The sequence below is a fragment of the Pseudomonas sp. 9Ag genome (assembly GCF_902506445.1).
GTDB classification, from domain to species: Bacteria; Pseudomonadota; Gammaproteobacteria; order Pseudomonadales; family Pseudomonadaceae; genus Stutzerimonas; species Stutzerimonas stutzeri_AB.
Window position 1 is genome coordinate 2,334,557 of record NZ_LR733836.1, and the last position, 57,671, is coordinate 2,392,227.

General features: G+C 58.5%; 48 protein-coding genes, 3 pseudogenes and 1 riboswitch (2 of these 52 running past the window's edge). Of the genes and pseudogenes, 27 read left to right on the top strand and 24 right to left on the bottom strand.

Annotated features, from left to right (window positions below):
• A protein-coding gene (locus tag ALTERO38_RS10415) for a universal stress protein (protein ID WP_159968344.1) crosses the window boundary here: on the top strand, nucleotides 1-186 show its final stretch. The gene continues 678 nt to the left of window position 1, outside the view; only the last 186 of its 864 coding nucleotides appear in the window; the start codon falls outside the window, past its left edge; it ends in the stop codon at nucleotides 184-186.
• 46 nt (nucleotides 187-232) lie between these two features.
• Here ALTERO38_RS10415 and ALTERO38_RS10420 read toward each other — a convergent pair whose 3' ends face one another.
• Entirely contained in the window at nucleotides 233-700 is a 468-nt protein-coding gene (locus ALTERO38_RS10420) for a DUF1289 domain-containing protein (protein WP_159968345.1), read from the bottom strand.
• Between the two features lie 404 nt (nucleotides 701-1,104).
• Between ALTERO38_RS10420 and acnB the strand changes: the two genes are divergently transcribed.
• Both acnB and ALTERO38_RS10430 read left to right on the top strand, forming a co-directional pair.
• A complete protein-coding gene (gene acnB, locus ALTERO38_RS10425; RefSeq protein ID WP_159968346.1) occupies nucleotides 1,105-3,714 on the top strand; it encodes a bifunctional aconitate hydratase 2/2-methylisocitrate dehydratase in 2,610 nt (869 codons plus the stop codon).
• A 324-nt stretch (nucleotides 3,715-4,038) separates the two neighbouring features.
• The gene (locus ALTERO38_RS10430) at nucleotides 4,039-5,625 is read left to right on the top strand and encodes an ABC-F family ATPase (protein ID WP_159968347.1); all 1,587 of its coding nucleotides are present in this window, start codon (nucleotides 4,039-4,041) and stop codon (nucleotides 5,623-5,625) included.
• Nucleotides 5,626-5,697: 72 nt separating this feature from the next.
• Here the strand turns inward: ALTERO38_RS10430 and ALTERO38_RS10435 are convergent.
• From ALTERO38_RS10435 to ALTERO38_RS10445, 3 genes and pseudogenes are all read right to left on the bottom strand, one after another.
• A pseudogene (locus ALTERO38_RS10435) lies at nucleotides 5,698-6,398 on the bottom strand (DUF1294 domain-containing protein).
• Nucleotides 6,399-6,473: 75 nt separating this feature from the next.
• Nucleotides 6,474-7,439: an alpha/beta fold hydrolase gene (locus ALTERO38_RS10440; protein ID WP_159968348.1), complete on the bottom strand. Its 966-nt coding sequence runs from the start codon at nucleotides 7,437-7,439 to the stop codon at nucleotides 6,474-6,476.
• A 33-nt stretch (nucleotides 7,440-7,472) separates the two neighbouring features.
• Nucleotides 7,473-8,303, bottom strand: a complete 831-nt coding sequence (locus ALTERO38_RS10445; RefSeq protein WP_102835317.1) for an undecaprenyl-diphosphate phosphatase — start codon at nucleotides 8,301-8,303, stop codon at nucleotides 7,473-7,475.
• 370 nt (nucleotides 8,304-8,673) lie between these two features.
• On the opposite strand from ALTERO38_RS10445, the pseudogene ALTERO38_RS21795 reads away from it, so the two are divergent.
• The 6 genes and pseudogenes from ALTERO38_RS21795 to ALTERO38_RS10470 all read left to right on the top strand — a co-directional run.
• Nucleotides 8,674-9,360 (top strand): annotated as a pseudogene (locus tag ALTERO38_RS21795) (cache domain-containing protein); the annotation flags it as partial.
• 123 nt (nucleotides 9,361-9,483) lie between these two features.
• Nucleotides 9,484-10,218: a methyl-accepting chemotaxis protein gene (locus ALTERO38_RS21800; protein ID WP_372239414.1), complete on the top strand. Its 735-nt coding sequence runs from the start codon at nucleotides 9,484-9,486 to the stop codon at nucleotides 10,216-10,218.
• 375 nt (nucleotides 10,219-10,593) lie between these two features.
• Nucleotides 10,594-10,863: a hypothetical protein gene (locus tag ALTERO38_RS10455; RefSeq protein WP_102835319.1), complete on the top strand. Its 270-nt coding sequence runs from the start codon at nucleotides 10,594-10,596 to the stop codon at nucleotides 10,861-10,863.
• 150 nt (nucleotides 10,864-11,013) lie between these two features.
• Nucleotides 11,014-11,295: a hypothetical protein gene (locus tag ALTERO38_RS10460; RefSeq protein ID WP_148924141.1), complete on the top strand. Its 282-nt coding sequence runs from the start codon at nucleotides 11,014-11,016 to the stop codon at nucleotides 11,293-11,295.
• Between the two features lie 565 nt (nucleotides 11,296-11,860).
• Nucleotides 11,861-12,025: a hypothetical protein gene (locus tag ALTERO38_RS10465; protein WP_164863208.1), complete on the top strand. Its 165-nt coding sequence runs from the start codon at nucleotides 11,861-11,863 to the stop codon at nucleotides 12,023-12,025.
• 118 nt (nucleotides 12,026-12,143) lie between these two features.
• Entirely contained in the window at nucleotides 12,144-13,247 is a 1,104-nt protein-coding gene (locus ALTERO38_RS10470; RefSeq protein WP_159968350.1) for a DNA topoisomerase IB, read from the top strand.
• On the opposite strand, the gene ALTERO38_RS10475 is transcribed toward ALTERO38_RS10470, so the two are convergent.
• The 3 genes from ALTERO38_RS10475 to nfuA all read right to left on the bottom strand — a co-directional run bounded on the left by ALTERO38_RS10475 (nucleotide 13,244) and on the right by nfuA (nucleotide 15,908).
• Nucleotides 13,244-14,197, bottom strand: coding sequence for a sensor domain-containing diguanylate cyclase (locus ALTERO38_RS10475; RefSeq protein WP_159968351.1), 954 nt, complete (start codon nucleotides 14,195-14,197; stop codon nucleotides 13,244-13,246). The two genes, ALTERO38_RS10470 and ALTERO38_RS10475, sit on opposite strands and share 4 nt — an antisense overlap.
• A gap of 2 nt (nucleotides 14,198-14,199) precedes the next feature.
• The gene (locus tag ALTERO38_RS10480) at nucleotides 14,200-15,183 is read right to left on the bottom strand and encodes a response regulator (RefSeq protein ID WP_148924137.1); all 984 of its coding nucleotides are present in this window, start codon (nucleotides 15,181-15,183) and stop codon (nucleotides 14,200-14,202) included.
• 140 nt (nucleotides 15,184-15,323) lie between these two features.
• Nucleotides 15,324-15,908, bottom strand: coding sequence for a Fe-S biogenesis protein NfuA (gene nfuA / locus ALTERO38_RS10485; RefSeq protein ID WP_102835324.1), 585 nt, complete (start codon nucleotides 15,906-15,908; stop codon nucleotides 15,324-15,326).
• 214 nt (nucleotides 15,909-16,122) lie between these two features.
• Between nfuA and metH the strand changes: the two genes are divergently transcribed.
• Nucleotides 16,123-19,815 (top strand): methionine synthase, encoded by a 3,693-nt coding sequence (gene metH, locus ALTERO38_RS10490; RefSeq protein WP_159968352.1) that lies wholly within the window; start codon nucleotides 16,123-16,125, stop codon nucleotides 19,813-19,815.
• 72 nt (nucleotides 19,816-19,887) lie between these two features.
• Nucleotides 19,888-20,220, top strand: a complete 333-nt coding sequence (locus ALTERO38_RS10495; RefSeq protein WP_102835326.1) for a DUF5629 family protein — start codon at nucleotides 19,888-19,890, stop codon at nucleotides 20,218-20,220.
• A 75-nt stretch (nucleotides 20,221-20,295) separates the two neighbouring features.
• On the opposite strand, the gene ALTERO38_RS10500 is transcribed toward ALTERO38_RS10495, so the two are convergent.
• The 3 genes from ALTERO38_RS10500 to ALTERO38_RS10510 form a co-directional block, all read right to left on the bottom strand.
• The gene (locus tag ALTERO38_RS10500; protein ID WP_256663879.1) at nucleotides 20,296-21,210 is read right to left on the bottom strand and encodes a DMT family transporter; all 915 of its coding nucleotides are present in this window, start codon (nucleotides 21,208-21,210) and stop codon (nucleotides 20,296-20,298) included.
• Nucleotides 21,203-21,718, bottom strand: a complete 516-nt coding sequence (locus tag ALTERO38_RS10505; RefSeq protein WP_159968353.1) for a MarR family winged helix-turn-helix transcriptional regulator — start codon at nucleotides 21,716-21,718, stop codon at nucleotides 21,203-21,205. The genes ALTERO38_RS10500 and ALTERO38_RS10505 overlap by 8 nt, the downstream gene beginning before the upstream one ends.
• A 153-nt stretch (nucleotides 21,719-21,871) precedes the next feature.
• A complete protein-coding gene (locus ALTERO38_RS10510) occupies nucleotides 21,872-22,174 on the bottom strand; it encodes a DUF1883 domain-containing protein (RefSeq protein WP_019339196.1) in 303 nt (100 codons plus the stop codon).
• Nucleotides 22,175-22,385: 211 nt separating this feature from the next.
• Here ALTERO38_RS10510 and ALTERO38_RS10515 point away from each other — a divergent pair, with 211 nt between their 5' ends.
• The 4 genes from ALTERO38_RS10515 (at nucleotide 22,386) to ALTERO38_RS10530 (ending at nucleotide 26,587) form a co-directional block, all read left to right on the top strand.
• A complete protein-coding gene (locus ALTERO38_RS10515; RefSeq protein WP_159968354.1) occupies nucleotides 22,386-23,534 on the top strand; it encodes an MFS transporter in 1,149 nt (382 codons plus the stop codon).
• An 87-nt stretch (nucleotides 23,535-23,621) separates the two neighbouring features.
• A complete protein-coding gene (locus ALTERO38_RS10520; protein WP_256663880.1) occupies nucleotides 23,622-24,710 on the top strand; it encodes an RNA methyltransferase in 1,089 nt (362 codons plus the stop codon).
• Between the two features lie 36 nt (nucleotides 24,711-24,746).
• Entirely contained in the window at nucleotides 24,747-26,090 is a 1,344-nt protein-coding gene (locus ALTERO38_RS10525; RefSeq protein ID WP_159968355.1) for a leucine-rich repeat-containing protein kinase family protein, read from the top strand.
• Between the two features lie 47 nt (nucleotides 26,091-26,137).
• Nucleotides 26,138-26,587: a 3-phosphoshikimate 1-carboxyvinyltransferase gene (locus ALTERO38_RS10530; protein WP_159968356.1), complete on the top strand. Its 450-nt coding sequence runs from the start codon at nucleotides 26,138-26,140 to the stop codon at nucleotides 26,585-26,587.
• A gap of 41 nt (nucleotides 26,588-26,628) precedes the next feature.
• Here ALTERO38_RS10530 and ALTERO38_RS10535 read toward each other — a convergent pair whose 3' ends face one another.
• The 3 genes from ALTERO38_RS10535 to ALTERO38_RS10545 are packed head-to-tail and all read right to left on the bottom strand — an operon-like array spanning nucleotide 26,629 to nucleotide 31,658.
• Nucleotides 26,629-26,928 carry a DUF2149 domain-containing protein gene (locus tag ALTERO38_RS10535; RefSeq protein ID WP_148924129.1) on the bottom strand — a complete coding sequence of 100 codons (300 nt, stop codon included), beginning with the start codon at nucleotides 26,926-26,928 and terminating at the stop codon, nucleotides 26,629-26,631.
• Nucleotides 26,906-27,382, bottom strand: coding sequence for a MotA/TolQ/ExbB proton channel family protein (locus ALTERO38_RS10540; protein ID WP_218581726.1), 477 nt, complete (start codon nucleotides 27,380-27,382; stop codon nucleotides 26,906-26,908). Before ALTERO38_RS10540 ends, ALTERO38_RS10535 begins: the two co-directional genes overlap by 23 nt.
• A gap of 1 nt (nucleotide 27,383) precedes the next feature.
• Complete coding sequence (locus tag ALTERO38_RS10545) at nucleotides 27,384-31,658, bottom strand: cobaltochelatase subunit CobN (protein WP_159968357.1); 4,275 nt, start codon at nucleotides 31,656-31,658, stop codon at nucleotides 27,384-27,386.
• An 86-nt stretch (nucleotides 31,659-31,744) separates the two neighbouring features.
• A riboswitch (cobalamin riboswitch) is annotated at nucleotides 31,745-31,877 on the bottom strand.
• A 159-nt stretch (nucleotides 31,878-32,036) separates the two neighbouring features.
• Here ALTERO38_RS10545 and ALTERO38_RS10550 point away from each other — a divergent pair.
• The 3 genes from ALTERO38_RS10550 to ALTERO38_RS10560 all read left to right on the top strand — a co-directional run bounded on the left by ALTERO38_RS10550 (nucleotide 32,037) and on the right by ALTERO38_RS10560 (nucleotide 34,764).
• Nucleotides 32,037-32,255, top strand: a complete 219-nt coding sequence (locus ALTERO38_RS10550) for a DUF2970 domain-containing protein (RefSeq protein WP_102835334.1) — start codon at nucleotides 32,037-32,039, stop codon at nucleotides 32,253-32,255.
• Between the two features lie 366 nt (nucleotides 32,256-32,621).
• Complete coding sequence (locus tag ALTERO38_RS10555) at nucleotides 32,622-34,280, top strand: nitrite/sulfite reductase (RefSeq protein ID WP_159968358.1); 1,659 nt, start codon at nucleotides 32,622-32,624, stop codon at nucleotides 34,278-34,280.
• The gene (locus ALTERO38_RS10560; RefSeq protein WP_159968359.1) at nucleotides 34,264-34,764 is read left to right on the top strand and encodes a DUF934 domain-containing protein; all 501 of its coding nucleotides are present in this window, start codon (nucleotides 34,264-34,266) and stop codon (nucleotides 34,762-34,764) included. The genes ALTERO38_RS10555 and ALTERO38_RS10560 overlap by 17 nt, the downstream gene beginning before the upstream one ends.
• Nucleotides 34,765-35,025: 261 nt before the next feature.
• Here the strand turns inward: ALTERO38_RS10560 and ALTERO38_RS10565 are convergent.
• Together ALTERO38_RS10565 and sohB are read right to left on the bottom strand one after the other, a co-directional pair.
• Nucleotides 35,026-36,014, bottom strand: a pseudogene (locus ALTERO38_RS10565) (YhdH/YhfP family quinone oxidoreductase).
• Between the two features lie 11 nt (nucleotides 36,015-36,025).
• Nucleotides 36,026-37,051: a protease SohB gene (gene sohB, locus ALTERO38_RS10570; protein WP_148924124.1), complete on the bottom strand. Its 1,026-nt coding sequence runs from the start codon at nucleotides 37,049-37,051 to the stop codon at nucleotides 36,026-36,028.
• 178 nt (nucleotides 37,052-37,229) lie between these two features.
• Here sohB and ALTERO38_RS10575 point away from each other — a divergent pair, with 178 nt between their 5' ends.
• The 4 genes from ALTERO38_RS10575 (at nucleotide 37,230) to ALTERO38_RS10590 (ending at nucleotide 40,423) form a co-directional block, all read left to right on the top strand.
• A complete protein-coding gene (locus ALTERO38_RS10575; RefSeq protein WP_159968360.1) occupies nucleotides 37,230-37,943 on the top strand; it encodes a histidine phosphatase family protein in 714 nt (237 codons plus the stop codon).
• Between the two features lie 61 nt (nucleotides 37,944-38,004).
• On the top strand, nucleotides 38,005-38,319 hold the full coding sequence (locus ALTERO38_RS10580) for an SCP2 sterol-binding domain-containing protein (protein WP_045427587.1): 315 nt from the start codon (nucleotides 38,005-38,007) through the stop codon (nucleotides 38,317-38,319).
• 240 nt (nucleotides 38,320-38,559) lie between these two features.
• Nucleotides 38,560-39,627 (top strand): phosphotransferase family protein, encoded by a 1,068-nt coding sequence (locus tag ALTERO38_RS10585; RefSeq protein ID WP_159968361.1) that lies wholly within the window; start codon nucleotides 38,560-38,562, stop codon nucleotides 39,625-39,627.
• Nucleotides 39,628-39,655: 28 nt separating this feature from the next.
• The gene (locus ALTERO38_RS10590; RefSeq protein WP_102835341.1) at nucleotides 39,656-40,423 is read left to right on the top strand and encodes an SDR family oxidoreductase; all 768 of its coding nucleotides are present in this window, start codon (nucleotides 39,656-39,658) and stop codon (nucleotides 40,421-40,423) included.
• 61 nt (nucleotides 40,424-40,484) lie between these two features.
• Here the strand turns inward: ALTERO38_RS10590 and ALTERO38_RS10595 are convergent, their stop codons facing one another.
• Entirely contained in the window at nucleotides 40,485-41,132 is a 648-nt protein-coding gene (locus tag ALTERO38_RS10595) for a hypothetical protein (protein WP_159968362.1), read from the bottom strand.
• 222 nt (nucleotides 41,133-41,354) lie between these two features.
• Between ALTERO38_RS10595 and ALTERO38_RS10600 the strand changes: the two genes are divergently transcribed.
• Entirely contained in the window at nucleotides 41,355-42,137 is a 783-nt protein-coding gene (locus ALTERO38_RS10600) for a TSUP family transporter (RefSeq protein WP_159968363.1), read from the top strand.
• Here the strand turns inward: ALTERO38_RS10600 and nudC are convergent.
• From nudC to ALTERO38_RS10635, 7 genes are all read right to left on the bottom strand, one after another.
• The gene (gene nudC, locus ALTERO38_RS10605; protein ID WP_159968364.1) at nucleotides 42,105-42,938 is read right to left on the bottom strand and encodes an NAD(+) diphosphatase; all 834 of its coding nucleotides are present in this window, start codon (nucleotides 42,936-42,938) and stop codon (nucleotides 42,105-42,107) included. The genes ALTERO38_RS10600 and nudC overlap by 33 nt on opposite strands.
• Nucleotides 42,938-44,620 (bottom strand): ferrous iron transporter B, encoded by a 1,683-nt coding sequence (locus ALTERO38_RS10610; RefSeq protein ID WP_159968365.1) that lies wholly within the window; start codon nucleotides 44,618-44,620, stop codon nucleotides 42,938-42,940. Before ALTERO38_RS10610 ends, nudC begins: the two co-directional genes overlap by 1 nt.
• Nucleotides 44,621-44,657: 37 nt before the next feature.
• On the bottom strand, nucleotides 44,658-45,470 hold the full coding sequence (locus ALTERO38_RS10615) for a crotonase/enoyl-CoA hydratase family protein (protein ID WP_159968366.1): 813 nt from the start codon (nucleotides 45,468-45,470) through the stop codon (nucleotides 44,658-44,660).
• Between the two features lie 198 nt (nucleotides 45,471-45,668).
• On the bottom strand, nucleotides 45,669-47,915 hold the full coding sequence (locus ALTERO38_RS10620) for an arginine/lysine/ornithine decarboxylase (protein ID WP_159968367.1): 2,247 nt from the start codon (nucleotides 47,913-47,915) through the stop codon (nucleotides 45,669-45,671).
• A gap of 109 nt (nucleotides 47,916-48,024) precedes the next feature.
• The gene (gene dnaQ, locus ALTERO38_RS10625; protein WP_148924115.1) at nucleotides 48,025-48,786 is read right to left on the bottom strand and encodes a DNA polymerase III subunit epsilon; all 762 of its coding nucleotides are present in this window, start codon (nucleotides 48,784-48,786) and stop codon (nucleotides 48,025-48,027) included.
• Nucleotides 48,787-48,798: 12 nt separating this feature from the next.
• Nucleotides 48,799-49,251, bottom strand: a complete 453-nt coding sequence (gene rnhA / locus ALTERO38_RS10630) for a ribonuclease HI (protein WP_102835349.1) — start codon at nucleotides 49,249-49,251, stop codon at nucleotides 48,799-48,801.
• Between the two features lie 17 nt (nucleotides 49,252-49,268).
• Nucleotides 49,269-50,024 (bottom strand): class I SAM-dependent methyltransferase, encoded by a 756-nt coding sequence (locus tag ALTERO38_RS10635; RefSeq protein ID WP_159968368.1) that lies wholly within the window; start codon nucleotides 50,022-50,024, stop codon nucleotides 49,269-49,271.
• Nucleotides 50,025-50,136: 112 nt separating this feature from the next.
• Here ALTERO38_RS10635 and gloB point away from each other — a divergent pair, with 112 nt between their 5' ends.
• Together gloB and ALTERO38_RS10645 are read left to right on the top strand one after the other, a co-directional pair.
• A complete protein-coding gene (gloB, locus tag ALTERO38_RS10640) occupies nucleotides 50,137-50,916 on the top strand; it encodes a hydroxyacylglutathione hydrolase (RefSeq protein WP_159968369.1) in 780 nt (259 codons plus the stop codon).
• A 100-nt stretch (nucleotides 50,917-51,016) separates the two neighbouring features.
• The gene (locus tag ALTERO38_RS10645) at nucleotides 51,017-52,567 is read left to right on the top strand and encodes a lytic transglycosylase domain-containing protein (protein WP_178114581.1); all 1,551 of its coding nucleotides are present in this window, start codon (nucleotides 51,017-51,019) and stop codon (nucleotides 52,565-52,567) included.
• Between the two features lie 30 nt (nucleotides 52,568-52,597).
• Here ALTERO38_RS10645 and ALTERO38_RS10650 read toward each other — a convergent pair whose 3' ends face one another.
• Nucleotides 52,598-54,040, bottom strand: a complete 1,443-nt coding sequence (locus ALTERO38_RS10650; RefSeq protein WP_159968370.1) for an HDOD domain-containing protein — start codon at nucleotides 54,038-54,040, stop codon at nucleotides 52,598-52,600.
• 142 nt (nucleotides 54,041-54,182) lie between these two features.
• Here ALTERO38_RS10650 and ALTERO38_RS10655 point away from each other — a divergent pair, with 142 nt between their 5' ends.
• Both ALTERO38_RS10655 and ALTERO38_RS10660 read left to right on the top strand, forming a co-directional pair.
• Nucleotides 54,183-56,012 carry an extracellular solute-binding protein gene (locus ALTERO38_RS10655; RefSeq protein WP_159969684.1) on the top strand — a complete coding sequence of 610 codons (1,830 nt, stop codon included), beginning with the start codon at nucleotides 54,183-54,185 and terminating at the stop codon, nucleotides 56,010-56,012.
• Nucleotides 56,009-57,671 carry the 5' portion of an extracellular solute-binding protein gene (locus ALTERO38_RS10660; RefSeq protein WP_159968371.1) on the top strand. 215 nt of this gene lie beyond the right edge of the window, so only the first 1,663 of its 1,878 coding nucleotides appear in the window; its start codon is at nucleotides 56,009-56,011; its stop codon lies off the right edge, out of view. Before ALTERO38_RS10655 ends, ALTERO38_RS10660 begins: the two co-directional genes overlap by 4 nt.

Below are 57,671 nucleotides of genomic sequence, written 5' to 3' on the forward strand. Positions count from 1 at the left end.
CCTCGCGTGTGCCACCAGCTTCAGGCTGCCGTAACGGTCATCGGTACTGTCGCCCGAACTGGATTCTCCGGAGCCCTGATGGGCAACACTGCAGAGGTAGTGCTCGACACACTGGAAAGTGATGTTCTGGTGCTCAAGCCAGAAGACATCATCGACCACCTTGAAGAGCTCGTGGCCCGCCGCTAGGGCCATAAGCCGAGGTTGGCCAACACCTTCCTCGGCTATCCGAGCCCTAGCGCGCCATGTCCTGCAGAAAGCGGGGGGCAATGTAACGCTGGTAGTGGGCTTCAGACAGGAGAAAGAACTCCCGATCGATCGCATCACGGAGTTCAGGCAAGGACCAATCGCGAAACTCCGGCAGTAGCACGACGCCGTAGGCTTCGAGCTGCTGAATGACCCTCGCGCCCCGTGCGATCAATTGATACGCCCAACAGTAGGCCGACTGGTCTGCAACGAAGCGAATCTGTCGGCTTTCCAGCTGAGAACGCAACAGCGTCGCATCGAAAACTTCCAGCTTGGCCGCCATCACCTGCGCAAGCAGTACCTCCAGGCGCTGCCAGACCGAGCGTTTGACTTCTTCGCTGTAGCCATTCCAGTTCACCACTTCATGATGAAACCGTTTGCATCCGCGGCAGACAAGATCGCCATAAACAGTGGAGCAAAGGCCGACGCAAGGTGTTTTGATTCGCTGATTGGACATGGCGGGCGATGGATCGATGAACAGCGCCGCATCTTAGACTTTTGTCCAAGCCGGGTCACTGACCAATCCAAGGCACGCCTTCAAAAGAGGCCCTGCAGCCCACGGATCACGGGCCTCATCCGAAACAGCCAGCGACCACCTGTTAGCGCCGCCACGGCCGCGCCTTGGCGTTTCACTTAACTTTGCGGGCCCGTTCCAGTAGAATCGGCCCGCCGTTTTAGGCGCCACAATCCGCAAGAAGCTGTTTTCAAAGCGTCACGAGCACAGTTATCCGGCTACTCCGCCGGGTGCGCAGATCCCTCTCACCTGCGCGCCCGGTTCTCAACCCGGCGTAAAACTTTGAAAACAGCTTCCGGATGCGCGTCCCGAGACACCCATGGGACCAATGATGAGGGTATAAAACTGTGCTTGAAGCCTATCGCAAACACGTAGAAGAGCGTGCCGCTCAGGGCGTCGTGCCCCAGCCGCTGAACGCCGAGCAGACCGCGGGCCTGGTCGAACTCCTGAAAAACCCGCCTGCCGGCGAAGAACAATTTCTCCTTGATCTGATCACCAACCGCGTTCCTGCGGGCGTGGACGAAGCCGCTTACGTCAAGGCCGGCTTCCTTGCCGCCATCGCCAAAGGCGAAGCCACCTCGCCGCTGATCAGCAAGCAGCACGCCGTTGAGTTGCTGGGCACCATGCAGGGCGGTTACAACATCGTCACGCTGGTCGACCTGCTCGATGACGCCGAACTGTCCGACACCACTGCAGCGCAACTCAAGCACACCCTGCTGATGTTCGATGCTTTCCACGATGTCGCTGAAAAAGCCAAAGCCGGCAATGCCAACGCCAAAGCTGTTCTGCAGTCCTGGGCGGAAGGCGAGTGGTTCAAGAACCGCGCCCCCGTTGCCGAGAAGGTCACTCTGACCGTATTCAAGGTCACTGGTGAAACCAACACCGACGACCTATCCCCAGCACCAGACGCCTGGTCGCGCCCGGACATCCCGCTGCACGCGCTGGCGATGCTGAAAATGGCTCGCGACGGCATCAACCCCGACGTTCCTGGCTCGGTTGGTCCACTCAAGCAGATGCAAGAGCTGCAAACCAAAGGCTTCCCTGTCGCCTACGTTGGTGACGTGGTCGGCACCGGTTCTTCGCGTAAATCCGCTACCAACTCGGTATTGTGGTTCTTTGGAGACGACATCCCGAACGTGCCGAACAAGCGTGCCGGCGGTTTCTGCTTTGGTACCAAGATCGCGCCGATCTTCTACAACACCATGGAAGACGCCGGCGCACTGCCGATCGAGTTCGATTGCTCCGACCTGGCAATGGGCGACGTAATCGACGTCTACCCGTACAAAGGCGAAGTCCGCCGCCATGGTAGCGATGAGCTGGTCACCACTTTCCAGTTGAAAACTGACGTCCTGCTCGACGAAGTGCGCGCTGGCGGCCGTATTCCGCTGATCATCGGTCGCGGTCTGACCGAGAAAGCACGCGCCGAACTTGGCATGGGTCCGACTGACCTGTTCAAGAAGCCGGAAGCGCCGGCAGAAAGCAACAAGGGCTTCACGCTCGCCCAGAAAATGGTCGGTCGCGCCTGCGGTCTGCCGGAAGGCAAAGGCGTCCGTCCGGGCACCTATTGCGAACCGAAGATGACCACCGTCGGCTCCCAGGACACCACTGGCCCGATGACTCGCGACGAGCTGAAGGACCTGGCTTGCCTCGGCTTCTCTGCCGACCTGGTGATGCAGTCCTTCTGCCACACCGCGGCTTATCCGAAGCCGATCGATGTCACCACTCACCACACCCTGCCGGACTTCATCATGACCCGCGGCGGTGTTTCCCTGCGCCCGGGCGACGGCATCATCCACAGCTGGCTGAACCGCATGCTACTGCCGGATACTGTCGGTACTGGCGGTGACTCGCACACCCGTTTCCCGATGGGGATCTCCTTCCCGGCCGGTTCCGGTCTGGTCGCCTTTGCCGCAGCCACCGGTGTCATGCCGCTGGACATGCCGGAGTCGGTACTGGTTCGCTTCAAGGGCAAGATGCAGCCTGGCATCACCCTGCGCGACCTGGTTCATGCGATTCCGTATTACGCGATTCAGAAAGGTCTGCTGACCGTAGAGAAAAAAGGCAAGAAGAATATCTTCTCCGGCCGCATTCTCGAGATCGAAGGCCTCAACGAGCTGACCGTAGAACAGGCGTTCGAGCTGTCTGACGCCTCGGCAGAGCGCTCTGCTGCCGGCTGCACCATCAAGCTGCCGGAAGCGGCGATCGCCGAATACCTGCAGTCGAACATCACCCTGCTGCGCTGGATGATCAGCGAAGGCTACGGCGATGCTCGTACTCTGGAGCGTCGCGCGCAGGCCATGGAAGCCTGGCTGGCCCAGCCGGAGCTGCTGGCTGCCGATGCGGATGCCGAGTACGCCGAGATCATCGAGATCGACCTGTCCGAAGTCACTGAGCCTGTGCTCTGTGCACCGAATGACCCGGATGACGCTCGCCTGCTCTCGACTGTGCAAGGCGAGAAGATCGACGAAGTGTTCATCGGTTCGTGCATGACCAACATTGGTCACTTCCGCGCCGCCGGCAAGCTGCTGGACAAGGTCGAAGGTGCTCTACCGACGCGCCTGTGGCTGTCGCCTCCGACCAAGATGGACCAGCATCAGCTGACCGAGGAAGGTTATTACGGCATCTACGGCCGTGCTGGTGCGCGACTGGAAATGCCGGGCTGCTCGCTGTGCATGGGTAACCAGGCACGTGTTGAAACCGGCTCGACAGTCGTCTCCACCTCGACTCGTAACTTCCCCAACCGCCTCGGTGACGCGACCAACGTGTACCTGGCTTCTGCCGAACTGGCAGCTGTTGCTTCGATTCTTGGCCGTCTGCCGACTGTCGAGGAGTACATGGTCTACGCTGCTCAGATCGACACCATGGCGGCTGACGTTTACCGCTACCTGAGCTTCGATCAGATTGCCGAATTCCGCGAGTCTGCGGCGAAGGCAAAGATCGACGTGGTTGCCGTTTGACGCTTCAGTGACAACGCTCAGATCGCAGGCTGTCTAGAACAGCCTGACGACGAAGCGGTAGATGAGTGAGCGCCCCGACTGGTTCGGGGCGTTTGCTTTTGTGGACCTCATACAACTGCCGGCGCAGCTATGCGACAATAGCGGCACTGTCTGGCATGAACCCCTACCTTTATCCCAACAGCTCGGCCTTGCGCACGAATGCTGCTGCTAACGTACGCCCGCCGGATCAACGCTGAGGGGGCTTTGGGCGAACGACCAACAACGTTCGATCCGAGCATGCACAAGCCGATACCTAACACTCTGAAACCCGCGAGATAGAGCTTCTTGATTTCTACAGCTAACATCACCATGCAGTTTGGCGCCAAGCCGCTGTTTGAAAACGTCTCCGTCAAATTTGGCAATGGCAATCGCTACGGCCTGATCGGCGCCAACGGGTCCGGCAAATCGACGTTCATGAAAATCCTCGGTGGCGATCTTGAGCCGTCCGCAGGCCAGGTCATGCTCGAACCCAACGTGCGCCTCGGCAAGCTGCGGCAGGATCAGTTCGCCTACGAGGACTTCAATGTCATCGACACGGTGATCATGGGTCATGAGGAGCTGTGGAAGGTCAAGGCCGAACGCGAGCGCATCTATTCGCTGCCAGAAATGAGCGAAGACGACGGCATGGCGGTGGCAGAGCTGGAAACCGATTTCGCCGAGATGGACGGTTATACGGCCGAGTCTCGAGCTGGTGAGCTGCTGCTGGGCCTGGGTATTCCTCTGGAACAGCATTTCGGCCCGATGAGCGAGGTCGCCCCCGGCTGGAAGCTGCGTGTGTTGCTGGCGCAGGCACTGTTTTCCGACCCTGAAGTGCTGCTGCTCGACGAACCAACCAACCACCTGGACATTCATACCATCCGCTGGCTGGAAAACGTACTCACGGCGCGTAACAGCACCATGATCATCATCTCCCACGACCGCCACTTCCTGAACAGCGTGTGCACGCACATGGCGGACCTGGATTACTGCGAGTTGCGCCTGTTCCCTGGCAACTACGACGAGTACATGACCGCGGCGACCCAATCACGCGAGCAGCTGCTGTCGGACAACGCAAAGAAGAAGGCGCAAATCGCCGAACTGCAGACCTTTGTCAGCCGCTTCTCGGCCAACGCCTCCAAGGCCAAGCAGGCGACTTCACGGGCCAAGCAGATCGACAAGATCCAGCTGGCCGAGGTCAAGCCATCCAGCCGTGTCAGCCCCTTCATCCGGTTCGAGCAAACCAAGAAGCTGCACCGCCAGGCTGTGACCGTGGAGCATGTGGCCAAGGGCTTTGACGGCAAAACGCTGTTCAAGAATTTCAGCTTCACGGTCGAGGCCGGAGAGCGCGTAGCCATTATCGGCCCTAACGGGATTGGCAAGACCACCCTGCTTCGCACACTGGTTGGCGAGCTGCAACCCGATGCGGGTTCGGTGAAGTGGACCGAGAGCGCCGAACTCGGCTACTACGCTCAGGATCACGCCGATGATTTCGAAGATGATGTCACGCTGTTCGACTGGATGAGTCAATGGACACAAGGTGGCGAGCAGGTCGTGCGCGGCACCCTTGGTCGCATGCTGTTCTCCAACGACGAAATCCTGAAATCCGTCCGCGTGATATCCGGTGGCGAACAGGGCCGCATGCTCTTCGGCAAGTTGATCTTGAAAAAGCCTAACGTGCTGCTGATGGACGAACCTACGAACCACCTCGATATGGAATCGATCGAGGCGCTCAACCTTGCACTGGAGAACTATCCGGGCACTCTTATCTTCGTCAGCCATGACCGGGAATTTGTTGGGTCGCTAGCGACCCGCATTATCGAGCTGTCGGCTTCGGGCGTGACCGACTTCAGCGGAACGTACGATGACTACCTGCGCAGCCTCGGCGTGATCTAACGGTCCGCAACGCACGAAAGCGCCCCGCTAAGCCGGGGCGTTTTTGTATCTGCTGTCGTTGGTTTTATGTACTCAGAAATGCGGCAGGTGTCGATACATGCTCTGGAGATACAGATAGTCCAGCCACGCGGCCCGATGAACGATGACGATCAGCCAGAACACCAGCTGGAAAGAGAATTTACGCGTCTTGTGACGCAATGCCTGCTGAGCGATCAACGCACCCTGCCAGCCGCCCAGCAACTCAACCAGATGCAGGCGGGCCTCGGGCGTACGCCAGCCGCTACGCAGTGCGCTGCGCTTGTCGTGCAGGTAGAGCCCAAACGCCAACAGGCTACCCAAGAGATAGGCATAGAGCGGCCAGTAGCTACCCTGCCCCGCCATACGAAAAAGCCCGAGTGCCGGTAACAGACAGAGCAGAATCAACCCCAGGAGTTTTGGTAGCGGCCACCTTATCGCCCCGTTGCGCAAAGGCCTTGCTTTGGACTTGGTTGGGTGCTTCTATTCTGCGCGGACTGGACCGCTACCCCAGGCGGCTTTCGTCGAATGGCCGGCTCGTCTAAAGACAGCCCTGCGTCCAGGCGTATATGCGTGGCGCGCAGGCGTCCGTTCTCGTCCCGTTCACTGATGTAGAGTACCCGGTCGCCCTGCACCGGACGCCGAGCGCCGCGCATGGCCGAAATATGCGCGAAGATTTCCTCGCTACCCTGTTCCGGCCGAATGAAACCGAATCCCTTCTGATCGTTCCAGCTTTTCAGCTGACCGCGTAATTCCATGGCAAGTGATCCCGCGGAAAACCGGGGATTCTAGCCGCTTACCTCTGGCGCTACGAGCAGCTAGCCCCTTCGGGCTTAGGTGTAGCGGCGCTCAAGAAAACTGAGAAGAAGCCTGTTGACCTGCTCGGGCTGCTCGCTCTGTATCCAATGACCACAGTCCTCGACGATGTGCTGCTCAAGGTCCGAAACCCAGCTGGGCATCTTCTGCAGCGTATGGGCTTCCAGAGTACCAACCGGATCCTTGTCGCCCAGCAGGAAAAGCGCGGGCTGCTCAACCTTTCGTTCGGCTAACGGCGCTGTGCGCTCCCAGTTACGCTCGAAATTGCGATACCAGTTCAGTGCACCACGAAAGCCACGCCCCTCGAACGTAGCGAGGTAGACGGCGAACGCGTCCGAAGCGCACCAGGCTGGGGGCGCGCCGGGATCTCGCATGCCCTGATAGAGCGAGCTGCCGGCCGGCTTGTCCTGTAGAAACAAATCCTTGGGGACCGCTGCCGAGGTGTTGTGCATCATCATCCGCAACGTGCGCGGAATGTCCTGATCCAACTCGGTCTCGGCAACACCAGGCTGCTGAAAGTAAAGGATGTAGTTGAACCGATCGGCGAACTGGCTGCGGATGATCTCTATAGCAGGTCGTTTCGGACGACCACCGTAGGGCACGGCCATGGCGGCGATCACTCTGACTCGTTGCGGCTCAAGCAAGGCTAGATGCCAGGCGACCGGTGCGCCCCAATCGTGCCCCACCACTGCTACCGAGCGCTGACCAAGCAGGTCCATCGCCGCCTGGATGTCTGCGCAGACGGTCATCAGGTCATAGCTGGAGACATCATCCGGAGCGCTGGTCTGCCCGTAGCCGCGCATTTCAGGGACCAACACCCGATATCCCGCCTCCGCCAGCATCCGTATCTGGTGCCGCCACGAATACCAACTTTCAGGAAACCCGTGCAGCAACCAGACTACAGGCCCATTCAGGGGACCCGCGCTATAGATGCTGAGTATGATGCCGTTGACTGATAGAAGCTGATGTTCGAACGAGTGCACGTAAGCGCTCCTTGGCTATCTGTTCAAGCGTGCTCAGCCGGCCGCAGTACTCCAGTCGATCAGGCTGAACTGCCAGGTTCCAAGGATGATGATGCCGAAGATGATTCGATACCAGGCAAATGCCGCGTAGCTATGGTTGCCTATAAATTTCAGCAAGGCTCTGACAGCCACCATCGCAAAGATGAACGATGTAACAAAGCCGATCGCAAACACCGGCAAATCGGCTGGCTGAAAAAGATCTCGATACTTGTAACCCGAATACACCGCAGCACCGACCATGGTTGGCATGGCCAGGAAGAACGAAAACTCCGTGGCTGCCTTACGGGACAGCCCGAACAACAGTCCACCGATGATCGTTGCACCCGAACGGGAGGTGCCGGGAATGAGAGCCAAGCACTGTGCGAAACCCACCTTCAGGGCCTGGCTCCAGTGCATGTCATCAACCGTTTCGGCCTGCACTTCATGCGCTCGCTTTTCAGCCCAGAGCATCACCACGCCACCAATTACCAGTGCGGCAGCTACCGTGATCGGGTTAAACAGGAACTCATGGATGAGATCAGCGAAGGTGACACCAAGCACCACCGCCGGAAAAAACGCGACCAGCAGGTTCCCGGTAAACTTCTGAGCCTGCTTCTGTTTCGGCAGGCCGACCACCACGTCGACGATCTTGCGCCGGTACTCCCACACGACCGCCAGGATCGCACCTAGCTGAATAATGATGTTGAAAGCCAGCGCTCTTTCCCCGCCGAAACCGATCAGGTCCGCGACGATGATCTGGTGCCCGGTGCTGGATATCGGCAGAAACTCCGTGATGCCTTCCACTACCCCTAGAAGCAACGCCTGAAAGGCAATCCATAGGTCCATCTATTTCCCCAATTTAACGCTGGATTTTATCGCGGCTGAATATGCCACAAAGGTATATGTCAGATAGCCATCTGAGCGCTGTTCTGACTCGCTTTAGCCAAGTAAATTCATTGGTGAACGCGGCCACCCTCATCTTTTTCAACTGACAGCCGAAACGCTATTCATGAGCCATGACCAAAACCGCTGCCTTAACTGTTTTTCAGGGCAGACCGTGTCGCCGCGCTCCACTCCCTATTCGAATAATAAAAAACACAAGACATTAACAGGAGCTTACAACCCTATGAATCTGCTAAGAAACTTCCCGATTAGTAAGCGCCTCTGGCTGATTCCACTGGTAGCGGTGGCCATGCTCTTCGTGCTTGGCCTGCTGATGATCCAGCAAGTGCGTAGCGACTTGTACAAAGGCAAGCAGGTCATGACGCAAAACATCGTCGAGACCGCGCGAGGAGTACTGACCTATTACCAGCAGCTCGAAGCCAACGGGAGCATGACGACGGCCGAGGCACAGAAAGCCGCAATGGATCAGGTTCGTCTGATTCGCTATGGCCAGAACGACTATTTCTGGATCAACGACATGCAGCCCGTCATGGTCATGCATCCGATGAAACCCGAGCTTGAGGGCCAGAATCTGTCCAAGGTTAAGGATCCGAACGGCAAAGAACTGTTCAACGAGATGGTCAAGATTGCTCAACTCAAAGGTGCCGGCCTGGTTGACTACCAGTGGGCGAAGCCCGGCGAGAAAGACCCTGTGCCGAAGATCTCCTATGTCGAGCTGTTCAAGCCATGGGGCTGGATCATAGGTTCGGGGATCTACGTCGACGACGTCGAAGCGGAGTTCCAGAATTATCTCGTCCGTTTTTCGATCATCGGCCTGGCAATCGCTGCGCTGATGGCGGTGCTGGTCGCCATCCTCATCCGCAGTATTACTCAGCCATTGCGCCACTCCATGCAGGCGATGGCCAACATCGCCAGCGGCGAAGCCGACCTGACGCGCAACCTCGACGTGTCAGGCAACGACGAGCTGACCACACTTAGCCGTGACTTCAACACCTTTACCGCCAAGCTTCGCTCGGTGATCGGGCAACTGTTTGAGACCTCCGGCGCACTGGAAACTTCCTCTAATTCACTCGGCGGTCTGGCCGGACAGGCGCACAAGCAGAGTCAGCAACAGTCGCAACAAATGGAGCTGGTTGCCACAGCCGTCAACGAGGTCACCTATGCTGTTCAGGAAGTGGCGAAGAATGCTGAACAGGCATCCAATGAAGTAGGTGACGCGGAGAAACAGGCAGGCTTGGGGCAACGAAATATCGAAGCCAGCTTGCAGCAGATCGACCAGCTCTCAACCACCATCAACGAAGCGGTCGGGGTCATCCAGTCGTTAGCTGACGAGACCACCAAGATCGGATCGGTTCTCGAGGTCATCGGATCGATCGCCGATCAGACCAACCTCCTCGCACTAAACGCCGCGATCGAGGCAGCCCGCGCAGGTGAGCAAGGTCGAGGCTTCGCAGTGGTAGCCGACGAGGTTCGCCTGCTTGCGCAACGCACCCAGACCTCAACGGCCGAGATTCACACAATGATCGAACGCCTGCAGAAGAACTCAGGTGCAGCCGTCACGGTGATCATGGAAAGCAGCCGAGCTTCCCAGGCCACCGTGGAGCAAGCGAGTCAGGCCGGGGCAAGCCTTGGCCAAATTGCCCAGGCACTGCGCAACCTGTCGGGATTAAACGCGTCGATAGCCAGCGCTACATTGCAACAAACGCACGTAGTCGAAGACATCAACCAGAATGTCACTCAGGCAGCTGGGTTGGCGCAACAAAGTACACAGGCCGCCGAGCAGTCGAGCGCGGCAGGAGAGCGGCTCGGTGAGCTAGCCGAGCAGTTGAATCGCCTGCTCAGGCAGTTCAAGGTCTGACTACGCAGAATTAGCGCAGCGCTTTGTATACATCGGCCAGATCCAGAACTTGGATCTGGCCGTTTTGTTTTTTACTCCGGTTGCGGCTCTTCGCCACACCCGAAACAACATTAAACGCAGGTTTGAACCGGAATCTACATGTGCCACCTGAAACTAGCTCAACTAAAACAATAACTTAGCTTGCAATTAAGCCGAGAGTGCAAGCTGCAGCTAATGCTAGACCTTTGGCTAATTGCAAAAAAAACCGTAAAACACGAAACAGCCCTGTGACTTATCGGTCCTCTGTGTACATCAATGGATATGTAAGGCCAGCGCCGACAGCTTGGCGGCAGGCTCATATCCGATTTTTGGTTATCACACAGAGAGACATGCCTGATGAACAGCCCGCTTCGCTTTAACGACGCCCTCCTGATTACTGACCGTGCGTTCAAACCATTCCAGTGCGTGGCCTGGACGCTGCTCGAAGGCAACGGCGAGCTCAGTATCACAGTTCTGGATGGCAGCGAATCGCGCACCGTCGGTCATTGCAAACTGGCTAGCCATGTCTACTCCGACCCGATCAAGCTCGGCCAGTCACTGGAGCAGGCACGCGCCGACCTGAGTCGCCAAGGCGTACATTTGGCTCCTTGGCACATGCCCGAATAAAACTGTCCGCGTTTAGATGAGGCCCGGCTGCGCAAGCGCCGGGCCTTTTCGCTTTCAAGTGCCTGATCCGCGCAGGTGCTCCGCTGAGCAGACGGACCCATTCGGGTATTCGACGGTCCCAGCAATAAGCCAATAAACAAGGAGCAGCCCATGAAAGGTGCAGAAGCCTACGTCAATGATCAATGGCATAGCAGCGGTCTGGCCAATCTGCCGGAGGGTGAACAAGGCCATTGCATCACCCTCAAGTTCATCATTCCCCGCGATACGCAGACCACCGGATTGATCACACATGTCTGCGATGTAGCGCAGCAGCATCTGAGCGACTTCTACAAGGGTCGTCAGGTGACGCACAAACCGGTACAGGGCTCGGTAGTGGGTGACGGCAGCGGCGATGGGATCAATCTGATCTTCGACGTTGCACCTGCAAAATGATCAATATCTGCGGACCAAGAGGATGACATCGGCAGTCCTTGACCTTGATGAAGCCAGACGCATCTGCGAAATGGCGTTTTTACCCTGTCATGCAGTGACTCGAGCCGACCACACGGACGGCAGCTTCTCGCTAAGCGTAACCAGTGCGGCAGGTGACGAAGTTCTATCAATCCTACATATCGCGCGATCTCAGTATGCAGACCCGGCCCACTTGGCCGGTTTGCTGGAGGCTGCCCGACTCGAATTGAGCAAGGATGGCGTGAAATTGAGTGCATGGTCCATGCCTGCACAGCCTGGGATTACTGACTGAGCATGATTCAACGGCGCCGAACAGTGAGTATCGGAGCCGGACGGAGCCAATATTTCCGCGATCAGCTGCCGCAATGATCTCGGTGGAGGCGCCGCTACTGACAAGCGGCATGGCATTGGCAGCAAAAATGGAAACAACATTGCTGTTCATGCTGCGCCGTTACGCGAGCCAGAACCCCTGTCGTCCGTGCCGGTCTGTTATTGAGACACAGCGCTTGTGTCAGCACCCTTCTCGTTCGAACCCAGGAGCGCTTATATGATCGGAGACTATTCCTCGATAAATGACCATCTGGAAAGTGCACGACGGCTGGCGGACAGCGCCGAAACAAAGGCGGATCCGGCTATCTATCGCGAGGCAATCGACGAACTTGTAGCCGCGATACGGCTGTTGATGCGTAACAGCCAGGAAAGCGAAGACTGACACCGGCCTCGCCCAGCAAGTCGCCAACAACCACCAGGACAGCCTGGCTGCATTCAACGCACAATCATTGACGCAGCTGGGCTTAGAACGCCGGGCAGAGGCCCTTTCAGGAGCATGCATGCTGATCGATCAGGGCAGCGGGAAGGCGCCGCAATTGGCGGAGGGCGTTCGCCCGCAGCCGGCGGATGAAATGCCGGATACCGGCACGGCCCTCTGCCCTGAGCTACCTACCGATCTGCACTACGTGGACGATCACGGGCCAGGCATCAGCCGCCGAAAGCTCAGAGGTAAATTTGCTTATTTCCTGCCGTCGGGCGAGCGCATCCTTGATGTGCAGGAAATAGCCCGCATCAACAAGCTGGCCATTCCGCCCGCTTATTCCGATGTCTGGATTTGCCCGGATCCTCAAGGTCATATGCAGGCGACTGGACGCGACGCTCGCGGTCGCAAGCAATATCGTTATCACGCTCGCTGGCGAGAGATCCGCGACAGCAGCAAGTACGAACGTGTCCTGTCATTCGGTTCTGCCTTGCCGCGAATGCGTGAGCGCTTGCAGCAGCAGTTGTCCTTGCATGGCATGCCGAGGGAAAAGGTAATGGCGCTGCTGGTGCAGTTGCTCGAATCGACCCTGATCCGTGTTGGCAACTCGCGATACGCAAAAGAAAACCGCTCTTATGGGCTGACCACACTGCGAACCCGTCATGTCGATGTACGGGGCGCGGCAATCCGTTTTCAGTTCCGAGGCAAAAGCGGTGTAGAGCATCGCGTGACACTAAAGAACCAGCGCCTGGCGCGCATCATCCGGCGCTGCATGGAGTTGCCAGGTCAGCATTTGTTTCAATACCTGGACGAACATGGTGTGCGTCGGCCAGTCAGCTCCAGTGACGTTAACGCATTCATACAGGAGATGACCGGGGGCGACTTTACCGCCAAGGACTATCGAACCTGGGCAGGGAGTGCCTTGGCGCTGGAATACCTGCGCAAGCGTGAATGGCAACCGGACACCGTGGCGCGCCGCAATCTGGTCGATGTGGTTTCCCAGGTTTCTCGCCAACTCGGTAATACGCCCGCAGTGTGTCGCCAGTGCTACATCCACCCTGACGTGCTTGACGCCTTCGTCGCTGGCGAACTGGCGCAACTGAGCAAGGCGAGAAAGCGCAAGTGGATGAGCAGTGAAGAAGTCACTTTGCTGAAATTTCTGAGCGCCCGCACGAAGGCCTAGTGGTACAGCGTCACCTGATTGCGCCCTGCGGCTTTTGATGAGTACAGGGCGTTGTCTGCGCGCTCAATCAGTTGCGCGTAACCACTGGTTGGCTGGCTAAGGTCCGCAATTCCCAAACTGACGGTGAAGCGAATGCTGTGCCCGTCGTAGACGACCTCATGAGCCGCAATGGTTTGCCGTAACCGTTCAGCAAAGGTCACTGCGCCCTCGCTGTCGGTGTCCGGCAGCAGTACCACGAACTCCTCACCGCCGTAGCGTCCGGCAATATCCGCGTCGCGCATGCACTGCCGAACAAGCTCGGCAGTTTGCTGGATCACGGCATCGCCGGCCTGATGGCCGTAGCTGTCGTTGATCTTCTTGAAGTGGTCGATATCGAACATGACCAGCGCTGCGTTGCGCTCATAGCGAAGATGTCGCGCATAGTCCTGACGCAGCATCTCCTCCCAATGGCCTCGATTGAACAGGCCAGTCAGGCGGTCGGTGCTGGATAGGCGCTGCAGTTCCTGATTCGCCGCTTGTAACTGGCGACGGTTGGTAGCCACATCGGTTACGTCATAGATGATCAGGCAGATCTGTTCGATTCTGCCGTTGAGCGCCTTCAATGGCATCAAAGTGGTGTTCTGGTACATGAAATCTTCCAGTCCGGTAATCGGCTGGTAGTTTTTGAATCGCAACAGATACGGCCGCTGCTCCCAGATGGTGAACGACGGAGTCCCGAGCGTAGCGACGTTCTCCACCTTACGGCGAAACCAGTGCTCGTCGACTTCAGGAAACAGCTCAAAGAAGGTTTTCTTGCGCGCCTCTTCGGGCAACCGTCCGGAGCGGTTTTCCATGAACGTATTCCAGACGTCGATGCGATACTCGCGGTCAAGCACCACGACACCCACGTCGATACTCTGGATGATGGCCAGTAACCAGTGAAGTTCGCTTAGATCGTTCGGCTCGGACATGTTCAGCTCATCAACGGGACGAGTTTGCGTGACAGCAGCTCAACCGAGTCTTCGGTGAACAGCAAGAGCAGGTCGAAATGGATGTCATGACCTTCCAGGCTGTAGCTGATTTCAACCGCCAAGGTGTTTTTCCAGCGTTTACGGTTGAGACGTATCAGTTCGTCGATTGAAGCATGCTGGCCCAGCACCTGCGGGTGCCCCTGAGAAAAGACCACATCGATCTGGTCTGCTATACCGCTCAGACATGCGCTGATCAGAAGACTGGAAAGATCGAGCAGCATCTCCAGTTCGAGGTAATCATCGGCGCGCATCAGACGCGCCATGTCAGCAATCTCGGAATCGTGGAATATCAGCAGTGCCTCGCCGGCGATGCCGCCGCCGATATAACCCTGGCACACCGCCGACAGCTTGTCGCCTTGAGCGGCATCAGCCAGCGCCATGTGCAATTCACCGACTTCGAGGATGTTCACATTGGGGATGGGCAGCTGCACGAACACCCCTAGCACCTTGGCGAGCAGTGCCGCCGCTCGCCCCATCGCTACGTTAACGACCTCACGAAAGGCATCGCGGAACGCAACCGGACCGGCGTTTCGCTCTCCGAGCGCCGGCAATTCGCTGCCGACAACCCCAAGCCCCGCCAGGGTCTGCTGCAGATGTACCGGATCGGCAGGCTTGCGAATGAATGCCAGCGCACCCAATTCCAGCACCCGGCGCACGGCCTCTTCCTGGACGTCCGCCGAGATCACGATGACCTTGCATTCCAGCTGCTCGTGGCGAAGGGCTGCCAGTAACCCATAGCCGTCCATGTCTGGCATGGTCAGATCGAGCAGCAAGACATCGATGTCCCCTTCGCGAATTCGTTCAAGCGCCTCGCGACCACTGGCAGCCTGAGAAATATCCAGCGGCCACTCAGCCGGCAGTGCGCGCAGCAATTGCTTGCGCGCCAGGCTGGAATCATCGCAAATCAAAAGGGAAACGGCAGACATGCAGCGCTCGCTCACTTGGCCAGGCCTCTGGATCCTGGACAGCTTATCTCAGCTAGCGGGCGCTGTGGGGACGACGCGAAAAGATAGTAGCAATCAGCCATCAAGCTGACCGAAACAGCCACCGTTTAGGCCGTTACCACTCAATAATAGGCATTGTCGCGATTGGTGTGGTCGGTCACATCACGCACGCCCTTCAGTTCCGGGATCCTTTCCAGCAAGGTTTTTTCAATACCCTCCTTGAGCGTTACATCAGCCTGACCGCAACCCTGGCACCCACCTCCGAACTGCAGCACTGCCACGCCTTCGTCCACCACATCGATCAAAGTCACCTGCCCGCCATGGCTGGCAAGTCCGGGATTGATTTCGGTCTGCAGGTAATAATTGATGCGATCATTGAGCGGGCTGTCTTCATTGACCATCGGCAGCTTGGCGTTGGGTGCCTTGATAGTCAGCTGTCCGCCCATGCGGTCAGTGGCGTAATCAACCAGGGCGTCTTCCAGGAATGGTTCGCTGGTGCCGTCGATCCAGGCGGTAAAGCTCTTAAGAGAGACCGCGATGTCGTCCGGCTTTTCCTCGCCCGGTTTGCAATAGGCGATGCAGGTTTCAGCGTAAGGCGTGCCTGGCTGAGTGATAAAGACCCGGATACCGATCCCGGTAGTGTTCTGCTTTTCAAGCAGGTCGGCCAGGTAATCGTGTGCAGCTTCGGTAATGGTAATGGCGCTCATGGGAACTCCTCTCATACATGCCCGGCAGTGTACGCCAACCACCGCCCCGGATAAAGTCCTAGTGTTTTAGTAGGACTTACCGGTCTACGCAGGGGTCTGCCGCTTACGAGCACTTTATCAACATGAGCGCTGCTCATGTAAATCAGCGGGTGATCAAAAAGCGTGCAGCTTTGCTATTATTCGCGGTCCTCGCAACCAGCTTCAGGTAGTTCTCATGCTCGACCGCAATGCCCGTCTCCAGGCACTCCAGCAGGCCCTCAAGGAGCGCATCCTGATTCTCGACGGCGGCATGGGCACGATGATCCAGAGTTACAAACTGGAAGAATCCGACTACCGCGGCGAGCGCTTCGCCGATTGGCCGCAGGATCTGAAAGGCAACAACGACCTGTTGATCCTCACCCGGCCGGACGCCATCAGCGCGATTGAAAAGGCTTACTTCGACGCGGGCGCCGACATCGTCGAAACCAACACCTTTAATGCCACGCGCGTATCCCAGGCGGATTACGGCATGGAGGAGCTGGTCTACGAGCTGAACGTCGAAGGCGCCCGCCTCGCCCGACAAGCCGCCGACGCCAAGACGGCCGAAACGCCCGATCGCCCGCGCTTCGTTGCCGGCGTGCTCGGCCCGACCAGCCGTACCTGCTCGCTGTCACCGGATGTGAACAATCCCGGCTACCGCAACGTGACCTTCGACGAGCTGGTCGAGAACTACACCGAAGCCACGCGCGGCCTGATCGAAGGCGGGTCCGACCTGATCCTGATCGAGACTATTTTCGACACGCTCAATGCCAAAGCGGCGATCTTCGCCGTGCAACAGGTATTCGAGGACATCGGCTTCGAGCTGCCGATCATGATCTCCGGGACCATTACCGACGCTTCGGGCCGTACCCTGTCCGGCCAGACCACCGAAGCCTTCTGGAACTCGGTTCGCCACGCCAAGCCCATTTCGGTCGGCCTCAACTGCGCCCTGGGTGCGAAAGAGCTGCGCCCCTATCTGGAAGAGCTGTCTAACAAGGCCGAAACCCATGTTTCGGCGCACCCCAACGCGGGCCTGCCGAACGCCTTTGGTGAATACGATGAAAGCCCGGCAGAAATGGCCCGGGTGGTCGAGGAATTCGCCTCCAGCGGCTTTCTCAATATCGTCGGTGGCTGCTGCGGTACGACGCCTGCGCATATCGAGGCGATTGCTAACGCCGTTGCGAAGTACCCGCCGCGCGTCATACCCGATATTCCCAAGGCCTGCCGGCTGTCCGGTCTCGAGCCCTTCACCATCGATCGCAGTTCGCTGTTCGTCAACGTAGGCGAACGCACCAACATTACCGGCTCGGCCAAGTTTGCCCGGCTGATCCGTGAAGAGAATTACACCGAGGCGCTGGAAGTTGCCCTGCAGCAGGTCGAGGCCGGCGCACAGGTGATCGACATCAACATGGACGAGGGCATGCTGGATTCAGAGAAGGCCATGGTCACCTTCCTCAATCTGATCGCCGGTGAACCTGACATCTCACGCGTGCCGATCATGATCGACTCCTCCAAGTGGGAAGTGATCGAAGCGGGCCTCAAGTGCATCCAGGGCAAAGGCATCGTCAACTCGATTTCCATGAAGGAAGGCGTCGACGCCTTCAAACACCATGCGCGGCTATGCAAGCGCTACGGCGCCGCCGTGGTGGTCATGGCCTTCGACGAAGCCGGTCAGGCCGATACCGCTGCACGCAAGCGCGAGATCTGCCAGCGGTCCTACGACATTCTGGTGAATGAAGTGGGCTTCCCACCGGAAGACATCATTTTCGACCCGAACATCTTTGCCGTCGCTACCGGCATCGAAGAACACAACAACTATGCCGTGGACTTCATCGAAGCTTGCGCCTATATCCGTGACAACCTCCCCTACGCCTTGACCTCCGGCGGCGTATCCAACGTGTCGTTCTCGTTCCGTGGCAACAACCCGGTGCGCGAAGCGATTCACTCGGTGTTCCTCTACTACGCCATCCAGAACGGGCTGACGATGGGCATCGTCAACGCGGGTCAGCTGGAGATCTACGACGAGATCCCGAAAAAGCTGCGCGACGCGGTAGAAGACGTAGTGCTCAACCGCACGCCCAACGGCACCGAAGCGCTGCTGGCCATCGCCGACGAGTTCAAGGGCGACGGCAGCGTCAAAGAAGCGGAAACCGAGGAATGGCGTAGTTATACGGTCCAGAAGCGGCTCGAACATGCGCTGGTCAAGGGCATAACCACCCACATCGTTCAGGACACCGAAGAATTCCGCCAGCAATGCGCGCGTCCTATCGAGGTCATCGAAGGGCCGTTGATGTCGGGCATGAACGTGGTCGGCGACCTGTTCGGCTCGGGCAAGATGTTTTTGCCACAGGTGGTCAAGTCCGCGCGCGTGATGAAGCAAGCCGTGGCGCACCTGATTCCCTTCATCGAAGCCGAGAAAGGCGACAAGCCGGAAGCCAAGGGCAAGATCCTCATGGCAACCGTCAAAGGTGATGTTCACGACATCGGCAAGAACATCGTCGGCGTGGTGCTTGGCTGTAACGGCTACGACGTAGTGGACATGGGCGTCATGGTCCCGGCTGAAAAGATTCTGCAAACAGCCATAGCCGAGAAATGCGACATCATTGGCCTCTCCGGGCTGATCACGCCGTCGCTCGACGAGATGGTCCACGTCGCCCGTGAAATGCAGCGCCAAGATTTTCACCTGCCGCTGATGATCGGCGGCGCGACCACATCCAAAGCACATACAGCGGTGAAGATCGACCCGCATTACAAGAACGATGCAGTGGTCTATGTCACCGACGCCTCGCGCGCCGTAGGGGTGGCGACCACCTTGCTCTCGAAGGAGCTGAAGCCGGCCTTCGTCGAGAAAACCCGTGAAGAATACGCGATGATTCGCGAGCGCACCGCTAATCGCAGCGCCCGCACCGAGCGCCTGACTTACCCTGAAGCAGTTGCGGTCAAACCCCAGTTCGACTGGGCGGCGTACTCGCCGGTCAAACCGACATTCACCGGCCGTAAGGTCCTGGAAGATATCGACCTGCGTACCCTGGTCGATTACATCGACTGGACACCGTTCTTCATTTCATGGGATCTCGCCGGTAAGTATCCGCGCATCCTCGAGGACGAAGTCGTTGGCGAAGCCGCCACCTCACTGTTCAACGATGCCCAGGCGATGCTCACCAAGCTGGTCGATGAAAAGCTGATCAAGGCGCGCGCCGTGTTCGGCTTCTGGCCAGCCAACCAGTTCGACGAAGACGACATACAAGTCTATGGCGACGACGGCGAAGCCCTCGCCACACTTCACCACCTGCGCCAGCAAACGGTAAAGACAGACGGCAAGCCGAACTTTTCGCTGGCCGACTTCGTCGCACCGAAAAGCAGCGGAGTGACCGACTACGTGGGTGGCTTCATTACCACGGCCGGTATTGGCGCTGAAGAAGTGGCGAGGGCCTATCAGGACGCCGGCGACGACTACAACTCAATCATGGTCAAGGCGCTTGCCGATCGCCTCGCCGAGGCCTGTGCCGAGTGGTTGCACCAGCAGGTCCGTAAGCAATGGTGGGGCTACGATCCTGAAGAACAGCTGAGCAACGAAGAGCTGATCAAGGAGCAATACAAAGGCATCCGCCCTGCCCCGGGCTACCCAGCCTGTCCCGACCACACGGAAAAAGGCACGCTGTTCCAGCTGCTTGATGCCGACGGCGTCAGTCAGGTCACCCTGACCGAGCATTACGCAATGTTCCCAACAGCTGCAGTCAGTGGTTGGTATTTCGCCCATCCTCAGGCGCAGTACTTCGCAGTAGGCAAGATCGACAAGGACCAGGCCGAGCGCTACAGCTCTCGCAAGGGCCAAGACATCACTGTCACGGAGCGCTGGCTGATGCCGAACCTGGGTTACGACAACTGAGCCAACTCTGGCCGTCCCATATCCTGGAGCGGCCACGAACCTACCTCAATCACCCCATACGCGAAGCGTGCAATGTCTACCGAACCCCGCTACCTGCTCGATGAACTGGAATCCGCTGACATGCTTGAAGTCGACGGTCTGCACGCCTGGCAGTTCACCCTTAACGATGACCTGCTCGACCGCGCCGATGCCGCCGCCAACGCAGGCGAGCCTTTCGCCAGTGAGGAAACCGTTGTGCGCATCGAGTCGATCGACGGCCGTGAGCGGCGGCAGTGGTCGTTCAGCTACAACAGCGTAATGGAAGCACTGTACAGCGAGGATGAGCAGTGCTGGAGCCTCGGCAGCGCACCGCAAACCCGCCTTCGCTGCCTGGGCGCGGTGAGTGCAAGCGCCGACGACGACTGAAGGGCACCTGACCTCAAGACTCGCGGAGGCCGCAGCGAACCGTTCAGTTTGACAGGTGTCTTTGACGCGCCGCCGCTACGCCGCAGCAGCCTTACCGCGCCGGAGCAGTAATCCGATAGCGATGATCACCAAGACACTGCCCGGCAGCCAGTGCCAGCCGATTCGTTGTGGTTGGGCGATGAACAGCAGCAGCATCGATACGAACGGAACCAGGTAGCTATACGCGGTCACCGCCCCCGGGGTCAGCACCGCCGTGGCTCGCTGCTGCAGGAAGAAAGTCATACCGCTGGAAAATACACCCAGATAGACCACCAGGGTGACATCACGCCAGTCCATCCGGGTTAGAGCCATCGGCTGTTCCCAGACGAGCCCTAGCGCGCCAACCAGCATGGCCCCCATCAGCAGGCTCCAGAACGTGCGCAAGCCGGCCTGAGGTGCCAGTACGCCGCGCTGCAGCCCCCACTTGCTCAGCACCGGGTACATCGCCGAAGCAATGCAGCCGAAGAAGAATGCCAACTCACCAAAGCCGAACTCCAACTGGGCTATGTCTCCGTTGCTTTCGGCTACAGCCAGCCCCAGCGCGCCCACCGCACCCAGCGCCAGTATCGCCAGCAGCCGGCCTGCAGGTTGTTCGACACCCAAGCCGCGACCGATGCAATAAGCCAGCAGCGGCACACTGACGAACAGCGTAGCCATCGACAGAGCGCTGATACGGTGCGCGGCCCAGAACATGGTGCCGAAGAAACCAGCCAGGCTCAGGCCCATCAACGCATACAGAAGTAGCCCCGGCAGGCTTGGCCAGCGTTCATTCTGGCGCAACAACAGGGGTAGCAATGCCAAGGCGGCAATGCTGAAACGGATAGCGGTCAGTAGCAACGGCGGCAGGCCTTCGCTCATCAGCCCCACTGCGGGGAAAGACAGGCCAACGAACAACGCCCAGAGCAGCATGCCGAGGTGCGCACCTGTAGTGCCACGTTTTGCCTCAGTCATCGCCCTGCTCCTCCAAGGACCGCAATAGGATGCGAAGGCCGCTCGCCAAGGCCTGTCTCTGCTCCTGATCCAGCGGCGCCTGTAGACCATCCAGCGTCGTCAGATATTCATCGAGACAGGCGAGCAATACGGTCTGCCCCTCATCAGTGAGGCGTATCAGCAGGCTGCGTCGATCGTCCGGATTGGGCGCGCGGTGGATCAGCCCGGCGGCCTCGAGGCGGTCGAGCCGATTGGTCATGGCACCCGAACTGAGCACGGCGGCGTGCCGCAAGGCGTTCGGCGTAAGCCCTTGCGGTTCGCCGCTGCGATAGAGCGTTGCAAGCAGATCAAATTCGCCGTCATGCAGACCGTGCTTGCGAAAGACATCGGCGATGCATCGGTTGAGGTATTTGGACAGCCGATACACACGCGTAAAGATCGCCATCGGCGATGCGTCACCTTCAGGGCGCACGCTTTGCCACTGAGCGAGCACGCCATCGACGTGATCACCGCCTTTGGGTTTGTGCATAATTGTCTCCACGAAAAGAATCTTCACGTGAAGCTAATTAAACGAAGCACCAAAGGCAAGCGATTACGTCGCAGGGGGTGCGTTAATCGACAAGTGACATTTGAACAACCAGAAACCTGGCGGCAGCAGAGGCTGCGCACCGGATAGAAAGGGTTACTTCAGCTCGGACGGCGAATTGCGGACGATCTTGATCGAGTGGGTGAGCGTCGGCTTGCGGGTGACACTGATGGCCTTGCGCGTCACTGTGTCGATGGTGATGTTCCAGAAGCCGGTGTTGGGCACCTTGATCTTCGCTGGAAACTTGTCGAAAGCGCCGCCGTGATATGCATGACGGCCGCCATTCTTGAAGCTGCGGAAATTCTTGTCGTTCATCAGGCGGATGTTGCAAGGTTGCGAGCATTCGATGATCACGAAGTCGTCTTCGTTGAGGTGTTCGCGCTGGTGAATGAACTTCATGTACCGCTCCGGGGCCGCATGTTGGCAAACGGGAAGATTACCATGAGTGTCTTGCTGGCTGGATGGTTTGAGCCGACTGCATCCGATGAGATCCGGCTTCGCTGGCACCTATCTATCTGCTCTCGCTGCATTTCTTTGACAGAATGCGCGCCGCGACCTCCAGCCAATGTATGAGTGAGCGTCACCCCGTTTAGAGCAAGGAACCCTGAGCATGCCTGCGGCCTCCAAGCCCCTCGATGCCGCCTCCCCCATCGCGCGCCGTGCGACACGTGTCGGCTTTTTCATGGCCGGGTTCGGTCTGTCCATCTGGGCACCGCTGGTGCCGTACGTGCGCGAGCGCATCGAAATGAGCGACGCGCTGTTCGGCACCCTGCTGCTGTGCATCGGTATCGGCTCGCTGACCTGGATGCCTCTGTCCGGCCTGCTGGTGACACGACGCGGAATCCGTCCCGTTGTGCTCAGCAGCGTCGTCTTGCTGCTGTTTGCCCTGCTTGGCATTGCCTTCACCCAATCGATAGCAGTACTGGCTCTGGCGCTTTTCTGTTTTGGCGGAAGCCTTGGCGTGATCGATGTCGTGTTGAACATTCAGGGGGCGGTGATCGAGCGCGACACTGGCAGGCGTCACATGTCGAACTTCCACGGCATGTTCAGTCTGGGCTCGATCAGCGGCGCGCTGTCGCTTACCGGCGCACTGACACTGGGCCTCGCCCCAGCTACTGGCACCCTGCTGATGATCGCGGTCATCGCGCTAGCGAACATCACAGTGATGCCCGGCTATTTGCGGGACAAGGCACCAGCTGGCGGCGTCGCCTTCATCCGACCGACAGGTGCGGTGCTGCTGGTGGGCGCCATGACCTTCGTCGTGTATCTGGCAGAAGGCGCAGTGCTGGACTGGAGTGCTCTCTATCTGACCGAGCAAAAGGCCCTGGAAACCGCCAAAGGCGGCCTGGGATACGCCAGTTTCGCGCTGATGGTGACAATAGGACGCTTCGCCGGGGCGCCGGTGGTGAACAGCCTGGGCACCGCCAGGGTGATTGGTTTGGGTGGGCTGCTGGCTGCCTTCGGCATTGCCCTGACCGTTCTTACCGACCATTGGGGGTGGGCCCTGCTCGGTTACGGCCTTTGCGGGCTTGGCTGCGCCAACGTCTCTCCTGTTTTGATCTCCTCGCTGAGCCGTCAGCACACCATGCCCGTCCATCAAGCCATCACAGCAGCGACCACCATCGGTTTTGCAGGGGTTCTTGCAGGCCCCGCGCTGATCGGCGTGATTGCTCACTACGCATCGCTGACGCTGGCGTTCGCCCTGCTTTCAGCGCTGTTGATCGTCATGGCGCTGGGGAGCCCTCGGTTCCGGGACTGACCGCCTGGCGGAACGCCATAGACCATCCTCAATGTCGCGCAACGGCCTACAGACCGGTTGATGCCGTTTGGCTAGAATGCGCGCCTTATGCGCATCCAAGATATTCACCAACAGCTCGCCTCCATTGGCGCCAAGCCCATCCACATCGGTCGGGTCACACGCGCCTGGCTGAATGGCAGGCCGCTGGATACCGGCACGCGTCATCAGAAAACCGAAGACTTCCTTCCCCTGTCCGTACGTAACGGCTTGCCGTGCGTGAACGAGACAATCGATGGCCTCGCCCGTCTGCGCTCCGAGCATCCAGCCACTGATGGTTCCGCGCGGCTGCTGGTAATGCTGGCGGACGGTCAGATGGTTGAAAGCGTGCTATTGCCCCGCGACGGCCTGTGCGTCTCGAGCCAAGTCGGTTGCGCGGTGGGCTGCGTGTTCTGCATGACGGGCAAGAGCGGCCTGCTCCGCCAACTGGGCAGCGCCGAGATTGTTGCGCAGGTCGCCCTCGCGCGCCGCTTCCGTCCGGTAAAAAAAGTCGTGTTCATGGGCATGGGCGAGCCTGCACATAATCTGGACAACGTACTTGAGGCCATCGAGCTGCTCGGCACCGAAGGCGGCATCGGCCACAAGAACCTCGTTTTTTCCACCGTCGGCGATCCGCGAGTGTTCGAGCGGCTGCCTCAGCAGAAGGTGAAGCCGGCGCTGGCCTTGTCGCTGCACAGTACCGATGCGAGCCTGCGCCGAGAGCTGCTACCGAGAGCGCCCTATTTCGACCCCGCCGAGCTTGTCGAGCTCGGCGAAGCCTACGCCCGGCTGGTCGACTACCCAATCCAGTATCAGTGGACGCTGCTCAAAGGTATCAACGACAGCCAGCAGGAGATGGACGGGATCATTCGGCTGCTTCGTGGCAAGTTCGCGATCATGAACGTCATTCCCTACAACAGCCTCGATGACGACGAGTTTCAGCGACCTGAGGCGGATCGCATTCACCAGATCATGCGCTACCTGCATGAGAACGGCGTACTGACAAAGGTGCGCAACTCGGCAGGACAGGACATCGATGGCGGCTGCGGCCAACTGCGCGCGCGTGCAGAACGCCTTGTGCGCACACGCACCCGACCGACCGAAACACCCGTGCTAGACGCAATTGAACCGGCAACACAGGGCATTGTCCTAGCGCATTGACCCCATTCCCGGTTCCGTCCGGATGCGAGAGCACCCATGCATACGCTGGCACAACTTGAACGCGGCGAACTCGCCGGGACATCCCGTCTGGACCTGTCCGAACAGCTTGAGACGTTCCCCCGAGCGATTTTTGAGTTGGCCGACAGTCTGGAAGTGCTCAACCTTTCCGGGAACCAGCTCAGCAGCCTGCCTGATGACCTGTCGCGCTTGCACAAGCTGCGCGTCCTGTTCTGCTCGGACAACCCGTTCACCGAGCTGCCCGCCTCGATCGGCAGCTGTCCCAATCTGGAGATGGTCGGGTTCAAGGCCTGCCGCATTCGCCACGTGCCCGCCGAAGCGCTGCCTCCCAAGCTGCGCTGGCTGATTCTCACCGACAACCAGCTCGAAAAGGTGCCTGACGAGATTGGCCACTGCAGCCGTCTGCAAAAGCTGATGCTCGCGGGCAATCGGCTGGCTGCCTTACCCGAAACGCTTGCCAACTGCCGCCAGCTGGAATTATTGCGCATCGCAGCCAATCGCTTGCCAGCATTGCCGCAGTGGCTGTTGTCCATGCCGCGCCTGAGCTGGCTGGCGTTCGCCGGAAACCCGTTCAGCGATGCGCTGGAGGCGCAGACCTTGGCACAGCACCCGCTGCCACCGGTCGACCGCGAGCAGGTCATCCTCAGAGAAGTGCTTGGCCAGGGCGCGTCCGGCGTCGTTCATCGTGCTGATTGGCAGGCGCCTGGCCAGCCTGCGCAAGCCATGGCGGCCAAGCTGTTCAAAGGCAGCCTGACAAGCGACGGGCTACCCCACAGTGAAATGGCAGCCTGCATCGCCGCTGGCAAACACCCCAACCTGATAGACATTGCCGGGCCACTGGCCGAGCGCGCCGATGCGCTACCGGGTTTGTTGATGGCACTCATCGACCCGTCATATCAAGTGCTCGCCGGTCCACCGTCGTTGGCGAGCTGCACTCGGGACTGCTATGCACCGGCGCGACGGTTTTCTGCAGACCAACTGCTGCGGATCGCGACAGGTGCCGCTTCGGCGGCCAGTCATCTGCATGCACTAGGCATCCTGCACGGCGACCTCTACGCGCACAATTTGCTGGTCGATTCGCGTGGCCAAACGCTGCTCAGCGATTTCGGTGCGGCCTCGTTCTTCGATCCAGACACCCCTGAGGGCCAGGCGCTGCAGCGCCTCGAAACCCGTGCGTTCGGCTGTTTGCTCGAGGAATTGCTGGAGCGCTGCAATGACAGCGGCGTGCCAGAGCGGCTTTCTCACCTTGCCACTCTGCAGCGTCAATGCATGCAGGAAGACCCTAGCCAACGCCCCGACTTCAACCAGTTGGTCGAGCAGTTGGAGCATATGATGTCGCAACGGAGCTTTTCGGCCGGGTAGTTGCATGAGTCATCGCTCCTCTCGCTTTTCGACGGCAACCTGACGCTATGCTCGCTCCAGAATCAAAACCCGATAACGCCTCTGAACGCTACGCCAGCGCCTTCGATAACGTCACGCTGGATCACGACCCCTTCGTGGTCGGACTCAAGGAACGGCTCCCTGCCGAACTGCGAGAAAGCTTTACTCCGCAGCAACTGGACGCGTTACGCAATGCTTTTGCGACCCGCTCGTGGGCCAGGCACAAGTTCGATTGGCGCGGAACCTTCAATCTGTGGAGCAACCAGTATTATTTCGTACTGGTTGGCGGGCGAAACAAGCGCAGCCTGAGCCGTGCTCAGCGGAGTCTGTCACTGGCGGCCAAGGCCGGCGCGATCACTGCGTTTCTGTTCTTTTCAGCGCTGGTAGGCCTGGTCGCTCTGTATCTGGTGAAGTCGGCACTTGGTATCAACCTGCTGCCGAATTACTCGCTGGGATTGTGGGACTGGTTCAAGGGCTGAGGGCGGCATGTGGCCCCAGAATGATGCGGCTACAGCACGCCTCAATCGCCGATCAGGATCAACTTGCCGGTAGCCGGATCACGGAAAACCTGACCGACGCTTTGCAGCCCTTTTCCACCGTCACCCTCAAGGCTGTCCGGCAGTTTGGGCAGCTCCCGTCCGCGTTCGACGGCAACCGGCTGCTTCGCTGCATTCAGTTGTTGGAGCAAATCCGTCTGGGCGACCAGCGCTGCAATCAGTCCGCAGGCAAACACCAGCACGACATCGACCATGTTGGCTAGCGGACCCAGCGGGTCGTCGTCGCCAGCCGCGAACCGACTAGAGCGCCAGCGCCGACTCATCTTCGCGCTCCTTGACTGTTTGGGCTTCCAATTCGTCCAGCAGCTCGTCGTACCAGCGCCTGCGTAAGCGTCCCAATGCGAAGCCCAGCACGCCGATCAGCAAACCCAGCACCGTCGTGTCGAAGGCTACGCGCATGGCCACGCTGAGAATCTGGACATTGCCATCGCCCAAAGCTGCCAAGCCAGGGCCTAGCGGGATCAGCGTTCCCATCAGTCCCAGCATGGGACCTACCCGCGCCACCAGATCGGCTCGATCAAGCCTTCGTCGCGCGCGCCGCTCGATCTCTGCTGCCGGCAGCTGACCCCAACGACGCAGCCCGCCGAACCGTTCGCCCATGGCGACTCCGGCATCGCAAATAGCCAGCGCCAACAGCCCGAACAGACCCCAGGTAACCGGTTGCAAAAGCCAGCCCACCAGCAGATGCAGCCAGCTGAATAATTGATTGTCGAACACGTTATGTAGCTCCTCTCGACCGTGGCCCACGTCCACGCCAAATCCCCAGCCCCAACAACAGCAGAGCGATCAACCCTGCCAGCCATAGATATTGGCTGGCGCTTCGATCACCTTGTGTTTCAGCCTGACCTGGCTCCGCCTGCGGCGTCTCGGCCTCCGGCTGTATCTCACGAATGCTGCTCGGCGTATTTGGTTGCGGCGCTTTACGCAGCGCCGAATCCAGCCGCGCCTGCAAAGGTTCACGCAGTGTTTCCGGGAGCTTGGGCATCAGCCATTCGAACATCGGATGGTCCGGCCGAGTATGTCCGCTTCCTGGCAAACCATGCTCAGCGACCAAGACGGCGAACTGCTCGGCCAGCGCTTGCTGGGTCGCCTCGTCGGCCTTCCAGAAGCCCTTCTGAATCGCTACCAGCATAATCGCGAGCATGTTGCTTTTGACGTGTACGTTGGCGCCCTGCTCGAGAAATTCATCGATACCCAGCGCGTGCTTGTCATCGAGATAAACCGCCTTGACCTCCTCCCAGGCACTGTCCGTGATGATGTCGGGATTGGTGACCTGCCAGCCCCACAGATATTCCAGAAACTCACTGCCCATGGTCCGTGCGCCAGCGTAGTCATGTTGCATCAACGCTTTGATCCAGGCGGGATTCAGGAATCTACCGCGCAGTTCGGCCAGCAGTGCCTCCTGCAACGGCTCGAGGCGCACCTTGCGCGGATCGTTGTGCCAGCTGACGAAATTCTCTGGCGCTTTTCCACTCAGGTGCTCGACGGCCATGCTCAGCCCGCCGAGGTAATCAAACGCATCATTGTTGTCCATCAGTCCATACAGGTTGCTGGACCGCCCGAGGTAGGTGCGGGTGACGTGTTTAAGGCTTTCCTCGAACACTGCCTGAACGGGCTCGCCCTGATGCTTCAAACCATAAGCATGGCCCATGCGATTGACGTAACTACGCGCAAGCTGACCGCGTTCCTGCCAGCTACCGGAGCGCTCGACAAGCGTATTGACACCGGCGCCATAAGCGCCCGGTGCAACACCGAACAGCCGCAGCGCAGCAAGGCTGCCTGCCTGTTCGGCGTCCGCACCGGCGTCGAGCCGCCGAGCGGCATCCCTGACCCAATTAGCCGCCACCAGGTTTAGCTGCAGGCTTTCATTGCCCGCGTTGGCGAGTGGCCCGAGGGGCTGCAAAGCCGCATCCAGTGCGGTGCGCAAAGCGGGATAGTCGCGCCGGATAGTTTCGCTGGCGCCATCCAGCGCAAGCAGTACACCGCGCTCAAGCAGCGCAAGCTGGTCGGCGTAGAGGTCGCGGAACAGCCCGGAAGTGGTAAACATCAGGTCGCGCCGCTCGCCGGCCGCTGCCGGCATCCTCCTGATGCCTTCGACGATGCCCCGGCTGTTCCATACAGGTTCGACTCCGAGCAACGCCAGGCCGAAGGCAATCATGGCGCCTTCGTCCCGCACGGTGTCGGACGCCCATAAAATGACTGCTTCGCGTCCGCCTTGCTCCATCGGACGCTCTTGCGCGCGCTCGGCCAACTCGTGGCCAATGTTCCAACCAATGCGACTGGGGATCAGGCTGCTGTCGAGCGCGTGAAAGTTTCGTCCAGTCGGCAGCGCTTCCGGCGTACGGATCGGGTCATTGCCCTTTCCTGGCGCGACGAATCCTCCATTGAGGGCGTTAATCAGCGCCTGCATTTCTGCAGCCGGCGAATCAACCAGCGCCTGTCGGTAACGCGCCTGATCAGTGTTCATGGATGCAAACAAAGTATCCACGGCTTCCGACGCCCAGGGCTTGCCGAACACATGCAGGCCCAGCGGCATGAAGCGCTCCTGGATATTCGTCAGGTAATGCCCGACCTCATGCACCAACAGGTCATCGTCCACCTGTTCGAAATCGATTCCGCGGGCGGCCAGCGGCTCGGCCATGGACGCGCGCAATTCTGGCTCCAGACCGGAACGGGTGACCAGTCGCTTGATTTCGGCAATGGTAGCTCGGCGCGCCGGGCCTTCGCTGCTGCCAGTACCCGTCTCGAAGCTCTCGATCAACTGGCGCAGCTTGAGAAGATCGTCGTATAGCGGGGTAGCCACCAGCGGCGGCGTGAGGTGATCGATCATGACGGCAAGGCCGCGGCGTTTGGCCTGAATCCCTTCGCCAACCCCATCGACAATGTAGGGATAGATGCTCGGCAGGTCGCCAACGATCTGCGTCGGATAGTCCTCAGCGCTGAGCCCTGCTCGACGTCGTGGCAAGAATTCATAGGTGGAATGACGACCGAGGTGGATCAGCGCATCCGCTCTGAACTCGTCATGCAGCCAGTGATACAAGGCCAGATATTGGTGGGGCGGTGGAAATACCAGATTGGCATGCAGCAGCTCCTCATCGACCTCCCAGCCGCGGGGTGGCTGCGGCCCGATGAAAATATTGCCGAACTGCACCCCCGGCAGGACCATCTGGTCGGCATGCACCATGACCTGACCCGGCGCCTCCCCCCAACCACGCAACCCCTCGATACCGGTATCAGCCAGCGCCTGGATCAGGCTTTCGGCCTGCTCCCAATCAGCCAGCCCAGGCTGACTGAGTGCCTGTTCATAGAACGCTTCGAGTTGAGCCAGTAGATCCAGCGCGCGCTCGCGTGCCGGATGCACAACACCGTCGAGCACATGGTGCAACTCGCTGGAACCTGTCTTCAGCGTCAGCCGGGCGCTGTCTAGATGGGAAGCGTGCAGCGCACGGCGCATCTGTGCGTTCCAGTATCCCAACGGGCCCTGCACCATTTCAGCCTGCACTGCCGATGGCAGCGTACGGAACCAGCGGCGGTAGCTATGGGTGTTGACGGTAACGGCCTTTTTCGCCATCGCAGCCAGCGCGTCGCCCTGTTCAGGCAGATTGACGCCCTGCTCCTGCAGCTGTTCCAGCAAGTGCTCCGGCGAGTCCGGCAAGGTGCCGGTGTTGTAGCCTTCGGCTTTCAAGCGCTGAAGAATGGCAAACAGCGATTGCGGTACATCCAGGTTGTCTGCGCCGATGTTGTGCCGCCCCGGTGGGTGGTTGTAGTAGATGAGCGCCAGCCGCTTGTCCGCATTGGGCTTGGTTTGCAATTGGTGCCAGCGGGCCAGGCGCGCCGCCATCGCCTCGACACGGGATGGCATCGGCTGGCTGAAGCCAAAGCGAATCCCTGAGTTCGGGTCGATCTGGGACGATTCCCACGCCGCCAGCACCATCGGCTGACTGGTGCCCTGCAATTCCGGCATCGCAAGCTGGTAATGCACCTTGTCGCGAGCGAGGCCATCACTGGACAGCAGCCACGCGTTCTCGTCTCGGTCATCCAGACGCAGGGCCTTGAGCACGGGCACATTGAGTTGACTCAGCAGCTCCGTTGCGTCTTCACGACCCTCGCCGCCACCAAGGACAAAATCCTGCAGCACGACGACCGCCGCCAGCGGTGGATGTTCTGCGCTGTTGAGCCAGCGCAGCGCCTGTAGCGTGCCGTCGCCCCAGCTGCCAAACAGGCTGACGCACGCGATGTCGCGTTGTTGCAGGGTCTGACACAGCGCATCGTTGAGGTCGGAATCTCCGCGTCGGTCAGCGCGCCCATGGTCGATCACCGCGACCATTCGCTCACCGCGCCACGCCAGTTCCGACGGCTCCTTTACCACTCCGTCCTGATAGAAGCGCAACGCCGACCTCGCCTGTGCAGGCTCGGCGCTGCCGCGCGAAGTGTCACGAGCCGTCAACCAGGCCAGCAAACGCGCAATGTTTTCGCTGCCACCGGCCAGCCAATAGCTGCGCGCTTCTATCCAATGCGCCTGGATCGGATTGGCCGCCGCTAGCGCCTGCACCCAGTCACCCAGATCGCCGCCGGGTTTCTCAGCACCGAGGCGTACCGCCTGGTCCCGGTTGGCAAAGAGCATGTTTCCGGCGCTACGACTTAGCGCCACCAGCGCCTGGTCACTGTGCATGATGAAGCGTTCGCCAGTGCTGTGTTGGTCGATCAGCGGGCGCAGACGCTCCGCTTCAGGCCCGAATACGCCGACCACGAGCAAACGCGTTCCGCTGGCAAGCCATTGGCCGACCTCGGCATCGTCCAGCTCAGCCAGCTGTTCGGGGGTGCGCGCACTGACGGTACGGTCGGGGTATCGTTGCTTGAAGGTGGCAGCCGCCGAAGCGAACTCGGCAGCGCTGTACTGCGAAATGATCGCATTGACCTGATTGGCACTGGCCGGCACCGTTGGAGCCAGCAGCAGAAGCGCTAGAAACACGCAGCGAAACGCGAAAGACATGCCCACTCCATCCGGATGCAGTGGGCAACAGAGCTGCTATTGCCAGAAAGGCAGACGGCATGCTCTGAGGACGTCGCCCACCGCGACAGTTCCTGGGAAGTACGGGCTGGTATCGGGCTCAGTCGAATCGACTCTACCGTTGCGGGGGCAGCATCAGCTTGCACTGATTTCCCATTTAACCCGGACCATGATCCGGGCACCACGCACTTCATGTGTTCAACCGCTGGGCGGCCAAGCCGCGCACCTTACGCGCCGGTCCGGGCAAGATCAAGCAAACACAAGCCTGACGACGCAACGGCTCAGTTGGTAATAGGATCGATGTCTGCAGAAGCTGGATTGCTGACTAGACTTCAGGCAGCGAGCCTTGCGGAGACAGATATGAGTGAAGACCGGCAACCCAAATCGCTCACGCTGCGGCAGATGCTTCAAAGCATGCTAGCCGGCGCTTTGGGCGTGCAAAGCGGGAAAAATCGAGAACGAGACTTCAGCCACGGTAAACCCAGCCATTTCATTCTTCTGGGCATCGGCTTCACCGTAGCGTTCGTTCTGGTGATACTCGGCGTCGTCAAACTGGTGCTCTATCTGGTCGGCGTCTGACACGGTTAGCCGGAGCCGCCTCGTCTACTGGTGACTTACCCAGAACACTGCTGTTGCTACCGCTAGCAGGATCAGAAAGAAGATCGCGGCGGCATCTGCGCGGCTGTCATTATCATGGCGTTTAAAATGCTCTGACACAGCGGTATACCTTGTTGTGGAGGATCGCATTGATTGCAGTTAAGACCATGCATACGGAGCGCTCAAGGCCAGCGATTGAAATGCCTGAAAAGCAGCGTTTCGTTCTAAACATATTCCCAAACATCACTTTTGCGCATAAACGCTAGCTGGTATCGTGCCGGCCTCCCATCAACGGGTGCGCGGCCGTGCGCGCAGAAGCTGTAGACAGCCTGAAAAAACAGGACATTTATGTACGTATACGACCAGTATGACCAACACATCATCGAGGATCGCGTGCGTCAGTTCCGTGACCAGATTCGCCGCTATCTCGCCGGTGAACTAACTGACGCAGAACTGTTGCCTCTTCGCCTGCAAAACGGTCTGTACATCCAGCGCTATGCGCCGATGCTGCGTATTGCTGTGCCCTATGGGCTGTTGTCGTCTACTCAGATCCGCAAGCTGGCCGACATCACTCGCAAGTACGACAAGGGTTATGCCCATATCAGCACCCGGACCAACGTTCAGCTCAACTGGCCGGAACTGGAAGACGTACCCGATATCCTTGGCGAACTCGCAACTGTTCAGATGCATGCCATCCAGACCAGCGGCAACTGCATTCGTAACACCACCACCGACCAGTTCGCTGGCGTTGCCAAGGACGAGCTCATCGACCCACGGCCCTGGTGCGAAATCATTCGTCAGTGGTCGACCTTCCACCCGGAATTCGCATTCCTGCCGCGCAAGTTCAAGATCGCCGTCAACGGCGCCGTGAACGACCGTGCTGCTATCGAAGTGCACGACATTGGTCTCGAAGCGGTAAACAACGACGCCGGCGAGCTGGGCTTCCGCGTGTCTGTCGGCGGCGGCCTTGGCCGTACGCCGATCATAGGAAGCTTCATCAATGAGTTCCTGCCATGGCAGCACCTGCTGACCTATCTCGATGCGATCCTGCGCGTATATAACCGCTATGGCCGTCGTGACAACAAGTTCAAGGCGCGGATTAAGATCCTTGTCAAAGCGCTTACCCCGCAAGTGTTCGCCGAACGTGTCGAGGCTGAATGGTCCTATTTGAAAGACGGCGCAAATACATTGACCGAGGCCGAAGTCGACCGGGTCAGCAAGTTCTTCGTCGATCCCGCTTACAAGCCTCTGGATGACCAGAGCGCTGCACTCGCGCAGCTTGACGCGGAGCATCCAGGCTTCGCTCGCTGGCGGGAACGGAATGTCGTTGCTCACAAAAAGCCCGGCTATGCAGCCGTGACGCTGTCCCTGAAAAGCACTGGCGTAGCCCCGGGTGATGTGACGGACAAGCAGCTCGACACCATTGCCGATCTGGCGGACCGATACAGCTTTGGCGAAGTACGCAATTCACACGAACAGAACATGATCCTGGCCGATGTCGAGCAGTCACGTCTGTTCGAATTGTGGCATGAGCTGCGGGAACTGGGTGTCGCCACGCCGAACATCGGCTTGCTGACAGACATCATTTGCTGCCCGGGCGGCGATTTTTGCTCCCTGGCCAATGCCAAATCGATCCCGATTGCCGAAGCGATCCAGCGCCGCTTCGATGACATGGATTACCTGTTCGATATCGGGGATGTCGACCTGAATATTTCGGGCTGCATGAATGCCTGTGGTCACCACCATGTAGGCCACATCGGCATCCTGGGCGTGGACAAGAAAGGCGCCGAGTTCTATCAGGTCTCACTCGGCGGCAGTTCCGGCCGTAACGCGAGCCTCGGCCAGATACTCGGCCCTTCGTTTGCCCAGGATGTCATGCCAGATGTGATCGAGAAGGTCATCGGCGTCTATGTGGAGCACCGTACAGAAGATGAACAGTTTCTCGATACTTTCCGCCGAATCGGTATCGACCCCTTCAAGGAGCGTGTCTATGCAGCGAATCATTAAGGACGGTCAGGTCATTGATGAGACCTGGCACCTGCTGCCTAAAGACGTGACCCTTGACGGCCTGTCCAACTGCGACGATCTGATCGTACCCTTCCAGCTATGGCTCGATCATGCTCATGCCCTGAAAGCTCGTGATGGCGGTCTTGGCATCTGGCTCGACTCCGACGAGGCCGTAGAAGAGATCGCCGAAGAGCTGGATAACTTTCAGGTCATCGCGCTCAACTTCCCGGCGTTCACCGACGGCCGCCATTACTCCAGCGCACGCCTGCTTCGTGATCGCTACGGTTACAAAGGGGAAGTACGTGCCATTGGGGATGTGCTTCGTGACCAGTTGTTCTACATGCGCCGTTGTGGTTTCGACGCCTTCGCAGTGCGTCCAGATCGCGACCCTTATGATGCGCTGGAAGGGTTGAACGACTTTTCGGTCACCTACCAGTCTGCCGCAGACGAACCCCTTCCGCTGTTTCGTCGCAGACAAGACTGAGGCCAACGCTGCGCTATAAAAAAACCCGCCTCTCGGCGGGTTTTTTATTACTGGTACATCCAGAAGTTCGGATGCTCTATCCGCTCCGCGGCAACGATCGGATGCTTACCGAACGCTGCCTTGATTATCTCGGCCAGTATTTTCATGAGCGGCTCCTGCTATGTTGAAGTAGCGTTAGCTTCGCTCAATCGATAAAGGCTGATAAATCGTTTTTGACTATGCTCAACAAGCAAAACGCTAATGGCGTCAGAGCAGCCGCCATCAGTCGAGTCGAATCAATATCCTTCCAGTCTGTTGTCCTGCTAGGGTTCGTTCAATCGCTTCAGGCAACTGATCCAGCGAGATCTCCTGCACCAAGTCATCAAGATTAGAAAGCTTCCATTGCACGGAAAGCTTGTCCCACATGGAAGCCTTCACAACCAGTGGGATTTCAACCGAATCAACCCCTAACAGATTCACCCCACGCAGGATGAATGGCAGCACGCTGGCCTGAAAATTCGTTCCGGCGGTCAGGCCGCAACAGGCGACGCTTCCGCCACGTCGCAGTGACTTCACTGCGTTGAACAATATGTCGCCGCCCACCGTATCGACCGCTCCCGCCCATTGTTCTTTGAGCAATGGCTTCTCGGTACTGGCCTGCAGCGCGCTACGCTCAACGATTTCCGTAGCGCCAAGCTTGCGAAGGAAGTCGCCTTGCTCAGCCTTGCCCGTCACTGCGGCCACCCTGTATCCAAGCTTGGACAACAGGGCTATCGCAATGCTGCCGACACCCCCGGTCGCGCCTGTTACCAGGATCGGCGAATCAGTCGGTCGAGACCTGCCTGTTCAAGCTGGTCTATGCATAGTGCAGCGGTCAGGCCGGCCGTTCCGAGAGCCATGGCCTCACGCAGAGACAGCCCGACCGGACGCTTGATCACCCACGCAGCTGGCACGCGAATGTATTGGCCGAAACCGCCCGACGTGTTCATCCCGAGGTCATAACCGGTGACGATGACTTCATCACCGACGGCAAAGTCGCTGACGCTTGACTCGGCGACAGTCCCAGCCGCATCGATACCCGGCGTATGTGGAAAATTGCGGGTGACGCCGCGGTTGCCACTCGCTGACAGGGCGTCATTGTAGATCAGCGAAGAGAAGCTGACGCGTATCAGCACCTCTCCAGCCGGCAAATCATTGGTGTCCCGCTCGATCAGGCGTGTCTCGAAACGCCCGTCGGTTTCGTTGGTTTGCAGTGCTTTGAAATGAGCCACCATCAAACCCCTTATTGCCAGAAACGCTGTTCATTGAGACGGGTCCAGCCTTTCAGTACACCGTGCTCAATGGCGGCGTTTGCAGCCATGCCGAATCGCTCAGGCAGACTTTTCTTCTCTGCATAATGCAGCTGAAACAGGTCTGCCTCACGTGCGCGGGAAGCCAGGTATTCATCGCTGGTCTGCAACTCATCAACCAGTTGCTTGCCGAGCGCCGCAATTCCGAGCCATACCTCGCCGGTAGCGACATCATCGATACTCAGCTGCTGGCGATACCGCGCAACGAAGTTCTTGAACAGCTCATGTGTCGTTTCAAGATCATCCTGGAATTTCTCCCGGCCTTTTTCAGTGTTTTCACCGAATATGGTCAGGGTCCGCTTGAACTCACCTGCAGTCAGCACTTCGACATCGACGTCATGCTTCTTCAACAACCGATGGAGATTGGGCAATTGCGCAACGACGCCGATGGAGCCAAGAATTGCAAAAGGTGCGCTGAGAATCTTCTGACCTATACAGGCCATCATGTAGCCACCACTGGCAGCCACCTTATCGACACACACCGTCAGTGGCACGCCGGCATCACGGATACGCACCAGCTGTGACGCTGCAAGACCGTAACCGTGGACCATCCCCCCGCCGCTTTCAAGGCGCAAGACGACTTCATCCTGCGGAGTGGCCATGGTCAGTAGAGCGGTAATTTCGTGACGAAGACTCTCGACCGCCGATGCTTTTATATCCCCATCAAAATCGAGCACGAAGACTCGCGAACGACTTTCTGGATGTTTCTTGGCCAGCTTGGCAGCCTTCGCCTCCTGCTTGCGCTGTAGTTTCAGCTGATCCTTTTCTATGATCGATTGCTCGAGGCGCTCGCGCATCGACTTGTAGAAATCGTTGAGCTTGTGTACCTCCAGATGGCCACCCGACTGCTTGGACCGGCCACGACGCAGCGAGGCAAGCGCAATCAGCACCACCAGCACGGCGGCTACCAGCGTTACTGTCTTCGCCAGAAAGCTTGCATAGTCAGCAAGAAATTCCACAGACCCTCCTCATTAACCACGACCGCCAACAGAAACCTGAGTGGCGAAAATCGCTCAAGCATACCGATTAGGACGTCGCGTGAGCCAGCAGAAGCAGATTCAAACGAACGTATGATTTATCGTTGACACTCTAGGACGATCCCCCTACGCTCGCGAAAACTGAGTCCCGGAGCAGCGCATGGGCAGTATCTACCTGATCAGACATGGCCAGGCGTCGTTCGGCGCAGAAAACTATGATGTTTTGTCCCCGCTCGGATTCCAGCAATCTGCAGCGCTGGGGGACTATCTAGACCAAATGGGCATTCGCTTCGACCGCTGCGTAAGCGGGGAGTTGAACCGACAGCAAGATACAGCTCGCGCGACGCTCCAACAGATGAGTTCTCGTGTCGAAAGCCAGCTACCACCTTTGGAGATTGACGCAGCCTTCAATGAGTTTCGCGCCGATGAGGTGATTCGTGCCCACATGGACGATCTACTGGCCGCCGAACCGGGTGCCATGCAGGTCTTTGCCAATGCGGCCAATCATCGCGCCGAGTTCCAACGACTTTTCAAATATGTCATCCAGCGATGGGTTTCAGGCGACCACGAAAAACAGGGCCTTGAAAGCTGGCAGAGTTTCGTAAACGCCGTACGGGCTGGATTGAGCCGTCTACTCGAACAGGCAGACAAGAAGGATAACATCGCTGTCTTCACATCTGGCGGCACGATCACGGCGCTGCTGCAATTGATCATCGGCGTATCGCCCATCAAGGCATTCGAACTGAACTGGCAGATCGTCAACACGTCGCTCAGCCGCTTGAAGTACCGGGATCAGGATGTAGCACTGGCTTCGTTTAATAGTCACGCACACCTGGAACTGCTTAAGAATCCGGAGCTCGTCACCTATAGATAAGCTCCTGCCACCGGCGGCTCAAGCCGCACGCTTTTCCCACGACAATAAAGGGTCATATCCGATGAGCAATGTCGACGAAACCATCCAGGGCATGAAGGCCAAATTCAATCCCAGCGCTGCTGCCGGTCTGGATCTGGTTTTCCAGTTCAACATCACCGATGCCGAAAACTACTACCTGGTCGTAAAAGACGGCACCTGTGATTTTCACAAGGGCGAATCAGCCGACGCCAACGTTACGCTGATCATGGATAGTGAAACCATGCAGGGCGTCATCAGTGGTGAAACCGACGGTATGCAGGCCTTCATGGCAGGCAAGCTGCGCGCCGAGGGTGACATGATGCTCGCGCTGAAGCTGAGCGAACTGTTTCCGGCCTGATCTGCCGGAATGAAAAAAGCCGAAGTCTCGCGACTTCGGCTTTTTTATGCGCTTTTTTTAGTATTTTCCGCGCATCAGGCACCTTGATTACGCGGCAACACCCCGGCCAATAACGGCCGACTTCCCTTGGTGATGCCAGATGGGCGCATTAGATTAGAGGTGTCGGATGGTCAGTGGCGCCGAGGTTAGACGGCAGCCGAAACTGGTCATTGAGGCATCGATCACAGAAAAGGGAAAAGCATGGCGCTTACCGATCAGACCAGCCGCATACGCGACGGCGAAGAACTGCCCACCGAGGCCATCGACCAGTACCTGAAAGCCCAAATTCCAGGGCTGGAAGGGATGCCGACTATTTCACAGTTCCCAGGCGGCGCGTCCAACCTGACCTATCTGCTGGAATATCCAAAGCAGGAATTCGTACTCCGCCGCCCTCCCTTTGGGCACAAAGCCAAGTCGGCACACGATATGGGCCGCGAATACCGAATTCTCAACCAGCTAAACGCTGGCTTTCCGTACTGTCCGAAGGCCTACGCCTACTGCACCGACGAGGCGGTTATCGGTGCAGAGTTCTATGTCATGGAGCGGGTCAAGGGCATCATTCTTCGCGAGGACATGCCCGCCGAGCTGGGTTTCACGGCGGAGCAAACCACCGCGCTGTGCAAGAGTTTCATCGATAAGTTTGTCGACCTGCACAACGTCGACTACAACGCATGCGGTCTAGGCGACCTAGGCAAGCCAGAAGGTTACGTCCAGCGGCAGATAAATGGCTGGATCGATCGGTATGAGCGCGCAATCACGGCTGACGCGCCCGGTTGGGAGCCGGTCAAGGCTTGGCTGCGGGACAAGATGCCAGCCGATCACCCCAAGCCTGGCATCATCCACAACGACTACCGCTTCGATAATGTAATCCTCAGTCCAGATAACCCGATGGAAATCATTGGCGTCCTCGATTGGGAGATGACAACCCTGGGCGATCCGCTCATGGATCTCGGCAATACGCTGGCTTACTGGATCGAAGCAACGGACCCGCCGCCGATGCAGCTGATTCGCAAACAGCCTAGCAATGCGCCCGGCATGCTGACTCGCCAGCAGTTTGTAGATTACTACGCTGAGCGTGCCGGTATTCGCATCGACAACTTCGATTATTACTACACCTATGGCCTGTTCCGCCTGGCGGCCATCGTGCAACAAATTTACTACCGCTTTTTCCACGGTCAGACCCAGGACAAGCGATTCGCAAAATTCGTACAAATGAACGCCCTGCTCGAGCAAGTGAGCCTGCAGGTTATTAACAACTCGAAGCTGTAACACAGCTCACCAAGAGGAAATCGACTCCATGAGCAAGACCACCCTGTTCGACCTGGACGGCAAAATTGCATTCGTATCTGGCGCCAGCCGCGGCATCGGCGAAGCCATCGCCAAACTGCTGGCGCAGCAAGGGGCCCACGTTATCGTTTCCAGCCGCAAGATCGAAGGCTGCCAAGCGGTTGCTGATGCCATCAATGCTGACGGCGGAAAGGCTACTGCAGTCGCTTGCCATATTGGTGAGCTCGAACAGATTCAGACCGTATTCGCTCAAATCCGCGAGCAGTTCGGTCGGCTGGATATCCTGGTTAACAACGCGGCTACCAACCCGCAGTTCTGCCACATCCTCGACACGGACGTATCGGCCTTCCAGAAGACTGTTGACGTGAATATCCGCGGCTATTTCTTCATGTCAGTCGAGGCCGGCAAGTTGATGCGTGAGCATGGCGGCGGAAGCATTATTAACGTGGCATCAATCAATGGCGTCACCCCGGGCAACTTCCAGGGCATCTATTCCATCACCAAGGCAGCGGTGATCAACATGACCAAAGCCTTCGCCAAAGAGTGCGCGCCACAGGGCATCCGTTGCAACGCCTTGCTTCCGGGTCTCACCGATACCAAGTTCGCCTCGGCTCTGGTCAAGAACGATTCGATTCGCGAAGAAGCGCTACGTCACATTCCGCTGCACCGTGTCGCTGACCCAAGCGAAATGGCGGGCGCTGTGCTTTATCTCGCCAGCGACGCATCGAGCTACACCACTGGCTTGTCGCTCAACGTGGACGGCGGCTACCTCGCCTGATTTGCGCCGACGTGAAAAAGGGAACCTTCGGGTTCCCTTTCTTCTGTGCAACATTCCACCGCTACCAGCCCTTCATTGCCTGCTCTGCTGCTACGCTGGCCGGTTTCACTAACAGGCCGGTTGGCGCCATTTCGACCGTAAAGACGGCGCCATCTACCATCGGCAGATAGCTAACCCTGCGCAATTGCGCCTCAAGCATCAGCGGAGCGCACTGGCACTGATTCAACCACGCCCAGAAATCCACCCCAGCCCAGCTGCTCCCCAGCTGTACGTAAGGATGGCGCGCCTGATCTTGTTGCTCTACCGCGAGGTAGCGGCCAGAGAGCCGTTCCAGCCGATAGCCTGGCTCCAATCCAATGAGCGCGGCCAGCCCTTTCCAGTGAAGCGCTCGCACGTCGAGCTGCCAGAGATCACCTTCCAGCGTGACGAAGCGAGTAGTTTGTCCCTCTTGCACCTTCACCTGATAGCGCTGCTGACCATCGGCCTGGAAGGTCAGCGAAACCAGCGGCGAGCTGTGCCCTAGCGACTGGTAGGTGGTGACATCCCAGGCGACTAGCCCCACCAGGCCGGCCAGCGAAAGTACCAGCATCCCTAGAGTGCCGCGTAGCCAGCCCAGCAACCATTGCCCACCTGCGAGCATCCGCACCGCAACAAGGACAGTGACGATTGCGAGCAACGCAACAACCACTGCAAGCCCGACATATTGCATTGATCGACATTCCCACCGAAATCCGAGAGGGCATTATCGATACGGGCAATCGGAGCAGCCAGCGCCAGAACGGAACACTGGAGACGAGTCGACATTCTGCTGTTGGCCATCTGCCTAAGCGATCGATACCGCAACCTTCTGGGCGACTTGTTGTTGGCGCCCAGGAAGCACAGCCGGCATGATGCCTTACCCTCTTTGCCGATTTTGTTATGAGTGTTCAACATGCTGATGTTTGAGCTTGCGACGGACCCAATGGTATTGGCCGCCCTCATGGCCGTCGCCTTTCTTGCCGGCTTTATCGATGCCATCGCCGGTGGGGGTGGTTTGCTGACACTGCCTGCGCTGCTTACGGCGGGCTTGCCGCCGCATCTGGTGCTAGGCACCAATAAACTGTGCGCAACCTTTGGCTCGGCTACAGCGAGCTTCACCTTCTATCGCAGGAAACTGTTCCATCCACGGCAATGGCGCTCCGCGCTTTTGGCAACCGCCATCGGGGCGGCGCTAGGCGCGGGATTGGCCCACATGATCCCAGCCCGCTGGCTCAATCAGGTGCTGCCTTTGGTGGTATTTGCCTGCGGCCTGTATCTGCTTTTCGGGCGGGTACCGACCACACCTCGAACGGACGCCTTGCCAGTAGACGTACGCAGACAGTGGCCACAAGGCCTGACACTAGGCTTCTATGACGGTATAACAGGCCCCGGCACAGGAGCTTTCTGGACCGTCAGCAACATGCTGCTCTACCCGCTCGACTTGCTAAAAGCCAGCGGAGTGGCTCGCAGCATGAATTTTGTCAGCAATGGTGTTGCACTTGCCGTGTTCATTGCTGGCGGGCAGGTCGCCTGGGGGCTGGGGATCGGTATGGGGCTGGCGCTGATGGTCGGCGCGTACCTGGGGGCGCGCACGGCAATTCAGGGTGGGTCGAAATTCATTCGGCCGATCTTTATCTCGGTAGTGCTTATCCTGAGTCTGCGGCTAGCTTGGCAGCACTGGTTCGGGGCGGCCTAAACGCCGAGCGAGATAGAGGTCAATCAAATAACGGGCGATGGATTTTGGAGCCGGCAACGCAGGCAGGTCATTGATGGAAAACCAGCCCGCATCCTCAATCTCTTCAGGCTGCATCACTATCTCTCCCGCTGCGTACTCGGCGTGAAAGCCGAGCATCAACGAGTGCGGAAACGGCCAACCCTGACTGCAGATATACCTGGGCTCAGCAATCGATACACCAACCTCCTCGTGTACTTCCCGCCTGACGCACTGCTCGACTGACTCTCCGGGCTCAACGAACCCTGCAAGAGTGCTGTATACGCCAGGAGCAAAGCGCGGTGAGCGGGCGAGGAGCAGCTCGTCGCCACGGGTCACCAAGACGATCATGCTTGGCGAGATACGAGGATAGTGATGAATGCCGCAACTCTCACACTGCATTGCACGCTCGGTAGCATGCTGGCGCATCGGGTTGCCGCAGCTGCCGCAGAAGCGATGATGGTTTGCCCAGGTGCCAATCTGCGCAGCGAAACCGAGCATACGAAACCTTTCGGTATTGTCATCCTGCATCATGAATTGACGCAGCCCCTGCCAGCCCGAGCCCGGCACTTCGACAGGGTGCGCCAACTCCATGAGAAATACCTGATCACCATCGAAATAACCCAGGCCCTGCTCGCTGAGCAACGGCAACTCGAGGCGCTTTAACCAATCCCTGGGAAACAGAACGCCATTCGCGTCACAGAGGAACCCCTGTTGGCAATGCACGACCGCCCATCCGCCTCCGGCTGCCGGATCGAGCAGCGCCGGCTGCCACCGTAAACTCATCAGGCGGCCACCGGAAGACCCAGTGCGCGGACACTTTCGGTTGCGAGATCCAATACGCTGATGCGTGAGTCATCACGCCGCAATATCGCACCGCCGTCGAGGTAATACTCGAGGCTGGTCAGCGCATCGGCTAGGGTTTCTAGCATTTGCTCTGGTGGCATCTGCACGCCCTCAAGCATCTGTTTTTGAATGAAGTCCGCACACGCGCCAATCAAGTCTGCGGCGCGATCTTGCTCTAGAAAACGCAGCCCTCCACGAACAGCCATCAAGCTGAAAGGGACGTTGGCCAAATGCAATTTCTCACCATTGGATTCCAGATAGGCTGTGATGGCTCGCTTGGCCAAGGCCAGGCCGGCAGTCGCCTCGCCAATAACGACAATACAGGCTTCGGTGAGCTGATGGTTGGCAAAGGCTTCAGCCTCTTGGCCCGGCTGCGCTATCTGAGGCCGCGAATCATAACGCTCGCCGCGCTCCAGGCTAGCAACCATGCTCTCGACGTAGAGCACCGCATCAGCCAGTTTCAGCAACGCCTGGGGCTCGGGCATCTGCTCAACGCTCCAGCCGGAAACCACTGACAGCTGAGCATGGAGGGTGCTCGATGCGGAGGACAAGCCCACCATCCCCAATGTCTTTGCCAGCTTGCCGAGCAGGCTGTGCAGGTTCGGATAAGACTCAGCCGGGGCGGTCTGGCGTTCGATCAGGTCGAGCAAGTCTTTGAGACTTGCCAGCTCTTCGCGGATCGCCGAGGACAACGAGCGCATTACGGCCTGCCCCGGGCCGGCCAGACGCTGAGACTCGTCCTCAAGAAGATGATCGGTGAAGGGTAACGAACCAAGCGAAAACGTTTCACGGACCTCACTTGCTAATGGCCCACTGCTTTCGGCCAACGCAACGAGATAAAGCAGTTCCTTGAGCAGCACCCGTGGCGGTTCATAGGCATCATGACTGCTGAGCTGCCGAAGTTCTCGGTCAAGCCTGGAGAATAAGTGCTTACGTGATTGGCGAGGCAACAACTGTCCATCCAATTGGGCCTCCACCGCTGCGCTCCCTAACCAACACAGGCGACCACCCGCTGTGTTGGCGAACAGCAGATCCAAGCGACCCAGCGCTCGCGCCATCAGCTTTAGACTTGCCGAAGCATTATCTTCCCGAATGAAGCCGAGCAGGCCAACCTGATACATTTGGCGCAACCGCCGCGCTTCGGCCGCACGCGTAGTTGGCTGGCGCACCGCGGCCGCAATCGGCGGACGCGCATGGTCGAGACGAACGCTAAAGAAGAAACTCTCGGGAAGTGGCGACTGCCCACTGACCAACCGCAATGCATTGATCGGCGGCAGCAGCAGTTCGGGCATTTCCTGTCGACTGGCGTCGACGCTTTCCAGATAACGCCCGAGGACATAAAGCGCGTTGCTCAGCGACGCGAGCTGAGTGTCCCGATCCTCCCCAGCGCCTACAGGGATGTCTGTCGCCAGCTGAAGTATTTCCTGTGCGAGCAGTTCGGCACCGGTAAGCTCGATGAGCCGCAGGGTGCCGCGAACCTGCTTGAGATTCTCGACAGCCTGTTGCAACAGGCTGCCGTTGTTCCTGTCGATGATGAAATGCTCGAGGCTCTGCTCGGCTTCCTCCATGGTAGCGAACAGCTCATCGCGAACCAGGCTGAGTGAAGTAGCTCCGGTAACCATGCCTAGCGCGCCTCCCGCGCAACGTTTGAATGATGCATCAGTCAGCGAAATCCGGTTTCTGCTTGCTCATATGGGCAGCCATCGCCACTTTCAGGTCCGCCGACTGAAGCATCGCCGCGTTCCAGGTGGCGATGTATTCGAGACCGTCATCGACACGGTGGTCGCGCATGTAACGAATCATCTCCTTGGTGCCGCGAATGGCCACTGGCGACTTACTGGCGATATCTGCAGCCATAGCAAACACACCAGCCATAAGTGATGGCTGGTCAGGGTAAGTTCGATTGACCAGGCCAATGGACTTCGCTTCCTGGCCGTCAACGGTACGTCCGGTGTATGCAAGCTCACGCATCATGCCGTCGCCAATGATTCGCGGCAGACGCTGCAGCGTGCCAACATCCGCCGCCATGCCCATATCAATCTCTTTGATCGAAAATTGTGCGTCCAGCGTGCTGTAACGCATATCACAGGCGGCAATCAGATCGATCGCACCACCGATACAATATCCCTGGATCGCCGCAATGACCGGCTTGCGGCAGCTATCCACCGCGTTGAACGAACTCTGAAGCTTGAGAATCTGGCGACGAAGGCGCTCGGCATTGCGACCGACATCGCTGCCCATCTGGCTCGCCGCCTGCGCCAACAATTGAAGGTCGATGCCGGCAGAAAAATGCTTGCCCTCGCCCGACAGCACCACCACTCGAATGTCATCCGTATCGTCGATCCATTGGAATATGTCGACAATCTCGCTCCAGAATGCGGCATTCATGGCGTTGACCTTGTCAGGTCGATTAATCGCCACATGGGCGATCTTGTCTTTCAACTCCACACGAAAGGCTTGGTAGTCGGTCACGCTATCATCCTCGACAGCCGAGGCACTCAGTGCCTTAACGGGTTCGACAGCCCCATAGAAAGAGGACTGTACTCAGCCGAACAACTATAACAACAGCGAACTGAAAGTCGATGCGGGACGATGTGAAGCAGCCCACGCCCTCGCACATGATCTTCTTTGACAAGCCGTAATACCGGCCGGATTAAGCTTACTGGTGCGCTATCCCTCGAGGATGCAGTCGACGGTGTACCCACCAGGGTGCTCCTCGTGCTGCAGCCCATGCACATCAGCATCGAAGCCTGGAAACTGCGTGGCGAACCGCTGAGCGAAGGCCAGGTAATCAAGCATCGAGCGCGTTTCCGGGGTGAAGCGTTCACCCGGCATGATCAGGGGGATTCCTGGCGGGTACGGCACCAGCATGACTGCAGCGATACGGCCTTCTAATTCAGTAATGGGAACGGCCTCAACCTCGCCCCGCACCAACTTGTCGTAGGCATCGGCAGGCTTCATCGCCAATGCAGGCAGAGCGGTATACATTCGCCTCATGGCCCTTGCTGTAGCGTTGTTGCGGTAGCAATCGTGGAGCGAGTCGCACAGGTCTCTGAGCCCCATACCGAGGTATCGACTGCCTCCTGCCCGAGCTACGGTTGGAAGCGCATCGCATAACGGAACGTTGTCGTCGTAATGCCGCTTGAATTCAAGTAGTTCGGTCAGCAGTGTGCTCCACTTACCCTTAGTGATACCCATCGAAAACAGCACCAGGATGGAGTACAGACCGGTTTTCTCCACGACCAGTCCCCGCTCCCAGAGAAACTTGCTGACCACAGCCGCCGGAATGCCTCGCTCGCTTAGTTTGCCATCAGCGGTAAGTCCTGGAGTCACCAAGGTGACCTTGATGGGATCAAGCAGCACGTAATCATCGGCGACATCCCCAAAACCATGCCAATCCGCTTCTGGCTGCAACAACCAGTCGCTGGTGACCAGCTCGTCCGCTCCATCCGCCTCGCCTGGCTGCCAGATACTGAACCACCAGTCCTCGGGCGCCAGATGCTGCCTGAGGTTAGCCAACGCGCGGCGAAAGCTCAGCGCTTCATCGAAAGTTTCTTGAATGAGGGAGCGCCCCGCGGGCCCTTCCATCATCGCCGAGGCGACATCGAGCGAGGCAAGGATGCCGTACTGCGGGGATGTGGAGATGTGCATCATGAAGGCCTCGTTGAAGCGATCACGATCCAGCTGACGCTGCTCACTGTCGAGTACATGAATCATTGATGCCTGACTGAATGCCGCAAGCACCTTGTGCGTCGAGTGAGTGGTGAATACCAGTGGGCCTTGCTCGCGGGTGTCCATCCCGTAGCGCCCGTCGTAAAACTCATGGAACGCGGCGTAGGCATACCAGGCCTCGTCAAAATGCAGAACATCAACGCTGTTGCCGAGGGTCCGTTTGATCAGGTTGGCGTTGTAGCAAAGGCCGTCGTAGGTCGAGTTGGTTACGACCGCCAGCCTCACCCTGGGCGAACGACCACGGGTAAGCGGGTTGGCGTCGATCTTGGCCTGAATCGATTCTGGTGAGAACTCTTCGAGCGGAATCGGGCCAATGATGCCGAGTTCATTGCGTGACGGCGTTAGGTATAGCGGAATTGCACCGGTCATGATGATCGAATGCAGTATCGACTTATGGCAGTTGCGATCAACCAGGACCAGGTCGTCCCGCGCCACCATCGAATGCCAAACGATCTTGTTGGCGGTCGAGGTTCCATTGATGACGAAGAACGTGTGGTCTGCGCCGAAATTGCGCGCCGCTCGAGCCTCGGCCGCCGCCAGCGGCCCCGTGTGGTCGAGCAGCGAACCGAGTTCAGGCACTGATACGGACAGATCAGAGCGCAACGTGTTTTCGCCAAAGAACTGGTGAAACGCCTGTCCGACCGGGCTTTTGCGAAAGGCGACGCCCCCACCATGGCCTGGTGTGTGCCAGGAGTAATTCGAATCACCTGTATGCTGCACCAGCGCCCGAAAGAAAGGTGGCAACAGACTGTCCAGATAGCTTCGGGCCGCCCGAGCGACCTGCCGCGCCAGGAACGGCACGGTGTCTTCAAACAGATAGAGCAACCCCCGCAGCTCATTCAGATCCGCCATGGCCTCGGCCGGCGCATTCTCGATGGTGATCTGCTCGCCAAGCGCAAAAATCGGCAGTTGAGGTGCGCGCCGCCGGGCAACCCGTATCAGGCCCACCACATCCTGCAATAGCCGCTGATTCTCGCCCGCGCCTTCTGCAGCAACCAGGATGCAAGCCAACCCGTGATGGGTGGAGGCCACAATTCGGCCTTCTGCGGCGCTGCCGGTGGGAAGAATATGAAAGCCGTCCCGCTCAAGCTCGGCCGCTATTTCACGCACTCGCTCACCAGCAACCGTATCGGCTTTGATGTCGCGATGAACAATAAGGACGGGGAATTTGAGGTCTTTATACATGGGGGTTTCCTGGAGACGTTCATCTCCAGCGTAGAGGCTCCGCCCCCCAAGCACCAAGCGAGAATTGTCACGCAGTGCCGACGCGCCCGATGTGCGCGGCATCAAGACCTCAGGCTGGTAGTGCTTCAGCTTCGTCGCTGACAGCCTGCTCCAACTGAAGCCAGAGAGGCGCTGTCCCCGCCGCCTTCTCGATTGCGCGCATGCGCACCTCATGGGCAGCGACTTCTTCCGCGTTGGCGCGGATTACCAAGGTACTGGCGCGGTCGGCTGGCAACCGACGGATCGGCGTAGCCTGTTGACGACCACCACTTTCTGAATCGGCACCGTCACCGGCGAGGGACAGGTTGGTTTGCCCGCCTGTCATCGTCAGATAGACGTCGGCGAGAATCTCCGCATCGAGCAGCGCGCCATGCAGATCGCGGCCCGAGTTGTCGACACCATAGCGTTTGCACAACGCATCAAGGCTGTTGCGCTGGCCCGGGTGGCGTTCACGAGCCATCAGCAGGGTGTCGAGGATGCTGCAGTGATCGCTCAGCTCTGCACGGTCCTGCTGGCCAAGCAGCGCGAATTCGTTATTGATGAACCCGACGTCAAACGCAGCGTTATGAATGATCAGCTGCGCGCCTTTTATGAATTCAAAGAACTCGTTGGCAACGTCCCTAAAGCGGGGCTTGTCGGTCAGGAAGTCGTTGGTGATTCCGTGAACGGCGATTGCACCCTCGTCCACTTCACGATCCGGCTGCAGATAAACGTGATAATGCCGGCCGGTAAGGCGGCGGCCGATAACCTCGACACAGCCGATCTCGATGATCCGGTGACCATCGGTCACTGGCATGCCAGTGGTTTCGGTATCGAGTACTACGCTACGCATGTTTCAACTCACTCAAGCTGGTTGTCGTTTGGCTTGCACTACGCCGCGATTGGCAAGGAGATCGGCGCGTTCGTTTCCGGGGTGGCCAGTATGCCCACGGACCCACTGCCAACTTACTTGGTGACGGCTAACCTGCTCGTCCAACAACCGCCAGAGATCGGCATTTTTGACAGGTTGCTTGGCGGCGGTCTTCCAGCCACGCTTCTTCCAATTGGGCATCCAGTCATTGATGCCCTGCATGACGTATTGGGAATCGGTCACCAGCTTGACCTGGCAAGACCGCTTCAGCTCCTCAAGCGCACGGATGGCAGCCATCAACTCCATGCGGTTGTTGGTGGTCTCCGCCTCGCCACCCCAAAGCTCTCGCTCCACGCCCTTGTAGACGAGCAGTGCGCCCCAGCCACCCGGACCCGGATTGCCCTTGCAGGCACCGTCCGTGTATATCTCGACCGTTTCGTCACTCATAAGGAATTCTTTGCCTATTAGTGTTCGGCATCGCGGCGACTGACCTTCGCCACTGGCATTGGTAGCAGCTGCCCCATGCGCTCGCGACGGCTTTGCTGCACGGGTCGAAGGCCTACCATAAGCTTTCTTGCCACAAGCATGTAGAAGCCACCGGTAGGCAGCTGCGACCTTTGTCCCGCAGTTTCCAGGCCGGACAACCGCGTGCGCCACTGGCGCGACGAAAGCGGCGGACAATAGCATCCGAATTGTCGTTTCTCCAGCGAGAATCCAAGCAGGTTCAACCAGTCGCTCACTCGGGTCGGACGAATGCAACGAGCATGGCGAAACGCCTTGCGTGACAGCAGACGAGTCGCCCCCCAGGCGCTCCATGGATTGATCCCGACGATCAACAAATGCCCTCCTGGCCGCACACTGCGGGCAGCCTCACGCAGCAGGGCGTGCGGCGACAAACTGAAATCCAGGCCATGCTGGAGCACAACGACGTCTGCAGCATGTTCGCCGATGGGCCAGGACTGCTCCTCGCAAATGATGTCGACACCCGCAAGTGGCGGACCCACTCGAACGCTGCGCTTGATCTTCTGCGGTTCGATCGGGGCATTAGCGAAGGGCCCGTAATGCACAAGATAGCTGCCGAAACACCGAGACAGCTGCTGGTTGATCACACGCTGCTCATGCTCAAGCAGTTGTAGCCCTGATGGGCCGTCGAACCAGGCACTGGCTTTATTCATCAGCGACAGCCAGCGTTCGTCCGACTTGGTACAAGACTCACTCATGGCTAGCCTCCATTCGTAGGTTGGGTCGACCCGATCAATGTGTCCGATCGGTTAAACTCTCCAGTTCGGCTGTTAGGATGCGCTTTTGCTATTGAATTGGCGACCCGTGCATATGTTGAAAATAGACGCTCTGCCCGCCTTCACCGACAACTACATCTGGATGCTGCAGGATCCACAACGCCGGCTCTGCGCTGCGGTAGATCCGGGTGAGGCGGGCCCAGTTGAGAAATGGCTCGATACTCGCCCCGGCTGGCAACTGACCGACATTCTGATCACTCACCACCACCATGACCATGTAGGTGGCGTTGAGCAGCTTAAAGCCAGATACGCCGCCACGGTCCACGGCCCGGCTATGGAAAAAATTCCAGCCAGGGATGAAGCGCTGATCGATGGACAGCGCATTCGCATCCTCGACCATGAGTTGGAGGTGTTCGAGGTCCCGGGGCATACCAGCGGCCACATCGCCTATTTTCATGATGATGCTCAAGACCCGTGGCTTTTGAGTGGCGATACGCTGTTTGCCGCAGGTTGTGGCCGTCTGTTCGAGGGCACCGCCAGTCAAATGTTCCGGTCATTGCAGAGACTTGCCGCGCTGCCTGCGTCTACCAAGGTGTACTGCACACATGAGTACACATTGAGCAATCTACGGTTTGCCCAGGCGGTCGAGCCGGAAAACCCTGACATCGCCGAACGTCTCGAACAGGTCACCCGCCAGCGCGAGGCAAAGCACTTCACCCTCCCCTCTGAGCTGAGCATCGAGCGGGCCACCAACCCCTTCCTGCGTTGCAGCGAGCCGTCAGTTATAGCTGCAGCCAGTCAACATGCAGATCGCTCGCTGGAGACAGCGGAAGCTGTCTTTGCGGTCCTTCGAGGGTGGAAAGACAGCTTTTGATGAAGATCGACCAGTCGCCAAAAACCAAGGCATTGGGTTGACCCACCGGAACGGCATTCCTACACTCGCTCGAATTTGCGCCTAGGGAGCCCATCAGCCAATGCCGTCTGACTCTTCGAACAGCCCACAGCCGGACGCCTTGGCAGCCTCCGGCCGGGCCCTGGCGCTGGCAATTTGTCTCGCTATAACCGGCTGCCAGAGCAGCGCTCCCCGGTCTCCGACAGAGAGCGATGCCCAGACCCGGACTGTACCGACGGTACAGGACACCCTCTGGCTCACGGACCAAGCGCCGGCAGAGCCGACCCATGCGGATATATGGGATCGCATCAGGCATGGATTCAAGCTGCAGGATCACCTGGACAGCAATCCGCGCATCGAGCAACAGCGCCTGCTTTTTTCCAGTCGCCCGAAGTCCATTGAAATTGCGAGCGAGCGAGGCAGTCCCTACATCCACTACATCGTCGAGCAACTCGAAGAGCGCGACATGCCGCTTGAACTGGCGCTACTGCCAATTATCGAGAGTGCATACGACCCGTTTGCCTATTCCCCAGCTCACGCCGTCGGCCTCTGGCAGTTCATTCCTTCGACAGGCCGCCATTTCAATCTGCAACAAACCAGCTGGTATGACGGCAGACGCGACATCACCGCTTCAACTGCCGCGGCGCTGCGCTACCTTACCTATCTTCACGGTTTGTTCAGCGACGACTGGCTGCTTGCCTTGGCGGCGTATAACGCGGGCGAAGGCACTGTCAGCCGTGCAATCGAGCGTAACCAGAAGCTCGGGTTACCGACGGATTACTGGAATCTGCCCCTGCCTCGAGAAACACGCGATTACGTGCCCAAATTGCTGGCCCTCTCGCAAATGATCCAAAGCCCAGAGGCATACGGGCTGAATCTAAACCCGATCGCCGACGAGCCCTATTTCGAAGTGGTCGCACTGAAGCAACGCATGGATCTCGCCAGGGTCGCCGACATGGCCGACCTGGATGAAGACGAGATCTACCAATTGAATCCTGCGTTTACCCGGCGCATTACACTGGATGGCCCACAGCACCTGCTAGTGCCAAGTGACAAGGCCGAGATGTTCGCAGCCAACCTGGCGCTGATGAAGCCACAGGATCTGGTTGACTGGCAGCAGTACAAGGTGCGTCCCGGCGACAGCCTTGGCGCAATCGCCAACAAATATCGGCTATCGGTCAATATCATCCGTGACATCAATCGTCTTCGCAGCGATCGCCTGCAAATCGGGCAAGTTCTGAGCATTCCGCAGTCGGTCGGCGCAGCTCAATCACCGGAGCTTCTGCATGCCGTGGCGCGAAGCCAACCGGCACCGCGCAGCTACCGGGTCCGCCAGGGTGACAACCTCTGGGATATCGCCAAAAAACAAAAGATCTCAGTCCGTGATCTGCAGCGCTGGAACAACATTTCTGGCAGCAAACTCAAGGTGGGCCAGGCGCTGTTTCTTCAGGCTGCAGGCAATAACCAGCAGAGCAAACCCGCGCCGACTTATTACAAGGTCAAGAAAGGTGATTCACTTTATGTGATCGCCAAACGCTTCAATGTTCAGATCAACAACCTGAAGACCTGGAACCCCAGAGACAGCGCGATGCTCAAGCCGGGCCAGACCCTTACGCTATATATTCCACGCTGAGGCATCGCGCGAACGGACCGGGCGCCCTGCTCAATTGCGTTTGCTGAGTGCATCCAGGCAGCGCCCGGCCAATTGAGTGAATCGTTGGAAAGCGACAAATTGCTCGTGCTTCAGCGCTCGGCCGGATATTCGATTGTCGGCATAGAGAACACCGATTTCGCGCGTGCCTGCCATTAAAGGCGCGATGAAGAACATCCCTTTTCCCAGCTGCTGGCGAAGCGGCAAAGTAACCAGCTCATCAAGGTTGTTGCTTGCCGGTATGCCCATCCACAGTGGCTGACGCTGGCGCAGCACATAACTGAAAATATGCGATTGGCCTGACGGATCAACGGGCAACACGAATTGCTCAAGCCAGGTCGCGGTCTGCTCTCCCGCTGCACATTTGGCCCGAAAAGAACGTTGCTGGTCGGCGAGCACTGTGAGCATTACGCGCTCCAGCCCCGCGCCCTCGTGTAACCCCTTGAGCAACGCATCGAGAATCAAGCCGACGTCACCCCGGCTAGCGGCCATCATCCCAAGGTCCTGCATGGCCTGCTGCATCAGCAACAGGTCGGGCTGCAAGAGACTCGCGGCGCGCTGCGCCTGCTGCAATTGCACTTGCTCCGGATCAGTCGATGGAATCAGCTTGCACAGTCGACTCGCTCCAAACGTCGTCGCCACGTTCACAGCCTCATCCGCACTGGCAAGGATCTGCTGCATCGCATCCGCTTCAGAGATACCGCCGAAATCAGCCAGCTCTCTCACCAGACCTTCCATTTCCGGACAGCCCCACCCGTTCAACGCCGCTGCACCGATGCGAACCCCCAGGCTGACCGAATGCACGGCAGGATCCCGCAGGTTGCCAGCCCCGTGAGCGAAGCTGGCCAGCTCACCGATATTCCAGCTCTTGATCAGACCGAGGTTAAGCTGGCGGAAACTTGTACCAAGCACTTGCTCGACAGCCTCGTCATGATCCGTACCGCCCGCCAGTACCTCGCCCAATTCATCGGCCTGCCGACCACCGCAGCCCCAGAACGCGAGCTCACCGACCTCATGGAGCAACGCGGCAATGAAGACCTCCTCCTCATGTTTGGTCAGAACGTAGCCCGCAATATTGCGAGCCTGCACTGCCGCATGAAAAGACCGCGCCAGCAATTCCTGTAGCTGCTGGCGCGGTGCACGATCAAGCAAGCCGTCAATCAGGCTAACCGAAAGACTGATCAGCCGAACGTTATCGAAGCCGATCATGACGATAGCGCGCGAGATGGTCTTGATCGTTTCCTGAGAGGGGTTGTAGTAGCTGCTATTGCCGACTCGAAGTACCTTCGAGGTCAGGGCAGCGTCGCGCAGGAGCACGTCGGCCAGCTGCTGAACGGATGCGTGCTCCTGCTCGGTGAGGCGCTGCAAATCCTGCACAACCGCCGCTAATGCGGGCAGCTCGGATTGGTTAAGGCGGTCGATCCAGGACTGTAGACCGTAACTGGTTTCGCTCAAAATCTGAGACCTCACCCAATGATCGGGCGGCTGAAGGGGAAAGGCAGTTTGCCCAGATAACCGGCCTTTTTCCAGCGGATACAAGCTGTTACTGTACCCGGCCGAAAAGACCGAAAGCGCCATGGATCGGATTCACCGTTTGATGCGACCCATCCTATTACTGCTGAGCTGCCTGGGACTGAGCTTTCCCTCTTTCGCCACCATCAGCGAAAGTCACGGTTATGCGCAGTTCGGCACCCTTAAATATGCTGAGGATTTTACTCATTTTGATTGGGTAAACCCCGATGCGCCCAAGGGTGGCCACGTGCGGCTGATGGCTTCCGGCACGTTCGACACGCTTAATCCCTATACTTTCAAGGGAACCAGCCCAACCGCCACACCCGGATTCTTCCAGTACGGCATCTCCGAACTGAACGAGCCGCTGATGGTTGGCACCGGCGTTTACGATCCGTCGGGCGATGAACCTGCTTCCGCCTATGGACTCATTGCCGAGACCATTGAATACAGCGACAACCACAGCTGGGTGGTCTTCAATCTGCGTGATTCGGCCCGCTTTCATGACGGACGCCCAATCACCGCTTACGACGTCGCCTTTTCTTATCGGCTGTTGGTCAAAGATGGACACCCTCGCTATCGCACGGATCTGCAGGGCGTCGAACGCGTCGACATACTCAGTCGTCATCGAATCCGTTTTGTGTTCGACAAACCGGGTCAGCCTTTGCTGATCATGCGTCTTGGTGAACTGCCGGTACTGCCGCAACACTACTGGAAAGACCGAGACTTCCGCGCAACCACGTTCGAGCCGCCACTCGGCAGTGGTCCTTACCGAATCAGCGATGTGCAACCAGGTCGTCGAGTTACCTTCGAACGGGTGGAGAATTGGTGGGGCGCCGACCTGCCTGCCAATCGCGGCAAATACAACTTCGGCCAGGTCGACGTCGAGTTCTATCGCGATACGACGGTCGCCTTCGAAGCGTTCAAGGTCGGTGAGTTCGACTTTTATATCGAGCATCAGGCCAAAAACTGGGCCAACGGCTATCAGTTTCCGGCTGTTCTGCGCGGCGATGTCATTCGCGCAGAGATTCCGCATGAGATTCCTACCCAGACCCAAGCACTGTTCATGAACGGGCGCCGTTCGACCTTTGCTGACATCAGGGTGCGCCAGGCACTCGGTCTGCTGTTTGATTTCGAATGGACCAACCGAGCGCTGTTCTACGGCGCCTACCAGCGCAGCGAGAGCTATTATCCAAACAGTGTGTTCTCCGCGACCGGGAAGCCGGAAGGCGGTGAGTGGCTACTGCTGTCGCCGTTTCGAGAGCAACTGCCGGCGCAGCTCTTCACAGAGCCGTTCAAATTACCGAAAACCGATGGCCGAGGGATTCCACGCGACACCTTGCGCAAGGCGCTGGCTTTGCTCAAGGATGCCGGCTGGAAACTCACCCCCGAAGGTCTTCGCGACAAGGCCGGGCATTCCTTCAGATTCGAAATTCTGCTCGTCAATCCAGGGCTGGAGCGGATACTTCAGCCTTACGTCGAGAACCTTTCACGGATTGGCATAGCGGCCCGCTTGCGAACTGTTGACGGTGCGCAGTACAAGCAGCGGCTCGACCAATACGACTACGACATGATTTTGACAACGCTGGGGCAGAGCCTCAGTCCGGGATTGGAACAGTGGCTGTATTTCCACTCCAGCCAGGTGAATGTAAAAGGCGGTCGCAACTATGCCGGCATTGCCAACCCCATCGTCGACGAACTGATCGAGAAGTTGCTCGCAGCCAAGACCCGTGATGAGCAGATTGCCGCCGCACGCGCCATCGACCGCGTGCTGCTCTGGAATCACTACACCATCCCCAACTGGTACATCAGTTACCACCGTCTGGCATACCGCAATCGGTTCGCCCACATCACTACACCGCCCTACACCCTGGGATTGCGAGCGTGGTGGTTAAAGGACCTGGAGAAGGCTCAATGACAAGCAACACACGACGGTTGTTTCTACATGCGGGCACCTTCGCCCTCCTCCTGCTCACAGGTCTGGCTGAAGCGGCACCACAACATGCGCTGACGCTATACGGTGAGAAACCCAAATACCCGCCTGGCTTTTCTCATTTCGAGTATGTCAATCCGGATGCGCCCAAAAGTGGGACGCTGCGCCAGGCGGGCTTCGGTAGTTTTGACTCGCTCAACCCCTTTATCAACAAAGGCGTGGCTGCAGACGATATCGGCCTGGTGTATGACACCCTGACCACCAACAGCCTGGATGAGCCCTTCACGGTCTACGGGCTGCTGGCAGAAAAGATCGAGAAGGGTCCGAACAACGAATGGGTACGCTTCTACTTGCGGCCAGAGGCGCGGTTTCATGACGGCGAGCCGGTTGAAGCGGAAGATGTCGTGTTCTCCTTCGAAACGCTGATCAGCAAGGGCGCGCCGCATTACCGCGGTTACTACGCTGATGTCGAAAAAGCCGTGATCGAAAGCCCACGGCGCATCCGATTTGATTTCAAGCACGCCGGCAATCGAGAACTGCCATTGATTCTCGGACAGCTGCCCGTCCTCCCCAAGCATTGGTGGGAAGGAAAAGACTTTGCCACGGGCAGCATGGAAGTGCCGCTGGGCAGCGGCCCTTATCGCATCGAGCGTGCAGAAGCGGGTCGATCAGTCCGCTATGCCCGAGTCGAAGATTACTGGGGCAAGGACCTGGCGGTAAATCGAGGTTTCTATAACTTTGACCACATCAACATCGATTACTACCGCGATAACACCGTGGCTCTTCAGGCCTTCAAGGCAGGTCATTTTGACTATTGGTTGGAAACCAGCGCGAAGAACTGGGCCACTGCTTACGATATCGCCGCCGTCAAAGACGGCCGGATCATCAAGGAAGATATCGCCAATCATAATCCGCAGGGCATGCAGGGATTCATCTTCAACACCCGAAGGGATCGGCTGCAGGATGCCCGAGTCCGTGAAGCCCTAGGGCTGCTGTTCGACTTCGAATGGACAAATCGCCAGCTGTTCAACGGCGCCTACACACGCACCACCAGCTACTTCGATAACTCCGAGCTCGCTTCCTCGGGCCTACCCAGCAAGCAGGAGCTGAGTATTCTCGAGCCTCTACGCGGCCAGATTCCCGATCAGGTGTTCGAGAAACCTTTCGAACTTCCGCAAACCAACGCCGACGGCATCATTCGCGCGCAGCAGCGCCGGGCGTACGAGCTGCTTACCTCGGCGGGCTGGAAAATCGAAAACGATCAGATGGTCGACGCCGAAGGCAAGCCGGTCAAACTCGAGTTCCTATTGGTGCAGGCAGATTTCGAGCGCGTGCTGCTGCCCTACAAGCGAAACCTTGCCAGCCTGGGTATCGAACTGGAGCTTCGACGCGTCGACGTCTCGCAATACATCAATCGGTTGCGTTCGCGCGATTACGACATGATTGTCAGCGGCTTCGGCCAGTCCAGCTCACCCGGAAATGAGCAGCGTGAGTATTGGCACTCGGCGAGCGCCGATAATCCGGGAAGCCGCAATTACATCGGACTGAAAGATCCCGCCATCGACGTGCTGGTAGAAAAACTGATTGCCTCTGATTCGCGAGACGAGCTTATTACGCGCACTCGCGCGCTGGATCGCGTATTGC

Coding starts and splice junctions, on each gene's coding strand:
- ALTERO38_RS10420 (WP_159968345.1), bottom strand. CDS start 700: ATGTCCAATCAGCGAATCAAAACACCTTGCGTCGGCCTTTGCTCCACT.
- ALTERO38_RS10445 (WP_102835317.1), bottom strand. CDS start 8,303: ATGGACCTATGGATTGCCTTTCAGGCGTTGCTTCTAGGGGTAGTGGAA.
- ALTERO38_RS21800 (WP_372239414.1), top strand. CDS start 9,484: ATGGAGCTGGTTGCCACAGCCGTCAACGAGGTCACCTATGCTGTTCAG.
- ALTERO38_RS10455 (WP_102835319.1), top strand. CDS start 10,594: ATGAACAGCCCGCTTCGCTTTAACGACGCCCTCCTGATTACTGACCGT.
- ALTERO38_RS10460 (WP_148924141.1), top strand. CDS start 11,014: ATGAAAGGTGCAGAAGCCTACGTCAATGATCAATGGCATAGCAGCGGT.
- ALTERO38_RS10465 (WP_164863208.1), top strand. CDS start 11,861: ATGATCGGAGACTATTCCTCGATAAATGACCATCTGGAAAGTGCACGA.
- ALTERO38_RS10470 (WP_159968350.1), top strand. CDS start 12,144: ATGCTGATCGATCAGGGCAGCGGGAAGGCGCCGCAATTGGCGGAGGGC.
- ALTERO38_RS10475 (WP_159968351.1), bottom strand. CDS start 14,197: ATGTCCGAGCCGAACGATCTAAGCGAACTTCACTGGTTACTGGCCATC.
- ALTERO38_RS10480 (WP_148924137.1), bottom strand. CDS start 15,183: ATGTCTGCCGTTTCCCTTTTGATTTGCGATGATTCCAGCCTGGCGCGC.
- nfuA (WP_102835324.1), bottom strand. CDS start 15,908: ATGAGCGCCATTACCATTACCGAAGCTGCACACGATTACCTGGCCGAC.
- metH (WP_159968352.1), top strand. CDS start 16,123: ATGCTCGACCGCAATGCCCGTCTCCAGGCACTCCAGCAGGCCCTCAAG.
- ALTERO38_RS10495 (WP_102835326.1), top strand. CDS start 19,888: ATGTCTACCGAACCCCGCTACCTGCTCGATGAACTGGAATCCGCTGAC.
- ALTERO38_RS10500 (WP_256663879.1), bottom strand. CDS start 21,210: ATGACTGAGGCAAAACGTGGCACTACAGGTGCGCACCTCGGCATGCTG.
- ALTERO38_RS10505 (WP_159968353.1), bottom strand. CDS start 21,718: ATGCACAAACCCAAAGGCGGTGATCACGTCGATGGCGTGCTCGCTCAG.
- ALTERO38_RS10510 (WP_019339196.1), bottom strand. CDS start 22,174: ATGAAGTTCATTCACCAGCGCGAACACCTCAACGAAGACGACTTCGTG.
- ALTERO38_RS10515 (WP_159968354.1), top strand. CDS start 22,386: ATGCCTGCGGCCTCCAAGCCCCTCGATGCCGCCTCCCCCATCGCGCGC.
- ALTERO38_RS10520 (WP_256663880.1), top strand. CDS start 23,622: ATGCGCATCCAAGATATTCACCAACAGCTCGCCTCCATTGGCGCCAAG.
- ALTERO38_RS10525 (WP_159968355.1), top strand. CDS start 24,747: ATGCATACGCTGGCACAACTTGAACGCGGCGAACTCGCCGGGACATCC.
- ALTERO38_RS10530 (WP_159968356.1), top strand. CDS start 26,138: ATGCTCGCTCCAGAATCAAAACCCGATAACGCCTCTGAACGCTACGCC.
- ALTERO38_RS10535 (WP_148924129.1), bottom strand. CDS start 26,928: ATGAGTCGGCGCTGGCGCTCTAGTCGGTTCGCGGCTGGCGACGACGAC.
- ALTERO38_RS10545 (WP_159968357.1), bottom strand. CDS start 31,658: ATGTCTTTCGCGTTTCGCTGCGTGTTTCTAGCGCTTCTGCTGCTGGCT.
- ALTERO38_RS10550 (WP_102835334.1), top strand. CDS start 32,037: ATGAGTGAAGACCGGCAACCCAAATCGCTCACGCTGCGGCAGATGCTT.
- ALTERO38_RS10555 (WP_159968358.1), top strand. CDS start 32,622: ATGTACGTATACGACCAGTATGACCAACACATCATCGAGGATCGCGTG.
- ALTERO38_RS10560 (WP_159968359.1), top strand. CDS start 34,264: ATGCAGCGAATCATTAAGGACGGTCAGGTCATTGATGAGACCTGGCAC.
- ALTERO38_RS10575 (WP_159968360.1), top strand. CDS start 37,230: ATGGGCAGTATCTACCTGATCAGACATGGCCAGGCGTCGTTCGGCGCA.
- ALTERO38_RS10580 (WP_045427587.1), top strand. CDS start 38,005: ATGAGCAATGTCGACGAAACCATCCAGGGCATGAAGGCCAAATTCAAT.
- ALTERO38_RS10585 (WP_159968361.1), top strand. CDS start 38,560: ATGGCGCTTACCGATCAGACCAGCCGCATACGCGACGGCGAAGAACTG.
- ALTERO38_RS10590 (WP_102835341.1), top strand. CDS start 39,656: ATGAGCAAGACCACCCTGTTCGACCTGGACGGCAAAATTGCATTCGTA.
- ALTERO38_RS10595 (WP_159968362.1), bottom strand. CDS start 41,132: ATGCAATATGTCGGGCTTGCAGTGGTTGTTGCGTTGCTCGCAATCGTC.
- ALTERO38_RS10600 (WP_159968363.1), top strand. CDS start 41,355: ATGCTGATGTTTGAGCTTGCGACGGACCCAATGGTATTGGCCGCCCTC.
- nudC (WP_159968364.1), bottom strand. CDS start 42,938: ATGAGTTTACGGTGGCAGCCGGCGCTGCTCGATCCGGCAGCCGGAGGC.
- ALTERO38_RS10610 (WP_159968365.1), bottom strand. CDS start 44,620: ATGGTTACCGGAGCTACTTCACTCAGCCTGGTTCGCGATGAGCTGTTC.
- ALTERO38_RS10620 (WP_159968367.1), bottom strand. CDS start 47,915: ATGTATAAAGACCTCAAATTCCCCGTCCTTATTGTTCATCGCGACATC.
- dnaQ (WP_148924115.1), bottom strand. CDS start 48,786: ATGCGTAGCGTAGTACTCGATACCGAAACCACTGGCATGCCAGTGACC.
- rnhA (WP_102835349.1), bottom strand. CDS start 49,251: ATGAGTGACGAAACGGTCGAGATATACACGGACGGTGCCTGCAAGGGC.
- ALTERO38_RS10635 (WP_159968368.1), bottom strand. CDS start 50,024: ATGAGTGAGTCTTGTACCAAGTCGGACGAACGCTGGCTGTCGCTGATG.
- gloB (WP_159968369.1), top strand. CDS start 50,137: ATGTTGAAAATAGACGCTCTGCCCGCCTTCACCGACAACTACATCTGG.
- ALTERO38_RS10645 (WP_178114581.1), top strand. CDS start 51,017: ATGCCGTCTGACTCTTCGAACAGCCCACAGCCGGACGCCTTGGCAGCC.
- ALTERO38_RS10655 (WP_159969684.1), top strand. CDS start 54,183: ATGCGACCCATCCTATTACTGCTGAGCTGCCTGGGACTGAGCTTTCCC.